At 44.3% G+C, this 56850-nt stretch carries 42 protein-coding genes and 2 tRNA genes (1 of these 44 cut by a window edge); 19 read left to right on the top strand and 25 right to left on the bottom strand.

Annotated features, from left to right (window positions below; translation table 11 throughout):
- Positions 1-168: 168 nt before the first annotated feature.
- Positions 169-3552, top strand: coding sequence for a TonB-dependent receptor (locus tag KO473_RS14300; protein WP_216035132.1), 3384 nt, complete (start codon positions 169-171; stop codon positions 3550-3552).
- An 18-nt stretch (positions 3553-3570) separates the two neighbouring features.
- Entirely contained in the window at positions 3571-5355 is a 1785-nt protein-coding gene (locus KO473_RS14295; protein WP_005818560.1) for a RagB/SusD family nutrient uptake outer membrane protein, read from the top strand.
- A gap of 83 nt (positions 5356-5438) precedes the next feature.
- On the opposite strand, the gene KO473_RS14290 is transcribed toward KO473_RS14295, so the two are convergent.
- The 5 genes from KO473_RS14290 to KO473_RS14270 all read right to left on the bottom strand — a co-directional run bounded on the left by KO473_RS14290 (position 5439) and on the right by KO473_RS14270 (position 8253).
- Positions 5439-6689: a Gfo/Idh/MocA family protein gene (locus KO473_RS14290; protein WP_005818561.1), complete on the bottom strand. Its 1251-nt coding sequence runs from the start codon at positions 6687-6689 to the stop codon at positions 5439-5441.
- A 64-nt stretch (positions 6690-6753) separates the two neighbouring features.
- A tRNA-Gly gene (locus KO473_RS14285) sits at positions 6754-6826 on the bottom strand.
- Between the two features lie 8 nt (positions 6827-6834).
- A tRNA-Tyr gene (locus KO473_RS14280) sits at positions 6835-6917 on the bottom strand.
- 72 nt (positions 6918-6989) lie between these two features.
- On the bottom strand, positions 6990-7484 hold the full coding sequence (gene ribH, locus KO473_RS14275; protein WP_005785230.1) for a 6,7-dimethyl-8-ribityllumazine synthase: 495 nt from the start codon (positions 7482-7484) through the stop codon (positions 6990-6992).
- A gap of 85 nt (positions 7485-7569) precedes the next feature.
- Entirely contained in the window at positions 7570-8253 is a 684-nt protein-coding gene (locus KO473_RS14270) for a tol-pal system YbgF family protein (RefSeq protein WP_005775687.1), read from the bottom strand.
- A gap of 160 nt (positions 8254-8413) precedes the next feature.
- Here KO473_RS14270 and KO473_RS14265 point away from each other — a divergent pair, with 160 nt between their 5' ends.
- Both KO473_RS14265 and KO473_RS14260 read left to right on the top strand, forming a co-directional pair.
- Entirely contained in the window at positions 8414-9526 is a 1113-nt protein-coding gene (locus tag KO473_RS14265) for a DNA replication/repair protein RecF (protein ID WP_005775688.1), read from the top strand.
- The gene (locus tag KO473_RS14260) at positions 9523-9813 is read left to right on the top strand and encodes a DciA family protein (protein WP_005775689.1); all 291 of its coding nucleotides are present in this window, start codon (positions 9523-9525) and stop codon (positions 9811-9813) included. The genes KO473_RS14265 and KO473_RS14260 overlap by 4 nt, the downstream gene beginning before the upstream one ends.
- A 71-nt stretch (positions 9814-9884) precedes the next feature.
- On the opposite strand, the gene KO473_RS14255 is transcribed toward KO473_RS14260, so the two are convergent.
- From KO473_RS14255 to gap, 7 genes are all read right to left on the bottom strand, one after another.
- Positions 9885-10673: a histidinol-phosphatase gene (locus KO473_RS14255; RefSeq protein ID WP_005818562.1), complete on the bottom strand. Its 789-nt coding sequence runs from the start codon at positions 10671-10673 to the stop codon at positions 9885-9887.
- Positions 10670-11200, bottom strand: a complete 531-nt coding sequence (locus tag KO473_RS14250) for a 5-formyltetrahydrofolate cyclo-ligase (RefSeq protein WP_032537335.1) — start codon at positions 11198-11200, stop codon at positions 10670-10672. Before KO473_RS14250 ends, KO473_RS14255 begins: the two co-directional genes overlap by 4 nt.
- On the bottom strand, positions 11130-12857 hold the full coding sequence (locus KO473_RS14245; protein WP_005818565.1) for a S41 family peptidase: 1728 nt from the start codon (positions 12855-12857) through the stop codon (positions 11130-11132). Before KO473_RS14245 ends, KO473_RS14250 begins: the two co-directional genes overlap by 71 nt.
- Positions 12858-12935: 78 nt before the next feature.
- Complete coding sequence (locus KO473_RS14240; protein WP_005785242.1) at positions 12936-13373, bottom strand: dCMP deaminase family protein; 438 nt, start codon at positions 13371-13373, stop codon at positions 12936-12938.
- Positions 13374-13384: 11 nt separating this feature from the next.
- Positions 13385-13894, bottom strand: coding sequence for a DUF4847 domain-containing protein (locus KO473_RS14235; RefSeq protein ID WP_005818567.1), 510 nt, complete (start codon positions 13892-13894; stop codon positions 13385-13387).
- Between the two features lie 6 nt (positions 13895-13900).
- Positions 13901-15958 (bottom strand): M3 family metallopeptidase, encoded by a 2058-nt coding sequence (locus KO473_RS14230; protein WP_122130490.1) that lies wholly within the window; start codon positions 15956-15958, stop codon positions 13901-13903.
- Positions 15959-16204: 246 nt separating this feature from the next.
- The gene (gap, locus tag KO473_RS14225; protein ID WP_005775699.1) at positions 16205-17206 is read right to left on the bottom strand and encodes a type I glyceraldehyde-3-phosphate dehydrogenase; all 1002 of its coding nucleotides are present in this window, start codon (positions 17204-17206) and stop codon (positions 16205-16207) included.
- A 139-nt stretch (positions 17207-17345) separates the two neighbouring features.
- Between gap and mscL the strand changes: the two genes are divergently transcribed.
- On the top strand, positions 17346-17786 hold the full coding sequence (gene mscL / locus KO473_RS14220; protein ID WP_005775701.1) for a large-conductance mechanosensitive channel protein MscL: 441 nt from the start codon (positions 17346-17348) through the stop codon (positions 17784-17786).
- 30 nt (positions 17787-17816) lie between these two features.
- Positions 17817-19340 carry a glutamine-hydrolyzing GMP synthase gene (gene guaA, locus KO473_RS14215; RefSeq protein ID WP_005775702.1) on the top strand — a complete coding sequence of 508 codons (1524 nt, stop codon included), beginning with the start codon at positions 17817-17819 and terminating at the stop codon, positions 19338-19340.
- 253 nt (positions 19341-19593) lie between these two features.
- On the opposite strand, the gene KO473_RS14210 is transcribed toward guaA, so the two are convergent.
- The 4 genes from KO473_RS14210 to KO473_RS14195 form a co-directional block, all read right to left on the bottom strand.
- Complete coding sequence (locus tag KO473_RS14210; protein ID WP_005818572.1) at positions 19594-21645, bottom strand: RagB/SusD family nutrient uptake outer membrane protein; 2052 nt, start codon at positions 21643-21645, stop codon at positions 19594-19596.
- Between the two features lie 15 nt (positions 21646-21660).
- Positions 21661-24927 carry a TonB-dependent receptor gene (locus KO473_RS14205; protein ID WP_032537336.1) on the bottom strand — a complete coding sequence of 1089 codons (3267 nt, stop codon included), beginning with the start codon at positions 24925-24927 and terminating at the stop codon, positions 21661-21663.
- A gap of 939 nt (positions 24928-25866) precedes the next feature.
- A complete protein-coding gene (locus KO473_RS14200) occupies positions 25867-27870 on the bottom strand; it encodes a RagB/SusD family nutrient uptake outer membrane protein (RefSeq protein ID WP_005818574.1) in 2004 nt (667 codons plus the stop codon).
- Between the two features lie 12 nt (positions 27871-27882).
- Positions 27883-31146, bottom strand: coding sequence for a TonB-dependent receptor (locus KO473_RS14195; RefSeq protein WP_032537337.1), 3264 nt, complete (start codon positions 31144-31146; stop codon positions 27883-27885).
- A gap of 933 nt (positions 31147-32079) precedes the next feature.
- Here KO473_RS14195 and KO473_RS14190 point away from each other — a divergent pair.
- Genes KO473_RS14190 through KO473_RS14180 form a run of 3 tightly spaced genes read left to right on the top strand, consistent with a single transcriptional unit; the run spans position 32080 to position 34687 of the window.
- Positions 32080-32937 carry an enoyl-ACP reductase gene (locus tag KO473_RS14190; RefSeq protein WP_005775707.1) on the top strand — a complete coding sequence of 286 codons (858 nt, stop codon included), beginning with the start codon at positions 32080-32082 and terminating at the stop codon, positions 32935-32937.
- A 4-nt stretch (positions 32938-32941) separates the two neighbouring features.
- Positions 32942-33955, top strand: a complete 1014-nt coding sequence (gldB, locus tag KO473_RS14185) for a gliding motility lipoprotein GldB (RefSeq protein WP_005810107.1) — start codon at positions 32942-32944, stop codon at positions 33953-33955.
- Positions 33956-33982: 27 nt separating this feature from the next.
- Positions 33983-34687, top strand: a complete 705-nt coding sequence (locus KO473_RS14180; RefSeq protein ID WP_216035131.1) for an SAM-dependent methyltransferase — start codon at positions 33983-33985, stop codon at positions 34685-34687.
- Here KO473_RS14180 and KO473_RS14175 read toward each other — a convergent pair.
- The 3 genes from KO473_RS14175 to KO473_RS14165 form a co-directional block, all read right to left on the bottom strand.
- Positions 34653-35771 carry a hypothetical protein gene (locus KO473_RS14175; protein ID WP_005775711.1) on the bottom strand — a complete coding sequence of 373 codons (1119 nt, stop codon included), beginning with the start codon at positions 35769-35771 and terminating at the stop codon, positions 34653-34655. The two genes, KO473_RS14180 and KO473_RS14175, sit on opposite strands and share 35 nt — an antisense overlap.
- 65 nt (positions 35772-35836) lie before the next feature.
- Positions 35837-36703 (bottom strand): lipoyl synthase, encoded by an 867-nt coding sequence (lipA, locus tag KO473_RS14170; protein ID WP_122130486.1) that lies wholly within the window; start codon positions 36701-36703, stop codon positions 35837-35839.
- Between the two features lie 171 nt (positions 36704-36874).
- On the bottom strand, positions 36875-39085 hold the full coding sequence (locus tag KO473_RS14165) for a S9 family peptidase (RefSeq protein ID WP_005810100.1): 2211 nt from the start codon (positions 39083-39085) through the stop codon (positions 36875-36877).
- A 527-nt stretch (positions 39086-39612) separates the two neighbouring features.
- Here KO473_RS14165 and KO473_RS14160 point away from each other — a divergent pair.
- From KO473_RS14160 to nagB, 5 genes are all read left to right on the top strand, one after another.
- Positions 39613-40341 (top strand): LiaI-LiaF-like domain-containing protein, encoded by a 729-nt coding sequence (locus KO473_RS14160; protein ID WP_005810098.1) that lies wholly within the window; start codon positions 39613-39615, stop codon positions 40339-40341.
- 9 nt (positions 40342-40350) lie between these two features.
- Positions 40351-41193, top strand: a complete 843-nt coding sequence (locus tag KO473_RS14155; RefSeq protein WP_122130485.1) for a LytTR family DNA-binding domain-containing protein — start codon at positions 40351-40353, stop codon at positions 41191-41193.
- A gap of 186 nt (positions 41194-41379) precedes the next feature.
- Positions 41380-42315 carry a TIGR01212 family radical SAM protein gene (locus KO473_RS14150; RefSeq protein ID WP_122130484.1) on the top strand — a complete coding sequence of 312 codons (936 nt, stop codon included), beginning with the start codon at positions 41380-41382 and terminating at the stop codon, positions 42313-42315.
- Between the two features lie 113 nt (positions 42316-42428).
- Positions 42429-43628 (top strand): FprA family A-type flavoprotein, encoded by a 1200-nt coding sequence (locus KO473_RS14145; protein WP_122130483.1) that lies wholly within the window; start codon positions 42429-42431, stop codon positions 43626-43628.
- Between the two features lie 39 nt (positions 43629-43667).
- Complete coding sequence (gene nagB, locus KO473_RS14140) at positions 43668-44480, top strand: glucosamine-6-phosphate deaminase (protein ID WP_005775719.1); 813 nt, start codon at positions 43668-43670, stop codon at positions 44478-44480.
- Positions 44481-44579: 99 nt separating this feature from the next.
- Here the strand turns inward: nagB and KO473_RS14135 are convergent, their stop codons facing one another.
- From KO473_RS14135 to KO473_RS14115, 5 genes are all read right to left on the bottom strand, one after another.
- On the bottom strand, positions 44580-45005 hold the full coding sequence (locus tag KO473_RS14135) for a DUF6565 domain-containing protein (RefSeq protein ID WP_005810092.1): 426 nt from the start codon (positions 45003-45005) through the stop codon (positions 44580-44582).
- Positions 45006-45069: 64 nt separating this feature from the next.
- Positions 45070-45684, bottom strand: a complete 615-nt coding sequence (locus KO473_RS14130) for an L-threonylcarbamoyladenylate synthase (RefSeq protein WP_122130482.1) — start codon at positions 45682-45684, stop codon at positions 45070-45072.
- Positions 45685-45693: 9 nt separating this feature from the next.
- Complete coding sequence (locus tag KO473_RS14125) at positions 45694-48207, bottom strand: AsmA-like C-terminal region-containing protein (protein WP_122130481.1); 2514 nt, start codon at positions 48205-48207, stop codon at positions 45694-45696.
- A 229-nt stretch (positions 48208-48436) separates the two neighbouring features.
- The gene (locus tag KO473_RS14120; protein ID WP_122130480.1) at positions 48437-50437 is read right to left on the bottom strand and encodes an AAA family ATPase; all 2001 of its coding nucleotides are present in this window, start codon (positions 50435-50437) and stop codon (positions 48437-48439) included.
- A gap of 1 nt (position 50438) precedes the next feature.
- Positions 50439-51224: a Cof-type HAD-IIB family hydrolase gene (locus tag KO473_RS14115; RefSeq protein WP_005775725.1), complete on the bottom strand. Its 786-nt coding sequence runs from the start codon at positions 51222-51224 to the stop codon at positions 50439-50441.
- Between the two features lie 170 nt (positions 51225-51394).
- Here KO473_RS14115 and KO473_RS14110 point away from each other — a divergent pair, with 170 nt between their 5' ends.
- The 5 genes from KO473_RS14110 (at position 51395) to KO473_RS14090 (ending at position 56308) form a co-directional block, all read left to right on the top strand.
- Positions 51395-52579, top strand: a complete 1185-nt coding sequence (locus KO473_RS14110) for a MalY/PatB family protein (protein WP_216035130.1) — start codon at positions 51395-51397, stop codon at positions 52577-52579.
- A 31-nt stretch (positions 52580-52610) separates the two neighbouring features.
- Entirely contained in the window at positions 52611-53846 is a 1236-nt protein-coding gene (locus KO473_RS14105; RefSeq protein WP_122130478.1) for a PLP-dependent transferase, read from the top strand.
- A gap of 25 nt (positions 53847-53871) precedes the next feature.
- Positions 53872-54456, top strand: a complete 585-nt coding sequence (locus KO473_RS14100; RefSeq protein WP_005810078.1) for an RNA polymerase sigma factor — start codon at positions 53872-53874, stop codon at positions 54454-54456.
- A 109-nt stretch (positions 54457-54565) separates the two neighbouring features.
- A complete protein-coding gene (locus tag KO473_RS14095; protein WP_005775729.1) occupies positions 54566-55672 on the top strand; it encodes a FecR family protein in 1107 nt (368 codons plus the stop codon).
- 192 nt (positions 55673-55864) lie between these two features.
- On the top strand, positions 55865-56308 hold the full coding sequence (locus tag KO473_RS14090) for an STN domain-containing protein (RefSeq protein ID WP_032542818.1): 444 nt from the start codon (positions 55865-55867) through the stop codon (positions 56306-56308).
- 22 nt (positions 56309-56330) lie between these two features.
- Here the strand turns inward: KO473_RS14090 and KO473_RS14085 are convergent, their stop codons facing one another.
- Positions 56331-56850, bottom strand: the 3' portion of a protein-coding gene (locus KO473_RS14085) for a Crp/Fnr family transcriptional regulator (RefSeq protein WP_122130477.1). The gene runs 224 nt beyond the window's last position; the window shows 520 of its 744 coding nt (coding positions 225-744); its start codon lies off the right edge, out of view; it ends in the stop codon at positions 56331-56333.

The following is a 56850-nucleotide window of genomic DNA, read 5'->3' as shown; positions in this document are numbered from 1 at the left end:
CCAAGTTCGTTTAGAACTTATACCAAACATCAAATTTTAAACCTAAATTAATAAAGAAAAGAATGAGAGAGAAACCGTAAATGACGTTAACCTGGTGCAGCGATGCTTTAGAAGTGTCCTGTGCTCACTTTATCAATCAAAATTACAATCTAATAATTAATCGTATTTATGAGAAAATGCAACATGCGGTGGTTTAGTCCGCAAAGAATGAAAAAGCATCTGGCTTTTGCTTTGGCAGTTAGCCTGATAGCTATGGTACCTGTGAGTGCCTTCGCTCAAGTACTAAAGATTTCAATGACGAAGACAAACGTATCCATCGAGAGTGTACTGCGTGAACTTGAAAAACAAAGCGAGTATACTTTCTTCTACAATGACAATCAGGTAAAGCTGAACAAGAAAGTATCCATCAATGTGTCGGATGCTCCGATCGAAACTGTACTGAACGAAGTATTCAAGAATTCGGGATACACTTATAAGATCGTGGATAATCAGATCGTAGTATCTACTGTGACTGCAGCTGCCAAGGATGTGCAGGCTGTTCAACAGCAGAAGCAGAGAAAAATTACCGGAGTCGTGAAAGACGCAATGGGTGAAGCCATCATCGGAGCATCTGTAGTAGAAAAAGGTACTATCTCTAATGGTACCATTACTAATATTGAAGGTGAATTTACCCTGAATACTGCCGGTAAGGAGCTTCAGATTACTTATATCGGTTACGTACCTCAGACCATCGTACTTAAGCCGGGAGTTAACAATTACAATGTCATAATGAAGGAAGATACAAAAACTTTGGATGAAGTTGTAGTTGTTGGTTATGGTACTCAGAAAAAGGTCAACCTGACAGGTGCAGTATCTTCTGTTGGAGCAGATGAATTGAAAGAACGTGTAAATACAGACGTATTGGCTTCTGTACAAGGACAGGTTCCGGGAGTAACCATCATATCTCGTCCGGGATCTACTCCATCAATCAATATGCGTGGTCGCGGTAACTTGGGAACTTCTTCTCCTTTGTTTGTTATTGACGGTGCAATTGCTGATGCTTCTTTCTTTTCAAGCCTTGATCCGAATTCGATAGAAAGTATTTCGTTTCTGAAAGATGCGGCATCTTCTGCAATTTACGGTTCTCGTGCAGCTTATGGCGTTGTATTGGTAAAAACAAAAGGTGGTAAAGAAGGTGATTTGAAGATCAGTTACGATGGTTCGGTTGCAGTGAAGATGGCAACTTATACACCCGATGTATTGAGTTCTGAATGGTACGCACGCTTGAGCAATGAAGCTGCTCTGAATGAAAACCCGAATACAAGCACGCTTCCTTATACTGATAAGGAGATACAAATGTTCCGTGATGGTTCTAATCCGGATATGTACCCGAATACGAATTGGTATGATTTAGTATTGAAGGATGAAGCTGTCATGACGAAACATTCTGTAAGCTTTAGTGGTGGTAATAAAGTGAAGTATTTCACTTCATTAGGATATATGTATGATGATAAATTTACTCCTGGTGCAAAAAGTGAACGTTATAACTTGACTACCAACATTTCTTCGGATATTAAGTCTTGGTTGACAATGCGTTCTAATATCAATTATATCCAAAGTACTTCTGATAACGACAAAGGAGGGGTTATTTATACACACTTGCTGACAATCCCGTCAACTTATGTTGCTCGCCATAGTAACGGTGAATGGGGTAGTTATGAAGGTGGAAAGCCTGCTGCAACAGTAAACATGGAACGTAACCCTTTACGCCGTTTGGAAGAAGGAGGATGGTCGAACAGCAAGACTGAAAATACTTTGATAAATCTGGCCTTAGATATTAAACCTGTAAAAGGATTGGTATTGACTGGTGAAATGATTTATAAAGCCTGGGATTATAAATCTAAGACTTATACTGCAAATAAGAATAAAATTAAGGATTTTCAGACCGGTACTGAACTGAATGGTACAGATGTAACCAACTCTAAGATGGAATACAGCTGGGAAGAAAACAGTCGCCTTACTTATAATGCATTGGCCAATTACGTTTGGAGTAACGAAAAACATAATGTGAATGTTTTGGCTGGTGTATCTTATGAACATTATAAATATCAGAAACAAAAATCATATCGTCTGAAATTCCCGACTAATGGTATGACAGACATGAATGGTGGTTCAAGCGCACCGGATGATACTTATGCTGAAGGTGGAAGTAACGAAGACAAGTTGATGTCTTACTTTGGTCGTGTAAATTATTCATTTATGGATCGTTATTTATTGGAGGCCAACATCCGTGCTGATGCTTCTTCTCGTTTCCATAAGGATAATCGTTGGGGCGTTTTCCCTTCATTCTCTGCAGGTTGGCGTATTAATCAGGAAGGATTCATGCAAGATATCAACTGGATCAATAACTTGAAGGTGCGTGCATCTTGGGGACAGTTGGGTAACATCAATAACGTAGGTCAATATGATTATTTCTCTTCTTATCAACAAGGGGGTAACTATAACTTTGAGGATGTCATTGTTTCGGGTATCGTAGAATCTAAACCAGCCAATCCGACTTTGGGATGGGAAACTGTTACTATCACTGATATCGGTGTGGATTTTGATATTTTCAATGGCCTGTTGAGCTTTACAGCTGATTATTATAACAAAAAGACAGATGATATCCTGTTGTCATATCCGAGTCCGAAAGAAATCGGTATCGGCTCTGATTTCAAGGTTTCACAAAATATTGGTACGGTAAGCAATAAAGGTCTGGAACTGAGCATTACACATAATAAAACTCTGGGTGACTTTGCGTATACAGTTGGTTTTAACATGAGTAAGAACTGGAATAAGGTTACCAACCTGGGAGCTAATGACCCGATTATTGAAAGTCCGTGGATTAAGAAGGTTGGTTATGCAATCGGTACCTTCTATGGATATCGTTCTGACGGTTTGTTGACTCAGGAGGATATTGATGCTGGTAATTACATCACTGATGGTTTGGTACCTCAGGCTGGTGATATTAAATATGTAGACTTGGACGGTGATGGTAAACTTACCGATAAGGATAGAACTTATATTGGTTGTGATGTACCTGATATTACTTATGGTGTGAATTTGAATCTCCGTTATAAAGGATTTGAATTAAGTATGTTCGGTCAGGGAGTTACCGGTACAAAAGTAAACTTCAGCATGGAAAATGCTTGGGCATTCTCGGATTATGCAAGCCCGCGTAAATATCATTTGAAGAGATGGACGGTAGATAATCCTAATCCGAATGCAGCTTATCCGCGCATTTATCCCCGTACAAGTAAACATTCAACTTATAACCAATATTTCTCTGACTACTGGTTGTTCGATGCCGATTATTTCCGCATCAAGAATATAACTTTCGGATATTCTTTCCAGAAGCCGGTATTGCAGAAGTTGAGCCTGGAGGCATTGAAGCTTTATGTTGCGGCCGAGAATCCGTTTACTATTCGTGCTGACCACCGTATGGAAGATTTCGACCCTGAAACAGCTTCAGGACGCGGCGTTAATACTCGTGGTACGTCTTCGATTGCTTTTGGTGTAAATCTAACATTCTAACATTATTGATTATAAAAGATGAAAACTATAAATAAATTATTCAAGGGTATATTCCTTTGCACTTTAGTTAGTGTAAGTGTTAGTAGTTGCGACTTGGAAGTGGAGCCGCCTGCTAATATTGCGGCCGAGACATATTGGACATCTGAAAAAGATGCTTGGTATAATCTGAACTCAATTTATTCTGCAGCAATTCCGGGTATCGGTATTTACGGAGATGCTTACTCGGATGATGTATATTGCCAATATGCACACGAGTCTAAGGCAAAGATATTCCAACAAGATGGTTTTAGTCCTCTATATGACGAAGGCTGGAACTTTGAGACAATCCGTAAGGAGAATTTATTTTTGCAGAAAGTCGGAAATTGTGAGATGGATGAATCTTTGAGAGAAAGATTCAAGGCAGAGGTGCGTGCAATGCGTGCATGGACTTATCTGGGCATGACTATGACATTCGGTAAAGTGCCTTTGATTACTGAGGTGTTGGATTATAACTCGCCTAATATTCCGCGTGACGAGGTAAGTGTGATTCGTGATTTTATTATGAAAGAACTTACTGAGGCTGCTGCAATATTGCCTGAGAAATATACCGGTGGTTATCCGAATGAAAAGGGACGTATCACAAAATATGCTTGTTTGTCATTGAAAGCAAGAGCGGCTCTGTATTTTGGAGACTACGCTTTAGCAGAAACTACAGCCAAGGAAGTGATGGATAAGGGAGGCTTCTCTTTGTTCAAGATTTCTTCTTTATCGGAAGCACAGAAGAAAGAGGCAGAAGAAATGAGTTTGTATATTGATTTTGAAGAAAAAGGAATCGATAAAGACGAATTCATTAAGGGTATGTTTAATTATGAAGCTTTGTGGCATACAGAAAATGCTAATCCGGATAATCCCGAATACATTATGACTCGTCAATATGCTGCTTCCAGTTGGGATTATCAAGATATGACTCGTTATACAAGTATGCGTCCGAATCAGTTGGGTGGTTGGTCTTCTGTAACTCCGACACAGAATCTGGTAGATGCTTATTGGGGAGTTGATGGCCACAGTGTACCGCAGTTGCCTACTCCGGAAGAACGTGCTAAAGCTTATAACCAGATTAAGGCAGACTTGGATGCTTATCAAAAACCCGAAGGAGAAGCTAAGTTTATCGCTTTCTGTCAGGAAAAGATAAAGAATGGAACATTGAAAGATTACAAATATATTCAGGAGTTCCGTAACCGTGATAGCCGTATGTATGTTTCTATCTTGATGCCATTCAAGAGTTGGTATGAATCTAATTATGGAGATAAGTTTGTGTATGAATGGATAAAGAATGGTAATAACGAATCAAAGACCGGATTTAACTTCCGCAAGATGCTTTCATTGGAAAATGATGCTAATGGCGACGGACAGGCAACCGGTGATTATCCTTGTATCCGTTATGCTGAAATTTTATTGATTTATGCTGAAGCGCATACACAGACTACTGGGTATGATGCTGCAACAGAAGCAGCTTTAAATCAGTTGCGTGACCGTTGTGGTATGCCGGATGTTCCTTCTGGTTTGAGCAAAGAAGAAGGTTTAAAACTGATTCAGAACGAACGTCGTATTGAATTGGCTGGTGAAGGCTTCCGCGGTGATGATATGACTCGTTATAGTGACGATTACTGGAAAGAGCACATGAACAATGTACCCATCATGACTCCTGACGGTGATACGGAACTTACAATGAAATGGAGTTCTCGTATGCGTCTGAAACCAATTCCGCAAACAGCCATTGACTTAAATCCGCTATTGGCTGGCGATCAAAACCCGGGATATTAATTTAACACAGATATCTCTTAATTAAAGGTTGAAAAAAAGGGATCGGTTTTAAAACCGGTCCCTTTTCTTGTTTTTATATAGTTTTAATTATTTTCCCATGCTCCTCTTGTAAAATCCGGTATTTCTACCGGAATACTACCGTTTAATACCGATTGCTCGCTTAGTTCTGTGATGCATGACCATTCGGCGGCATCGTATACATCCATATCCAATGGGAGTCCGTTGCGCAGGCAATGAATCAAACGGCAATCCATGACATAATTCATTTCATTGGGCAGATTTTTCCGATGGGCTTCTGCACCGTAAGTAGCTGTAAAAGGGTGTTTGTAGCGTTCCATAATATCTTCAAGCGCTTTTCCTTCGAGAGGAGCACTTGCATCGGGCTCAAGGGCGATACAGGGAACGGGATACTTCTGGGCAAAGCCTTCCGTACCACAGATTGTATGGAGGCGGCTGTACGGGCGTGGAGTGACGACATTATACTGAATCATGATACTCTTGCCTTTCATTGTGTGAATCAAGGTGGTGTTCATATCTCCCAACCGATACTTTTGACGGGCTTCGGGAGAATTTTCTCCGAATGTCTTACGGGCGTACGACGTCATGCCGGCTTGCAGACTTGATAATGAAACGAGATAATTCATGCGGTCGCCCCGGTGAATATTCAGTACCTGGCAAATGGGGCCTAAGCCGTGAGTAGGATAGGGGTTACCGGTATGCTCTATGCTATATTTCCTCCCCCAATGATTGTGAAATCCTCCTTTACTTTCGTCGGCGAAGTAGATAGAGCGCAGATCATGTATGTATGCTCCCTCTACGTGCGTTATCTCTCCGAATACACCCTGTTGTGCCATATTCAGTGTGGTCAGTGCAAATGGATCGTAGCAACAGTTTTCAAGCATCATACAGTGTTGCCTTGTCTTCTCGGCTGTATCTACCAGCTTCCAGCATTCTTCTACGGTCATGGCTGCCGGAACTTCGATAGCTACGTGTTTACCGTGTTCCATAGCATAAACTGCCATGGGAGTATGTGTCAGCCAATCGGTACAGATAAACACCAGGTCAATATCATTCCGTTCACACATTTGTTTCCATCCATCCGGTCCGGTATAACCATCCGGCTGGGGATAGCCTGCTTCCCGGAGAATTTTCTGCGCTTTAGTTAGGTTACCTTCCCTGATTTCGCAAAGTGCTTTAATTTCGATTCCTTCGATTTGCAGATAACGCTGTAAAGTCAATACACCTCTATTGCCAAGCCCAATGAAAGCAAGGCGCACAATGGGCATGGGAGGATGTGCCAGTCCGAGCACATGTGTTTGTGAAGGAGTTCTCATATGTGGTTAGGATGTTAGGGTTATATATAAAAAAAGAGAATCTAATTTCTCAGATTCTCTTTAGAGCGGAAGACGGGGCTCAAACCCGCGACCCTCAGCTTGGAAGGCTAATGCTCTATCAACTGAGCTACTTCCGCAATTTTTGTGGGCAAAGATGGATTCGAACCACCGAAGTCGAAAGACAGCAGATTTACAGTCTGCCCCATTTGGCCACTCTGGTATTTGCCCTTTTGTTTGCTTTTGAGTCCCTTTGCTTTCTCTTAAGTAGGTTTGTTTCTCAATTGCGATGCAAAGATACAACTATTTATTTAAACTCCAAACAAAATCGATCATTTTTATTGCAGTAATTGCACATTCGTCTCCTTTATTACCCAGTTTGCCACCGGCTCTGTCTTCTGCCTGCTCCATAGTGTTGGTGGTAATTAATCCGTAAATAACTGGTATATCGCCAGTTGCGTTCAGTTGCGCTACGCCTTGTGTCACTCCCATGCAAACATAGTCAAAATGTGGAGTATCTCCTTTAATTACGCAACCAATGATAATAATTGCATCTATATCGCTATTTTCCATCATCTGATTAGCACCGAAGGTAAGTTCGAAACTTCCGGGGACTGTCTTTACCAGGATATTTTCTTCTTTGGCTCCATGTTTCTTCAAAGTTTTCACTGCTCCGTCCAGCAGGGCACCGGTGATGTTAGCGTTCCATTCGGAAACAACGATACCGAATTTCATTTCTTCTGCATTCGGAACTGAATTAAAATCGTAATCAGATAAGTTATGATATGCTGTTGCCATAATATATATGTTTTTGGTTGGTTTAAAAAAAGCTACCCAGGTTCGTTTGGGTAGCTTTCTATATAATAAGGTATATACCCCGTTATTATTTTTTCAGCAGTTTGGCTTGCTCGATGTACTTATCGATGTCCATAGCCTGATAAGACTGGAAGTATTTGTCTTTGATCTTGGTGAAGGCTTTTACAGCATCATCGTTTTTGCCTTGCTTCATCAGGATTTCTCCGGCTTGCAGTAGGAAGATGGGGCTCAGAGTGCTGTTATCAGCATTGTCTGCTGCTTTCAGAAGGGTTGAAGCTGCTTTGTCGAGTTGGCCTAACTGAGCGTAGCAGTTGCCAATGGCACCCTGAATGGCAGGAGCCACCATCTGGTCGTCTCCGCTGAAGCCGTCGAGTGCTTTGATTGCTTCGTCATATTTACCTAAATTCTGGTAGCAGATGCCGGCGTAAGCTTTTGCCAGGTTGGCTGCTTTGGTTCCGCTGAATTGATCGGCTACTTTCAGGAAACCGATAGAACCGATACTATCACCGTTCAGTGCCTGCTCGTATGCGCTTTGTTCAAAGTACTGTTCGCTTTTGAAAAGAGCAGCCTGCGCTTTTTCTTCACGGGGTTCTGCATAGAAATTCTTGTAGAGGATCACGCCTGCTACGATTACGATTACGGCTACAACGGCGCCAATGATTGCTTTTTTGTTTTTAACAAGAAATGCTTCCGACTGTGTCAGTGCATCTTCCACATTCAGTTCGTTGTTGTGGTTCTTTTGTTCTGCCATTTTTATATGATTCTTTTTGTTATTTTTTCAACTGGATATTTTGGTCAGCAAAAGTAGTTTTTTTATATATATAAACGAAATTTAGAGGCATCTTTTTTTGTTTTACGGCCTAAAACCCCGAAAATCTTTCTACTTTTGTAACCAAACTCAATGTGCATACATGATACTGAAGCGTATATCTATACTGAATTATAAGAATCTGGAGCAGGTGGAACTGAATTTCTCGGCTAAGTTGAACTGCTTTTTCGGACAGAACGGGATGGGAAAAACCAACCTGCTCGATGCTGTCTACTTTCTGTCTTTTTGTAAAAGTGCCGGAAATCCGATTGATTCGCAGAATATTCGTCACGAACAGGACTTTTTTGTGATTCAGGGGTTCTACGAGGCGATGGACGGAACGCCTGAGGAGATTTATTGTGGAATGAAGCGCAGGTCGAAAAAACAATTCAAACGCAATAAGAAAGAATATTCCCGTTTGTCGGATCACATCGGATTTATTCCCTTGGTAATGGTTTCGCCGGCCGATTCGGAATTGATAGCCGGTGGTAGTGACGAGCGGCGCCGGTTTATGGATGTGGTTATTTCACAGTATGACAAAGAGTATCTGGATGCTTTGATTCGTTACAATAAAGCATTGGTGCAACGAAATACGCTGCTGAAGAGTGAACAGCCGGTGGAAGAAGAATTGTTTTTGGTTTGGGAGGAAATGATGGCACAGGCCGGTGAGGTGGTGTTCCGGAAGCGGGAGGCATTCATCAGTGAGTTTATCCCTATATTCCAGTCATTCTATTCGTATATCTCGCAGGATAAGGAGCAGGTAGGGCTGACTTACGAGTCACATGCAAGGGGGGCTTCTCTGCTTGAAGTCTTGAAGGAGAGTCGGGTACGGGATAAGATTATGGGATATTCACTCCGGGGGATACATAAGGACGAGTTGAATATGTTACTGGGTGACTTTCCCATTAAAAGGGAAGGTTCACAGGGGCAGAACAAGACTTATCTGGTAGCGTTGAAGCTTGCCCAGTTTGATTTTCTGAAACGTACGGGAAGCACGGTGCCTTTGTTGCTGTTGGATGATATTTTCGACAAGCTGGATGCTTCGCGCGTAGAACAAATCGTGAAGTTGGTAGCGGGTGACAATTTCGGGCAGATTTTTATAACGGATACAAATCGTGAGCATTTGGATCGTATATTATATAAGGTAGGCAGTGATTATAAAATGTTCCGTGTAGAAAACGGGGCAATTAATGAAATGGAGGAAAAAGACCAATGAAACGGAATGATGCGGAGCCTATTGGCAAACTGATTCAGAAATATCTACGTCAAGAGAGTCTGGAATCTCCACTGAACGAACAGCGTTTGCTGGATTCGTGGGAAACAGTGTTGGGACCTACTATAATGTCGTATACAAGAGATTTATATATTCGTAATCAAGTATTATATGTGCATTTGACTTCTGCTGCCCTTCGTCAGGAGTTGATGATGGGAAGGGAACTGCTGGTTCGTAATCTTAACCAGAAAGTCGGTGCTACGGTGATTACTAATATTATTTTTCGCTGACAACCGTTATCTCTACCAAGAACTTCTGTCCTGAGTGGATAAAGCCTCTGTTTCAGTGAAACGTTGTTTGCTTAATATTCCAGGAATGGAATCGTATCTATGACCGGCATTTTCAACTCTTTCAGCTCTTTGCAGGCTCGGTCGTAATAGACCGGATTTTCTAAATCGAGATTGTTGTGTGCATCCAGTCCGATGATGGCTGTACATCCTTCATTGGCCGCAATGTGCCAAAACTGTGGACAGGGATAGGTCATTATTCCCCGGGCTTCATTGGTGGCCATATAACCGACATTGTATTCCAACGGGATGTTTAGTCGTGCCGCAGCCCGGCAGATGTGGCGGCTAATGCTGGTACAATGTGTATCGAATTCCGGATAGGAGCGCATAAAGAGGTCGGGGTGGGCCAGATAGGCGAATAGTCCGCTCTCCATTCCTTCAATAGAGCTTTCCTCATAGAGGTCGAGCATGTCCCGGTTGGTAGTGTGGTGTCCGAAGTATGGAAACTTTTCGTCGGTGTGGTAATGATGGTTCCCAAAAAGGATGTAGTCCAACCGGTACTCTCTGATGATTTCTTTCAGCCAATGGGTGTATTCGGGAAAATATTCACATTCCAATCCGATTCTGATACTGATCCGGTTGCGGTATTTTTCTTTCAAGGCGCGGATACTTTCTACATATTCCGGTAATTCTTCCGGCAGCATACGTATATCCGATACAAAGTCCGTATGATACTTCCACGGACTATGGTCAGAGAAGCCCAGTTCTTGAAAACTACCTTTGATAGCGCTGCGCACATAGTCTTCGTCGTCTCCTACGGCATGCATACAGCGAGTGGTATGTGTATGATAATTCGTTTTCATTGCGCTATGACGGTATCCATGCGGAAGTCAAATTCTTCTGCAGGAACTTCTTCAATCAATTGAAACGGGAAACAAATTCCGGCTTTGGGTGCCGCAATCTGAGGGAGTAAACGGTCATAATAACCTTTGCCGCGCCCTAAACGATGTCCGTGCCGATCAAAAGCGACACCCGGAATGACTGCCAGATCGATCGCCCGGTAATCGGTGAACCGTGTTCCTGTCGGTTCGGCAATGCCATACGAATTTATGGCAAGATCCTGAGGGCCTGTGTAGACACGTAGTTCCAATTCGTCACCTATCACTACGGGAAGTATAATTTTCTTTGACCGGCTCCATTTCTCAATGAAGGCGTGAGTCTGTACTTCGTCCTTCATTGAGTGATAGAGCAGTATGGTATGCCCTTTTTGGAATTCAGGGTATGCTTCAAGGGTGGTTAGCACCTTCTCCGACAATGCCTTAAGCGTAGAGTCGGAGTATTTCTTCTTCTCCTGTGCTATCCACTTGCGCAGTTGTTTTTTTCTTTCCATCTTTCTTTTCCTCCTTTTGAGGTTCTACGCTGACGGGAGCCTTGGGGAATGCTTCTCCGCTCTCAAGCAGTTCGACAGCCTTTTTCACAGTCTGATCGCTTTGGTTGAGATATTGAATATAGGCTTCTTTTCCCAGCATATTGTAGATGATATTACCGTAAATGCTCTTTTCCAGCAATTTATATGATTTCTGAATCAGAATATTTCTCCGTTTGACTCCTTTGCTGTCAGCATAGCGTATGAACTGTTCGACCAGTCCCTGGCGGCGCAGGTAGTTCAACAATGATTCTTCATCTTCATATTTCTTCAGCTTATCGCGGTTGTTATCCGTATAGTGGAACGTGAACTGAATGGTAAGTCCCTTACTCAGTACCTCGGTCAGATATGAAGTAACTCCCGTTGTATCTTGTGGAACGAATACATCCGGCATGATACCGCCACCACCGTATACCGGACGTCCCAGAGCTGTAGAGTAGCGCAGATTTTCGTCGAGCTTGATACTGTCTTTCGAGAAGTATTCTCCATGTTCATAACGCGTCAGCCAATCCATTTCGTAGTTGCGGTCTTTGCCATTCTGGTAAGGGCGTTGGATACAGCGTCCGGATGGAGTATAATAGCGGGCAATGGTCAGGCGGATAGCTGAGCCGTCGCTGAAATCGATGGGTTGCTGTACCAGACCTTTGCCGAACGAACGGCGTCCTACAACCATACCGCGGTCGTTATCCTGGATAGCACCGGTAAAGATTTCACTGGCTGAAGCCGAACCTTCGTCGATCAGTACGATGATAGGCATCTTCTGGCAGCTGCCTGTTCCGTTGGCAAACTCGTCGGCACGAGGGTATTTGCGTCCTTCTGTGTATACGATCAGTTTACCTTCGGGCAAGAATTCGTTGACCATGCGCACTGCAGCTTCCATATATCCTCCTGTGTTGCCACGTAAGTCGATGATCAGTCCTTTGCAGTTCTTGTGATTTAGTAAGGCAATGGCATTCAGCAACTCAACATGTGTAGTACGTCCGAATTTACTAACTTGTATATAGCCGAAGTCATCTGTCAGCATGTATGCCGCATCGATGGTATTTTGCGGAATGTCACCACGTGTGATTGTGAAGTTCAAAAGCTCTTTTTCCGTAGCGCGCTTCACGCCCAGTTTCACTTGAGTACCCTTCGGCCCTTTCAGAGTGCGCATCGCACGTTCGTTGGTCACTTTTTTCCCTACAAACAAACTGTCGTCTACCATCACGATGCGGTCACCTGCCATCAGTCCTACTTTTTCCGAAGGACCTCCCTGAATAACGCTGTTCACGTGTATGGTGTCGTCCTGAATAGTGAACTGGATACCGATACCGCTGAAGCTGCCTTCCAGTTCCGATGTCACTTCTTCCAGGTTTTGTGCCGGAATGTAAGTAGAGTGGGGATCCAGCTCTGCCAGAATCTGTGGCATTGCCTTTTCCACAAGGTCGGCCATGTTGACGGTGTCCACATACTGGTCATCGACAATGCGCAGCAAAGCATTCAACTTGTTCGAAGAGCCGTTGATAATGCCGAGTCGGTTGCCGGCAAAGTGTTTGGCATAAAATGTACCTATCAGAATTCCGATTACCACACTGATAGCAATGATGACAGGGGTAAACCGTGAAGAGTTCTTTGTACTCATATCTTTTTTATGGTTATTGGCTACGGACGACAAACTACCGGGGAGCTGCGTTGTAGTCAGTTGTTTATGTATGTTGTTTCATTTTTCACTCGTATCGACGAAAACGACCTCGATACCTGCACGTTTCAGTAACTCTATTCCGTCTTCCAGGCGGTAGTGCTCAGAGTACACCACTCGTTTGATGCCTGCCTGTATGATCAGTTTGGCACATTCGATGCAAGGTGAAGCAGTGACATACATCGTAGCACCGTCACTACTGTTGTTGGAACGTGCTATCTTGGTGATGGCATTGGCTTCAGCATGCAGAACATAGGGCTTGGTGACGTTGTTATCATCTTCACAAACGTTCTCAAAGCCGGATGGTGTTCCGTTATATCCGTCTGAGATAATCATTTTGTCTTTGACAATCAGTGCTCCTACTTTACGGCGTTGGCAATAAGAGTTTTCCGACCAGATGGAAGCCATGCGGATATAACGCTTGTCCAAATCTGATTGTTTGCTGTTTGCTGTGTCCATTCGCTGCTATATTATTTATTCTTGTCCTTATCCACATGAAATACCAGGCATAACTCTCTTCCTCCTTCATCCTTATAATAGATAAAGAGGTTGTCATAATTCCCTTTGTACGAGGTAGCCCTGTTGAGGCCTTCGACAAATTTGTTGCTAAATCCCAACGGATCACTTTCAGACCCTTTCACGGAAGCTGAGAAAGCATTGCTTTCGCCATTGGCGCTCCAGGTTCCGGTGTAGGAATGTGACAAAAGCGTTCCGTTAAACTTTCCGCTGATGACATTGTCTGTGGTCTCCCCTTCGAATTTGATTGTGTATGCACCTTCTTTATTTATGTAATTCTTGATAGATTGTTCATACTTGTCTTTGTCACCCCAGAAATCATAAGGTTTATGTTCGTTCTTCTTGGTAATATACGTCAATTTCCATACTTTTCCGGTAAAGATACCATTCACATCGTCCGAATCGTTGCATCCACTTACAAAAGGGAGCATCAAAAGTAATAATAATAAGTATTTATATTTCATTTCTTTCTATTTTTTTATTCCGTTTCTGATTAGTAATGCGTCGATCGTAGGCTCTTGTCCCCGGAAACGTTTGTAAAGTATCATCGGGTGCTCCGTTCCGCCTTTCGACAAAATGTTACTTCGGAAGGAGTCAGCTACGTCTTTGTTAAAGATTCCTTTTTGCTTGAACAGAGAGAACGCATCCGCATCCAAAACCTCCGCCCATTTGTAGCTATAGTATCCGGCCGAATATCCTCCGGCAAATATGTGTGAGAACTGAGTGCTCATACAAGTTTCCGGTACCATAGGCAGTATCTGTGTTTTGGACCATGCCTGGCGTTCGTACTCTTTTACGTCTCCGTCGAATGGAGTGTTGCGGGTATACCATGCCATGTCCAGCAGACCGAAGCTGACTTGGCGGAGGCAGGCATACGCTACATTAAAGTTAGAGGCATCTACCAGTCTCTGGATTAATTCGTCGGGCAAAGGCTCTCCTGTCTGATAATGGCTGGCAAAGGTATGAAGAAATTCTTTCTCGATGCCGAAGTTCTCCATAATCTGTGAGGGGAGTTCTACGAAATCCCAATAGACATTCGTCCCGCTCAGGCTCTGGTAAGTTGAGTTGGCAAACATTCCATGCAAAGCGTGTCCGAACTCGTGGAGGAAAGTTTCTACTTCGTCATAAGTCAACAAAGCCGGTTTGCTTTCTGTCGGCTTGGTGAAGTTCATCACTACCGATACGTGCGGGCGACTGTTCTCGCCTGTGCTTTCTATCCATTGGCCTTTGAATTCTGTCATCCAGGCACCGGAGCGTTTACCTTCACGCGGGTGAAAATCCGTATAGAGCACAGCAAGGAAATTACCGTCTTTGTCCATTACTTCATAAGCATCCACATCCTTATGATATACCGGAATATCAGGGTTCTTGTGGAATGTGATTCCGTATAATCGAGTGGCTAATCCGAAGACTCCCGCTTTCACTTTGTTCAGTTCGAAGTAGGGACGAAGCATCTCTTCGTTGATGTTGAATTGCTGATCCTTCAGCTTGTTGGAGTAGTAGCTCCAATCCCAGGGCATTATCTCAAAATCGTCTCCCTGCTCTTTGCGGGCTAACTCCTGTACTGCTTCATATTCTTTGCGTGCTGTGGGAGTATAAGCATCCAGCAGTTGGTTGAGAAGGGTATATACAGCATCGCTGGTTTCGGCCATGCGTTTCTTCAGTGTATACTCTGCATAATTGTCATAACCCAGTAATTGTGCGATTTCCATGTGGATATTTACTATCCTTTTTACAATTTCCAGGTTGTTATATTCATTATTGTGCGTGCACTTCGTATTGTAGGCCATATAGAGTTCGCGGCGTAAATCGCGGTTGTCGGCATACGTCATGAAGGGAATGTAACTGGGGGCATGCAGTGTGAATACCCATCCATTCACTCCTTTTTCCCGTGCTGTTTCGGCTGCGGCTTCTATAGCACTTTCAGGCAGACCGTCCAGTTGGCTCTGGTCTGTCAGTGCCAGCTGATAGTTGTTGGTCTCTTTCAGGTTGTTTTCGCTGAAGTCCAACGTTAGTTTGCTCAGCTCTCTGGTTAATTCACGGTATTTTTCTTTAGCTTCGCCTTGTAGGTTGGCTCCGCGACGGATGAATCCGTCATAGGCATTTTCCAGAAGTTTCATTTGTTCCGGAGTCAGTCCTAAAGAATCTTTCTGCAGGTATACAGCTTTGATGCGGTTAAACAGTGCCTCGTTCAGGCTGATATTATTGCTGTGCTCACTTAGCAGCGGCATCATTTCCTGAGCAATCTGCTGCAAGTCATCATTAGTTTCGGCACTGCGCAAATTTCCGAATACGGTTGTTACCCGGTCGAGCAATTCTCCGGACTGTTCGTAGGCCAGAATGGTGTTAGCAAATGTGGGAGTTTCCGGATTGTTGACGATGGCATCTATTTCTGCTGCCTGGCGGCTGATACCTTCGCGAATGGCCGGTTCATAATGTTCTGTTTTTATTTTATCAAAAGGAACGGTCCCATGCGGAGTTGTATATTTCTCGAAGAATGGATTTTGTGCATTTGCTATATTTGTCATATCAGGTAATATCAATGTTACATTTACAAAATTACAAATTTCACCACAGAGTATCACAGACTTCCGTATAGTTTTCTTCTTATTTAACGTGTTTCACTGTAGTTTTTGCTATGGGAGACGGAGAGAAGCGCAGAACTGTAAAATATGCGTTCCGTGTCCTCGTACGTCTTTAAGGGTGAGCCGTAAAATAAAAAAAGCTGTTCCGGTTTCCCGAAACAGCTTTCTGTATATTGTATCTTAGCTTGATTATTTAGCAGCGATAACGCGAGCCATTTCACAAACTTTGTTTGAGTAGCCCCATTCGTTGTCATACCAAGAAACAACTTTAGCGAAGTTAGAATCCAAAGAGATACCTGCTTTAGAGTCGTAGATTGAAGTGTTAGCGCAACCACGGAAGTCAGTTGAAACAACTGCATCTTCAGTGTAGCCCAGGATACCCTTCAATTCGCCTTCAGAAGCTTCCTTCATAGCAGCGTTGATTTCTTCCATTGTAGCAGCTTTTTCCAAAACAACTGTCAGGTCAACTACAGAAACGTCAGAAGTCGGAACGCGGAATGCCATACCAGTCAGTTTACCGTTCAATACCGGCAATACTTTACCTACAGCTTTAGCGGCACCTGTAGAAGACGGGATGATGTTTTCCAGGATACCACGGCCACCTCTCCAGTCTTTCTTTGAAGGACCGTCTACTGTTTTCTGAGTAGCAGTAGCAGCGTGAACTGTAGTCATCAAACCTTTAACGATACCGAACTTGTCGTTCAATACTTTAGCGATAGGAGCCAAGCAGTTAGTAGTACAAGAAGCGTTAGAGATAATGTCCTGTCCAGCGTATGAAGTGTGGTTTACACCATATACGAACATAGGAGTAGAGTCTTTAGAAGGAGCAGACATGATAACTTTCTTAGCACCAGCCTGGATATGTTTGCGAGCTGTTTCGTCAGTCAGGAAGAAACCGGTTGATTCAACTACAACGTCAGCATCAACTTCGTTCCATTTCAAGTTAGCAGGATCCATCTCTGCAGTCAGACGGATTTTGTTTCCGTTTACAATCAGAGCACCGTCTTCTACAGCAACTTCGCCTTCAAAACGACCGTGTACTGAATCATATTTCAGCATGTATGCCAAGTATTCAGCATCCAACAAGTCGTTAATACCTACGATCTGAATGTCGTTACCAAAGTTCTTAACTGCTGCACGGAATACCATACGTCCGATACGGCCAAAACCGTTAATACCTACTTTAATCATTTTGTTTAAACTTTTAAGGGTTTTATAATATTTGTTCAAATACTTTTCTAAATTCGCATTTGTTTCATTAGAATGCGGTGCAAAAGTAAGAAAATGTTTTTATATTCGCATATTAAATTCATATTAAATATAAAAAAAGATGGGAAAAAGTACTTTTTTACAAGACTTTAAAGCTTTCGCCATGAAAGGGAATGTGGTGGATATGGCTGTCGGTGTGATTATTGGTGGTGCCTTTGGCAAAATCGTTTCGTCGGTTGTAGCCGATATCATTATGCCTCCCCTGGGGTTACTTATTGGGGGAGTGAACTTTACGGACTTGAAATGGGTAATGAAAGCTGCGCAGTACGGAGCTGATGGGAAAGAAACTGCGGCTGCTGTTACCTTGAATTATGGTAACTTTCTGCAAGCAACTTTCGATTTTCTTATTATCGCTTTTTCTATATTCTTATTTATTAAACTGATTACAAAGCTGACCCAGAAGAAAGCTGAGGCGCCTGCTGCTCCTGCTGCACCGCCCGCACCTACAAAAGAAGAGATATTGTTGACTGAAATACGTGATTTATTGAAAGAAAAGCAGTAATTTTGCGCCAAATTCATAACATATCTATATATGCAAGAGAAAATTATAATACTTGATTTCGGTTCACAGACCACGCAGCTTATCGGTCGCCGGGTGCGCGAGTTGGATACGTATTGCGAGATTGTCCCCTATAACAAGTTCCCCAAAGACGACGAAACTGTCAAGGGAGTGATTCTGTCGGGAAGTCCCTTCTCCGTGTATGACGAGAGTGCGTTCAAGGTTGATTTGAGCGAAATCAGAGGTAAATACCCCATTCTGGGCATCTGCTATGGTGCACAGTTTATGGCGTATACCAATGGTGGCAAAGTAGAACCGGCAGGTACCCGTGAGTATGGACGTGCTCACCTGACTTCTTTCTGCAAGGACAATGTGTTGTTCAAAGGTGTGAGAGAGGGTACGCAGGTATGGATGAGCCACGGTGATACCATTACTGCTGTTCCTGAGAATTTTAAAACGATTGCGTCTACAGACAAAGTGGCTATTGCCGCTTATCAGGTGGAAGGTGAACAAGTGTGGGGCGTACAGTTCCATCCGGAAGTTTTCCACAGTGAGGACGGTACACAGATGCTTCGTAATTTCGTTGTCGATGTATGTGGATGCAAGCAGGACTGGAGCCCGGCATCGTTCATCGAAAGTACTGTTGCCGAATTGAAGGCTCAGTTGGGCAATGACAAAGTAGTATTAGGCTTAAGCGGAGGAGTTGATTCTTCAGTAGCCGCTGTGCTGCTCAACAAGGCCATCGGTAAGAATCTGACTTGTATTTTCGTTGACCACGGTATGCTCCGCAAAGACGAATTCAAGAATGTAATGCATGATTACGAATGCCTCGGACTGAATGTGATCGGTGTAGATGCCAGCCGTAAGTTCTTCTCAGAACTGGAAGGTGTAACCGAGCCCGAACGCAAACGTAAAATTATAGGTAAAGGCTTTATCGATGTATTCGATGAAGAGGCACATAAACTGAAAGATGTGAAATGGTTGGCTCAGGGTACCATCTATCCGGATTGTATCGAGTCTCTTTCCATCACCGGTACTGTTATCAAGAGTCACCACAATGTGGGGGGACTTCCTGAAAAGATGAACCTGAAACTTTGTGAACCGCTTCGTTTGCTGTTCAAGGATGAAGTTCGTCGTGTAGGCCGTGAGTTAGGTATGCCCGAGCACTTGATTACCCGTCATCCTTTCCCGGGGCCGGGGCTTGCGGTTCGTATTTTAGGTGATATTACTCCCGAAAAGGTGCGTATCTTGCAGGATGCTGACGATATTTTCATTCAAGGTTTACGCGACTGGGGATTATACGATCAGGTATGGCAGGCAGGTGTTATCTTGCTTCCGGTTCAGTCTGTAGGAGTAATGGGAGACGAACGTACATACGAGCGTGCAGTAGCTTTGCGTGCTGTGACTTCAACAGATGCCATGACAGCCGACTGGGCGCATTTGCCTTATGAATTTCTCGGTAAAGTGTCAAATGATATTATAAATAAGGTAAAAGGTGTAAACCGTGTAACCTACGATATCAGTTCAAAACCACCTGCAACGATTGAATGGGAATAAGCCGTTTGAAGATGGTATATATAAAAGACAGCCGTTCGGAGAAATTCGGGCGGCTTTCCTTTTTTGATGTACGTACAATGCGATTATGATTTAACAGAAAAGGGACATCCTCACGGACCTCCCTTCCCTTTTTTCCTTTTTTAAACCTTATGTAGTTGCTATAAATCTCTTACCGCAACATTTTATTATTATACTAAAAATCAATACTTAGTAAAATTCTATATTATTATACTTCGTTCCTATTGGAAAACTTTTACTCCAGTGCTTTGCCGGCAGCCATCGGCCAATACGGGTTCTGATACATTACCGTAGTATTGATGTCTTCCGGATTGGTAGCTGTCAGTTGCATGTCTTGTAAACCGATCGGATCCAGATAGTATGCTTTGCGCCAAGTCAGACCGTCATACAACTGGTTGTTTGTTTTCGTTCTGCGAAGCGGGCGTAAATACTTGCTGTCTTCTTTCTGCGAGACATTAGCTTCTGTTGTACCATCGGCAACTACTGCCGAAACTTCTTTACCGTCTACTGTTTTTGTATAGTTCTTGTAAGCGGCATCCCAGAAGTTTACACCTTCAATGATGTAAGGCTTTGTAAGCAGCTGATCCCATGAACGCCATCTTTTCAAATCATCCCAACGCATACCTTCACCGATAAATTCACAACGGCGTTCGCGACGGATATTGTAGAGAGTGGCATCAATCATTTTGTCACCGGAGTAGACTGCCAGGTCGTTTTCCTGTGTCAGATCTGTAGCGGCGATTGTTTTGGTGTAATCTTCATCTACACCGGCACGGCGGCGAAGTGCTTTCCAGTATCCTTGGGCTTTGGCATCCAGCGAACCGGTCTTTTCGTAGCAGGCTTCCATGTAATTCAGGTTAGCTTCTGCCGTGCGGAAAATAATGCAAGCATTGCTTCCCAACAATTCGTCACTCTTACTCTGATCGTCATCGTATGTATAGGCTTTGCGTGGGCGATATCCTGTTACATCACGAGTCTGTTCCTGTTCCGAAATGATACCTGGTTTTTCGAAGTGGATCACTACACCCGTATCAGCCACTGCCGTATTCTTGGTATCAGTAAGTAACGCATCTTTTTCACCCCATACAAACAATTGCAGACGTTCGTCGCGGTCTTGTTTTTCTTCTGAGATGGTAACGTCTCCATGATAGCCTGAGCCGGAAGCATAGATAGGTAAACCGTTCTTCATTACGAAACTATTGATAAGTGCGCGAGTGAGTCCGGTGCGGTCACCGTTCTTCAAACGTGCCGGAACGCAATGGGAAACACTCAATGATTTGATATATTGTTTCCACAACAACACTTCGTTGTAACCGGAAGCATCGGGGGTACTGAACATTTCGAAATATGGATTCCAGTCATATATCTGTCCGTATTCAGGACCCATCACATGAGAATTTTCCGTCAGTGTGCCCCGATCGGCTACTGCTGCGGCAGCGTTCATGGCTTCGGTCAGGAAGAAGTCTATTTCACCTGCGATATTAAAGGTTTTACCACTGTTGTAACTCATCTTAGCACCCGGCCAATCCGTATCTCCCGGTACGCGTCCTGTCCCTTGGTGATATTTTTCAAAAGTGGCTTCAAACAGAGCGACTCTCGATTTAAATAACTGAGCCACCTGTTTGTTGATGCGTTGATTGTCTTTAAAACCCTGATCTTTCAAGCGGCTGATAGCAGTATCCAGATCTTTGAGAATAAAACGGGCCACCTCGTTACGGGGTGCACGTTTGCTGTTTTCAATCAATACTTCGTTTTGGTCCGGCAATACTTTTTCAATAATTGGATAATCTCCGAATTTCACTAAAGCATTGTAGTAGGCCAGTGCCCTGAAAAAATAAGCTTCGCCAATATAATGGCTCAACTCTTCGGCAGAGCCTTGGATGGTACCGGCTTCTTCTTTAGGTAACACTTGCTCAAGCAAATAGTTCCAGGTACGAATACGATTTAGCGGGGTTTGTATTGTTTTACCTTCACTTACTTGCCAGTTGCCTGCAAAGTAATTCAGGTTACTTTCATCAGCCAACAGGTTGTCCGTGTTGGCATCATTGCGTTGTACACCCGAGTTCCATGCTGTCTGATGATACATTTTGGTACCATTGGAGTTTTCAAGATAGTCATTATAGTAATTAATGATATAGCTTCCTACCTGGTCCACCGTAGTGAAGTAGGCTTCCGGAGTCACTTGGCTGAGTGGTGCCCGATCCAGGAAGTCTTCACACGAAGTCATTGCCAATCCGCCCATTCCTATTAATGAGCAGAAGTATATATGTTTTAATTTTAGTCCCATAGTTCGTTCGATGAATTAGAAGTTAACATTTAAACCGATTGAAATAGTTCTCTGCAACGGATACAGTTTTCCATCACCCCAGTCGCTACCCAGCAATTCCGGGTCGAATACACCACTGATATCAGATAACGTCAGCAGATTGTCTCCTGATACATAGATACGTACTGACTCCATAGCGGCTTTCTTGGTCCATGCTTTCGGCAAAGTATATCCGATTTGCATGTTCTTCAGACGGCAATAAGCAGCATTTTGCAGATAACCGCTTTGTGTGCGCTGGTTTTTGTCGGTGTTGAAGTAAGGTTTCGGATAGTAAGCTCCCGTGTTGGCTCCCAGAGGGTCACCTTCCGGGCGCCAGTAATCCATGTGCTCTGTGAAGGCGGCAGATTGCCATTGTCCGCCATTGGCTCCCCAGAAGTACGGGCCGTCCAGCCAGTAGTCTCTTTTCATTACCCCTTGCAGGAAGATAGAGAAGTCGAGGCCTTTCCAGGATCCGTCCAGTGTTAAACCAAAGTTGTAGCGCGGAGTATTATTGCCGATTACCTTCAGGTCACCGTGGTCGTTCAGTGTGTTTGAGCCGTTGTTAACACCATCTTTACCGTCGATATTGCCATACATGATGTCACCTGCACCCCAGGCTGTTCCCCAGTTCGGTGTACCGCCATTTGCCAAATGCTTATCCATTTCTTCCTGGCTCTGTGCGATTCCTACTGTTTCGTATCCCCAGATATCTCCAAGAATCTTACCGCCATAGTGTTTATCCAGAGACATTGTCGGATTCGGATACTTCAGGATTTTACGCATGTTGTCCGACAGTACAAAACGAACACCGTAGTTGAATTGTTGAACACGGTCTCTCCATGAGAGTTCGAGTTCCCATCCGTAAGACTTCATGTCACAGTTGTTGATGGCAGGAGCGCTGGCACCCAAAACAGAAGGTAGTGTAGGAGCCGGGCCGATCATGTCGTAAGTGTAACGGTTGTAGTAGTCAAACGAACCGGTCAAGCGGTTATTGAACAATCCCCAGTCGAGACCTACGTTCCATGATTCGATGGTTTCCCATGTCATCAAGCTGCTAACGATGCCCGGAAGACCTGCTGTGTTCTGTTTTTTACCGCCCAGCAACCATCCTGAAGAGGCTGTTCCGGTTGGCATATTCTGATAGAACGGATACCATGCGTCTGTATTGTCCGTATTATTGTTACCGAGCTGTCCCCAAGAACCTCTCAGTTTCAATGTGCCGACCACTTTGGTCAACGGTTCGAAAAATGTTTCGCGTGCAATGTTCCATCCGGCAGAGAATGAAGGGAAGAGTCCCCAGCGTTTGTCACCGATAAAGCGGGAAGAGCCGTCGTAACGTAAGTTAGCTTCCAGCATATAACGTTCTTTGTAGCTATAGTTGACACGTCCGAAGAAACCGGCGATAGCTCTTTCACGTTGCCATGCGCTGGCCTTTTTGTTGTCTTGAGTCAATCCCAGTGAGGGAACTTCCGGACTGATCAGATCTGTACCGAAACCGGTCAGGCCGCTTGGACGATAAAGTTCGGCATTGAAACCACCCATAACTTTAAAGTAATGATCGCCCAGTGTTTTGGTGAAGTCCGAATAGATGTTGGTAGAGAAGTAGTCTTCGTCTTCACGTGAATCCTGCACTTCCGAATAACCTGCGGCACCACCGTTCCAAGAAAGAAGATATGGTTCGTTGTTTACATCGTAAGCATAAATAGGCAATACAGCCCAATGTTGTTTGCGGATATATGTGCGCATACTTCCTTCTGCCACGATGCGCCAGTCTTTAACCGGTTCGAAAACAGCCTGTAACTGTTGCGTATACCAGTTCTTCTGGCTTGTCTGTTTACCTCCGTCTTCCAGCTGAACGATTTCCATGTCACGCTGGTAATGTCCATTCGGGTCAATTACCGGGCAAGTCGGCCAGCGGCGTGCAATATTGTGGAAGAATAAACCGGTCAGGTATGTCGGGCGGTGATAGTCCTCACGTGTCCATTTGCTGGTATAATTCAAAGTGACCCAGTCTGTCAGCTTTGCCGAGATTTTTGCATTCAGGGTGTAACGGTTGAATTTGTCTTCACCATGTTTCAGCAAGCCGGTCTGGTCAAGGAAACTTCCACTGATCATGTAAGTCAGTTTCTCAGTACCTCCACTGATGCTGAGGTTATGTTCTGTAGAAGGTACCCAGTCGCGGTAAAACTCGGAGAACCAGTCAGTGTTGGCAAAAGCACCGCCGTAATTTTGCCACTTCCCATCGGTTCCGGCTACGGTTCCGTAGTATTCGGGTTGTGTCGGGTCAGTGTATTTTCCATCGATGTAGTTTTTAATTCTGGTCATGGCATCGTCGTTAAACACCGGATTACCTCCACCATTTGTACTTGCTCTGTTAAAGTATTGTGCGAATGTATAAGAGTCTACCATTTCGGGTACTTGGATCGCGTCCGAGAAACGTACATTACCCGAGTAGTTGACTCTGGTTTTACCGGCTTTACCGCTTTTGGTTGTGATCATGATAACACCAAACGAAGCACGTGCACCATAAATAGAAGAGGAGGCAGCATCTTTCAATACCGAAATATTTTCAATATCATTTGGATTTACTGTGTTCATATCGCCTTCGATACCGTCAATCAGCACTAATGGACTGCCACTTGAACCTTCGCCTATGGTACCACCACCGCGAATATTGATATTCAGGCTACTGTCCAGAGTACCACCACTGCTTCCCACTGACATGTTTAATCCCGGGATTACACCTTGAAGTGCTTGAGATACGTTTTGTACTGGACGAGACTCAATCACTTTAGAGTCCACCATGCTGACAGAACCGGTCACATTGACCTTTTTCTGTGAGCCATAACCCACTACGACCACTTCATCCAACTGTTGTGAATCTTCTTTCATCGTAATGTTGATAGGAGAGCCGTCTACCTTCACTGTGACGGTTTTGTAACCGATAAATGAAATTTCAATTGTGCTTCCTTTAGGGGCGTCGATAGAGAATTTTCCATTCAGGTCCGTGATTGTACCTGTATTGTTTGCCAGGACTTTTACGGATACGCCGATCATGGGTTCTCCGGTTTCGTCCACTATTGTACCTTTTACTTTGGTGTTGGCTTGCTGTACAGTTTCAATTCCGTGTTCTTCGTAAGTATTGGCTGCTGCTTGCTGCGGTGTTGCGCACCATAGCATGATAGAAGCAGCGATTGCCATTTTCAGGCGATTTGTTTCTCGAAACCGGATTAGGCTCGGAAACAGGTTAGTTTTTTCTGTCATACACTAAATTGTTCGGTTAAACATAAATTTGAATAGTTTGTTTTTAGGTTTTCCGATGGAGCTTGGTCGCTTCGGAGTTTGAGTTTAAAGTTTCTTTCTGTTTTTTTATTTCATAAGCTTATCGAATTAGGGTTGTTGTATTTCTCCTGTATTTCCTTTCTCGTTTTTCTCCTCTCTGAACTGTGCTGATAATGCCAATCTCTTTCATTTTTTTATTAAGTACTCCAGGTACTTAATAGATCATGAAGCAATAAACTTGTTTATCGAAGTTCCAGACGCGACTAAAATCATAATTTATTTAATCCCTGAATTTTATTTTGTCTTCCCTGCTTTGGGATTTGCCTATTAGAAACCGAATTATGGGCTTTTAGCGATAACATTGTGTATTACTAATAGTCTACTTTGTTTTGTGAATAGTTGAGGCTTTTATAAAACCCGAGAACATATTTTATGATATAAATAAAAAAATGCTTCTCAATTTATCGTTTATTAAAAGTTCTTCTTATCTTTGCCTCGAAACAGAGTGACTTGTTATGAATACAATGTATTTGTTAACTTAATATTAGGTAAAGATATTCTGGGCCATTAATCATAAATAAGTACCTGGAGAACTTTGCTATTCTTTCCGTCTTTTTATTCCATCTTTTTTATTTCTCTTAGTGACTGAAGTTCTTTTCACTTCCCGATAATTCATATTGTTTGCTGTTTTGATTCTCTTCTGATTTCAAAGGAATTCAATAAGGATTTACTGTGAGTCTCTATACACGGTTGACGAGTGGCGGGGAGTGGCTTTCGTATTATCAGAGCGGAGATAGTGAACACAAAAAAGGGTATCCTCACGGACACCCTTTTCCAATTTTCCTTTTTTAAACCTTATGGTGTTGCTATAAATCTCTTACCGCACAACACCTTATTTATTATACTAAAAATCAATACTTTTTATTCTATTGCAACCCCATTGGATACTGTTGGCCAGTATGGGTTTTGATATAAAACAGATGTTTCTACTTTTTCATCAAGTGAAAGTAATTCCATTTCGCGAATTGGAACAGGACGTAGATAATTAGCTTTAGCCCATGTGAATCCATCGAATGCAGGATTGTTTTTTCTAACAATAGAGAAAGGACGCAGATATTTGCTAATAGTACGAGAAGAAATGTTAGCTTTTGCATTATCCGGATCATCTATTATTGAATTGTCTGTCCCCGGATCAAATGTTTTATAGGCTTCTTCCCAAAAGTTATATCCTTCGGGAATAAATTTATTTGTAATCATTTGATCCATTGCACGCCAACGTATCAAGTCATCCCAGCGCATACCTTCACCTATAAATTCACAACGACGTTCCCGGCGTATATTATATAAAGTAGCGTCTACCGTTTTATCCCCGGAATATTTTGCTAAGTCCGTTTCTTGAGTCAGGTCAGTAGCATCAATAGTAGCCTGATAGTTCGTATTTACTCCTGCACGTTGGCGGATTGCTTTCCAATAATCTGCGGCTTTTCCCGAAATGTTTCCGTTCTTCAGATAATAAGCTTCCAAATAGTTGAGATGGGCTTCTACACCACGGAATACGATACATCCTGTAGTAGCTTGACTTTGTCCCGAGTAAATCTGAGTATGATCATAAGTCAGGCATTTACGGATGCGATAACCTGTTTGATCACGTATCTGGGTTTCTGCCGGAATTAGGTTCGGTTGTTCAAATTCATGTAATAGTCCGTCACCATCATAATTTGAAGGTAACATATCGTTTTCGCCTAATAAGAATAACTGTAAACGTAAGTCGCGATTTGCTTTTACTTTCATAATTGTTACGTCTCCCTGATATGTATTGGTTGCATACCAAGGCAATCCATTTTCCATTAAGAAGCAGTCCACATAACTTTTCAGCATGCCATTGTTTCCTCCCGAATAGATGTAGGCCGGTGTCCCATGAGTAATGCTGATATCGGCAGAACGCAAATAATCTTTCCAGAACAGAACTTCAGAATATTTGCTCATATCTTCGGCTGCAAACATTTCAAAATAATCATTCCATCCATTGATAGCATCTGCGCTTTCCGGATTGATCAAGCCACTGTTGGAAGTTAGGGTTATAGCATCGGCTACTTGCTGTGCGGCATCCATAGCTTGATCCAAGAAGAAGTTTATTTCACTTGCCACATCAAGAGAGAAATTTGCATGTACTGATTTTCCTGGCCATGTATCGTCTCCCGGTACACGTCCTGTGCCTTTATGGTATTTTTCAAAGGTAGCTTCATATAGTGCTACACGTGATTTGATGAGCAATGCACATGCCTTGTTCAGGCGGTTGTTGTTATTAAAGCCTTGTTCGTGCATATATTCAGCAGCCTTATCCAGATCTTCAAGGATAAACCGTGCTACCATATTGCGTGGCTGGCGTACGGATTTCTCCATCAGAATCTCTTTCTGGTCGGGAAGCACCTCTGTGATAATAGGATAATCACCAAACATTTGTAACTTTTGGAAGTAAGTCCAGGCACGGATGAAGTACATTTCTCCAATGTAGTGCTTGATATCGGCTTCTGAGCCTGAAATGGAACCGGCTTCATATTTAGGAAGCACTTGTTCGAAGAAATAGTTACAATAACGGATTCTCGAGAAATTCCAGTTGTCTCCATCGTTGTTAGGTACTTTCCATTGTCCTTTTTCAAAATAAGAGGCACTATATCCTCCGGCTACCATATTATCAGTGTTCTTGTCGTTATTTAAGGTACCTGCACTGAATCCCCCGTGGGTTGAAAACAGTCCGTTGTACTGTGAAATGGTATAGGCTGCCAGATGGTCTACCGTTTGGAAATATTCTTTCGGGGTCACAGAAGCAAGGGGTTCCCTGTCAAGGAAATCATTACAGGAAGAAAGCATTATTGCGCCTCCTGCCATAAAGAATGTTTGAATAAAGATATTTTTTAGTTTCATATTTCCCATATTTTAGAAGTTAACATTCAAACCTACAGAGATAACACGCTGTAGTGGGTATAACTTGCCAGAGTTGGCATCATAAGTACTGCCTAATGCTTCCGGGTCGAAAATACCTGTAATATCAGAAATCGTCAACAGGTTGTCTCCTGAAACATAGATGCGTACCATTGACAGGCCAGCTTTATTGGTCCATGCTTTCGGAAGTGTATATCCAACCTGTAAGTTTTTCAGGCGGCAATAAGCGGCATTCTGCAGATAACGGGTTTGCGTTTTCATATTTCTACTGTCGTTTTTCAGGACACGTGGATAATAGGCATTGGTGTTTGCGCCCAATGGGTCACCTTCGGGACGCCAGAAGTCCCAATGTTCTTTATATCCGGCAGCATGCCATTCGCCTGTACCGCTCATACCCCAGAAGTAAGGACCTGTCAACCAATAGTCGCGTTTGGCTACACCTTGGAAGAAGGCACGGAAATCGATGCCCTTCCAAGAAGCATCCAGAGTAATACCGTAGTTAAAACGCGGAGTACTGTTACCAATAATTTTCATATCTCCCGAGTCTCCCAGTTTATTGCTGCCGTTATCAATTTTTCCATCTCCGTTCAGGTCCTTGTACATAATGTCACCGGCACCCCACTTACTTCCCATAGATGACTGATCAACTTTAGCCAAGTGTGCATCCATTTCTTCCTGACTTTGTGCGATTCCCTCGGTTACGTATCCCCAGATATCATTTAATTTTTTGCCTTTATAATAGGCAGATCCACTTAAACTTTTGGAATCATTCGGATAGCGGAGAAGTTCTTGTTGTGCATCCGATAATACAAATTTTACGCCATATGCAAAGTCTTTGATGCGGTCTCTCCAACCAACTTCTAATTCGAAACCATACGATTTCATATCCGAGTTATTTATTTTAGGAACTCCTGTCCCCAAAGAGTTTGAGAGTTCGGGAGCCGGACCAATCATGTCATAAGTGTAACGAACAAAGTAGTCAAACGATCCGGTAAAACGGTTATTGAATAATCCCCAATCCAAACCAACATCCCATGTTTCGATGGTTTCCCATGTTTTAAGTGAACTCACGATACCCGGGAGATTCGCATAATTGGGGCGTGTGCCATTCACCAGCCAACCGTAATTGCTGCCTACCGGCATTGTTTGATAGAATGGATACCATGCGTCTTTCGTATCTGTATTGCCTAATTGTCCCCATGAGCCTCTAAGTTTCAGTGTACCAATGTTACACTTCTGGGCTATTTGTTCAAAAAATGGTTCACGTGCTACATTCCATCCGGCAGAGAATGAAGGGAAAAATCCCCAGCGTTTGTCTCCGATAAAGCGTGAAGAGCCGTCATAACGTCCGTTTGCTTCAACCATGTAACGATCTTTGTAGTTGTAATTGATACGTCCAAAGAAACCGGCGACTGCATTTTCTGCGTAACCTCCCGATGCGTTCGGGCTTTCGGTAGCAGTATTGATTGTAGGTACGGTAGGAGTAATCAATGTGCTTTTTTCTCCTGATACATTTCTTGTTTTGTAGAGTTCGGAGTTGAAACCCAGCATTACCTTAAAATAATGTCCACTGTCGAATTGTTTAAAGTAGTCGCTATAGATGTTGGTGCTATAATAATTTTCTTTGTAGGCATATTCATTTACCTTGGACGAGCCTATAGGATAATCGCCCCATTGTACGCCATAGGGTTCACCATATTCATTATGTGCATAGATTGGCAATACATCCCAATGTTCATTGGTGTTGGTGGTACGTAAGCTACCTTCTACATTGATTTTCCAGTTTTTGATGGGTTCAAAAACAAATTGAATCTGTTGGGTATTCAGATCTTTTTGATTTTTTTGTTTACCACCATCTTCCAACTGGATAATTTCCATACCATCCAATGGGTAGCCATTGGGGTCGTAAGCCGGACAAGTTGGCCAGCGGCGTGCAATGTTGTGGAAGAATAAGCCTGTCAGGTAAGAAGGTCTTTCGAAGTCTTCCCGTGTCCATTTGGTAGAATAAGAGACTCTCAACCAATCAAAAACTTGAGTAGTGATACGTCCATTTACCGTATAACGCTGGAAGGTATCAGAACCGTGACGGAGTAATCCGTTTTGGTCAAGGAAGCTTCCGCTGATGCTATATTGTGTCTTTTCATTACCGCCACTGATACTCAGATTATGATCTTGTGAAGGTACCCAGTCATCATAAAATTCCTTGAACCAGTCTGTATTTGCGTTGGCACCACCATAAGCATTCCAGTGATGATTGTTGGGGTTTGCTGTGGTAGTTGTAGTGATTTTACCATCCATGTAATCTTTAATACGTTGCATAGACTCGGCACTGAAGATGGCACCTTCACCTACATTTTCGGAACCACGATTAAAGTACTGTGCAAAACGATAAGAGTCAAGCATCTCTGGTACACATAAGGCGTCTGAAAAACGTACATTTACCCCATAGGAAACAATCGGTTTACCGGCTTTTCCTTCTTTGGTCTTAACCAGAATTACGCCAAATGCGGCTCTGGCACCATAGATTGAAGCAGAAGCAGCATCTTTTAATACCGATACTGATTCTACATCATTGGGGTTCACTGAATTTAAGTTGCCTTCGATACCGTCTATCAATACAAGAGGAGAAGAACCGGATCCGTCGCCAATGGTACCGGCACCGCGGATGTTGATGTCCAGGCTACTGTCCAATGCTCCGCCGCTGTTTCCAACTGAGAAGTTCAAACCCGGTACCACACCTTGTAGGGCTTGTGATACATTTTGTACCGGACGGGCCTCAAGCACTTCGGAGTTGACCATACCTACGGCACCTGTCACATTGACTTTTTTCTGTGAACCATAACCTACAACGACCACTTCATCCAGTTGTTGCGAGTCCTCTTTCATGGTAACGTTAATAGGAGAGCCGGTTGCTTTTACTGTAACGGTTTTGTAGCCGATGAACGAGATTTCGATACTGCTTCCTTTGGGGGCATCGATAGAGAATTGCCCTTGCAGGTTGGTAATCGTACCTGTGTTATTTGCCAGGACTTTAACGGATACACCGATCATCGGTTCTCCGGTTTCGTCCACTACTGTACCTTTTACTTTGGTGTTGGCCTGCTGTACAGTTTCAATCCCGTGTTCTTCGTAAGTATTGGCTGCTGCTTGCTGCGGTGTTGCGCACCATAGCATGATAGAAGCAGCGATTGCCATTTTCAGGCGATTTGTTTCTCGAAGCCGGATTAGGCTCGGAAACAGGTTAGTTTTTTCTGTCATACACTAAATTGTTCGGTTAAACATCATTTTGAATAGTTTGTTTCTTAAATTTTCCGGGAAATCGGTTTCTTCGGAATCTGTGTTAAAGTCTTTTCTCTGTTTTATTTCATAAGCTTCTTTATTAGGGTTGTTGTATTAATTGTGATTTATGACTTATCTTTACAATTATTCCTAATCCCAAGTTTCTGTTAAGTTCTGATGGTACTTAATCGATTATGACAAACAGAAGTATTGTGAAAGGAGTACGGACAAGTGTTGAATACTAAAACTGCTATCTGTTGTATATTAGTTGGTTATAGTAAATATCGGTTGTCTATAACAGTACCTATAACTCTAATTTATTAAATTACCGAGAGTCTACCTTATTTTTTAAAGGAGTGAGTTATTATATCTTGCCCGAAATGTTTTTTATGATATAGCTGAAAAAACAGAAGCGCTGTTTGTGAATTATTAAAAGATATTATTATCTTTGTGCCGTTAATAGCTTTTTGTTACGAATAAAATGTGTTTATTAACTTAATATTAGAAAAACCATTGATGGCGAAAAGAAGTTATAGTAAAGTACCATCAGAACTTTGCTATTTTTTATTTTTCTTGAATTACTTCTCTTTTTTTATTTCCACGACCAATCTCTCTTATCTTCAATCCCAATAAACAATTGTGAATAATATATCTGCTCTTATGGACTACTGATATGGACAGGGCAGGAGACTCTGTAAATGCAACCGGCATTAACGACGAATGCTGCCGTCATTTAAGGTGACAGACGGTTGCTTTAATAATCTGGCCTTTGTGGCGACGGAAGTGGCTGTTATGTGTAATAAAGACCCTATTTCAGTGTATTTTTTGTGGTTTCGGTCTTTTCTTTGCACACTTTTCATGCTTTTATGCAGAAAATCTATATCTTTGCAACCTAATTTAACATTAAAAGGTATGAGTTACAATTTGTTGAAAGGAAAAAGAGGTATTATTTTCGGTGCATTAAACGAGCAGTCTATTGCCTGGAAAGTAGCCGAAAGAGCCGTTGAAGAAGGTGCTGTTATTACATTATCAAATACTCCTGTTGCTGTCCGCATGGGACAGGTTTCTGCTTTGTCTGAGAAGTTGAATTGCGAAGTGATTGCTGCAGATGCCACTAACGTAGAAGATTTGGAGAACGTATTTAAACGCTCGATGGAAGTTCTCGGTGGTCAGATTGATTTTGTATTGCACTCTATCGGTATGTCACCGAACGTTCGTAAGAAACGTACTTACGATGATCTCGACTATAATATGTTGAATACTACCCTGGATGTTTCAGCTGTTTCATTCCATAAAATGATCCAGGCTGCCAAGAAACAAAACGCAATTGCCGAATACGGTTCTATCGTGGCATTGAGTTATGTAGCTGCACAGCGTACTTTCTATGGATACAACGATATGGCTGACGCTAAGGCATTGCTTGAATCTATTGCCCGCAGCTTTGGTTACATTTATGGTCGTGAGCACAATGTACGTGTAAATACGATTTCTCAGTCGCCTACCTTTACCACAGCCGGTTCCGGTGTGAAGGGGATGGACAAACTGTACGATTTTGCCAACCGCATGTCTCCGTTGGGCAATGCTTCTGCCGACGAGTGTGCAGATTATTGCATCGTAATGTTCTCTGATCTTACCCGTAAGGTGACCATGCAGAACCTGTTCCACGATGGTGGTTTCTCGAGTGTTGGTATGAGTCTTCGGGCGATGGCTACTTACGAAAAGGGTCTGGACGAATATAAAGACGAAAACGGTAATATCATTTACGGTTAAGGCAATGAAAATACGGAAGAACTATATTCTCCTTGTTTTGCTAAGTCTGCTTTTCGCATCCTGCCGGGTGGGGAAGGCAGAGCCTGTCGCAGACCCAATGGAGGAAGAGGGGATTTCCGTAGTCAGATATGATAAGCTGTTGGACGAATACGTTCGTTTCAACAGCTTTTCTGCTTTACAAAAAATGAATCTGGAATATTCTCTGCCTACTAAACTGCTGATTGAAGATGTACTGGCCATCGGGCAGGTAAGTGACGATCATATATTCCAGCGACTGAAAACATTCTATTCGGACACCACTCTGATCCGTCTGATAGAGGATGTGGAAACCAGATATCCCGAATTGGGATCTGTCGAGAAAGAGTTGACCAAAGGCTTCGGGAAACTGCAAAAGGAAGTGCCGGATATCATGATCCCCATGATATACACACAAATTTCGGCATTCAATGAATCCATCGTTCTGTCCGACAGCGTACTGGGCATCAGCCTTGACAAGTATATGGGTGAAGATTATCCGCTTTACAAGCGTTTCTATTATGGCTATCAGCGACGCACCATGCGTCCCGACCGGATTGTACCCGATTGTCTGGTGTACTATCTGATGAGCCAGTATCCTTTCCCGATGGATTACTCCCGTACACTGCTCGATGTGATGATGCACTTCGGTAAAATTAATTATGTGGTGCAGCACCTGTTGGATTATTCCTCTTCGGAAGAAGCATTGGGCTATTCGGATGTAGAGAGAGAATGGTGCAAAGAGAACCAGCAGCAGATGTGGAGATATATTCTTGAAAAAGATCATCTGCATGCAACAGATCCGATGGTGGTACGCCAATATACCCGTCCGGCTCCTTTCACTAATACTCTGGGCGAGAATGCGCCTTCGATGGTGGGTACCTGGATTGGTACAAAAATCATCACTTCGTATATGAAACATCATAAAAAAACAACCTTACGGCAATTGCTCGAAATGAACGATTACGAACGTATGTTCACCGAATCTCGTTTTAATCCGTAAAATTCTTATTATAAAAATCCCTTGTTCATGGATACCGCTCTCTATCTTTTGCCCGTTACATTGGGCGACACTCCCATCGAGTCTGTATTACCACCCTACAATAAAGAAATTATTCTGGGAATCAAGCATTTTATTGTCGAAGATGTCCGTTCGGCCCGCCGTTTCCTGAAAAAGGTGGATCGTGAGATTGACATCGATTCGCTCACCTTTTATCCCTTAAACAAGCACACTTCTCCTGAAGATATTTCCGGTTACCTGAAACCGTTGATCGGTGGATTGTCTATGGGAGTGATTTCGGAAGCCGGTTGTCCGGCCCTTGCCGATCCGGGAGCCGATGTCGTGGCTATTGCGCAACGTAAGAACCTGAAGGTAGTGCCGTTGGTGGGCCCTTCGTCTATCATTCTTTCTGTGATGGGATCGGGATTTAACGGACAAAGCTTTGCCTTTCACGGATATCTGCCTATAGAGCCGACTGAGCGTGCCAAAAAGCTCAAAGCTCTTGAACAACGGGTATATGCCGAACATCAGACACAGCTGTTTATAGAAACGCCCTATCGGAATAATAAGATGGTGGAGGATATTTTGCATAACTGCCGTCCGCAAACACGTCTTTGCATTGCAGCTAATATCACCTGTGAGGGTGAGTACATCCGCACCAAGACCATCAAAGAGTGGCAGGGAAAAGTGCCCGACCTGACTAAGATACCTTGTATTTTTCTCTTATACCAATAACCTGTTTCAGGTGTTCATATTCCAACTCAAAGCATTCGCTGAAGAAGTGAGTGCCTAAGTTGTGTTCTATCTGTTGGAAAGTCCACAGTTTTCCTCCTTTGAACCGTGGATCGCAGAGGATAGAATCATCTTCCATTTCGACAATAAACAGATAAATCAGACGGTTGGTCTGTGCATTTTCGAAATGATAGGAGATGGTAAATGTAGGTTTCAGATCCGAAGCTTTTGGGAAAGCATTACTCAATAAGCGGTTGGCACCTTCGGCCAACGTCTCTCCGTACCGGAGGTAACATTCCATCGGTATATCCACTTTGAACTTGTCGAGAATACAGCTTTGCGGACGATTGCAAAGAAATAGCATGCCGTGGGTAGAAACGGCAATGCGTATTACCGGGTTGATATAAGCATTCTTGTAGTTGATGGCTTCTACGGCCAGGCTTTTTCCAATGACGTCGCCACGGGTGTTGACGATGGGTACATATTCTGTATGGGCCATTACATGATTAAAATAACGGATGCCTATCTGGTTGAACAGAATGCTGAGGATGAATATGGCAGGCGGCAATATGTGGTAAAGCACCAGCGTGGAAGTCGGAGTGAGAGGGTGTGCTATCAGGATAGTCAGACTGATAACGGCAAAGTGCAGAATACCCAGAATCAAAACAACCCGTGCCGATACGACAGCCGATTCCGCTCCCTGGGCAAACAGGCGGCGGTTGCACTGGGCACTCTGGCGCAGGTAGTGGTTAATGAACCTTCTCCTGTGTAAGAAAAGAATAACCATTGGAATCAGTATACTGACTTCAAGTGTCAGGGGCAAAGCTCCTACCGGGACAAAATCTCCGGGAATGAGACTTGCCAGAGTCAGTAGTGTCAAAATTCCCGTAGAGATATAAAGGATAAAATTGGGTATGCGCGCCCCTTTACGGGACAGGGACCTGTATGAAAAGATAAGTCCGATACCTGTACCGATATAGATTGATATGTCCTGTGTTATAAATTCGCATAAAAGGATGGAAACAATAACAGGGATAAAGCCCAATGACATATTAAATGCGGAAGAAAGTACTCCTTTGTTACCCATATGTTTTTTATTGTATTATTTTGCCGTTTACTTGTAAAACAAACAAGGAGCCTGTTATGTTCTTACTACTTCTTATTAAATCGGATATGTTTCTCCGCATGATATGATGAACGTACTAATGGTGCGCTTTCTACTTGTTCGAATCCCTTTTTGAGCCCTGTTTCTTTATAGATGGCGAATTGTTCCGGGGTAATGTATGCCACAACCGGATAGTGTTTATGGGTTGGTTGCAGGTATTGTCCGATGGTGAGGATTTTGCAACCGACGGCAATCAAGTTGTCCATTAACTCCTCCACTTCGGCAGGAGTTTCGCCCAAACCGACCATAATACCCGATTTGGCTGTTGTACCGCTCTCGGCTATCTGACGGATCACCTCCAGGCTGGTGTGATAATTGGCCGCACTACGCACTTGTGGGCTGATACGTTTTACGGTTTCCATATTGTGGGAAATGATTTCCGGACCGGCTTCTATCACTTGGGAAACCAGTTCCTTGCGCCCCTGGAAGTCGGGGATCAGTACTTCTGTGGTCGTTTCCGGATTCAGGCGTTTGATTTCACGAATTGTTTGCGCCCAATGGGCGGCGCCCAGGTCGGGTAAATCATCGCGGTCCACCGATGTGATGACTGCATGTGAGAGCTTCATCAAGGCAACCGATTCCGCAACGTGCAACGGTTCGTCAGGGTCCAGAGGCAAAGGACGCCCGGTCCGGGTATTACAGAATTTGCAACTGCGGGTACAGATGTCACCGGCAATCATGAACGTGGCCGTACCTTTTCCCCAGCACTCGCCCATGTTGGGGCAGCGCCCGCTGCTGCAAATGGTGTGCAGGCAGTGCGATTCGACAATACGTTTGGTTTCCGTATAGCGTTCATTGGCTCCGATACTGATCTTAAGCCATTCGGGTTTGCGTACCCGTTGATCGTTTCCCATATGATAGTACTGTTTTGTTTAATGATAGAGAGGCTGTCTCAAAAGTTATATTCACCACAGATTACACAGATTAACACAGAATTAGTTTTCAAGTCGTTGATTATCAACATGAATAATCTGTGTTAATCTGTGTAATCTGTGGTGAACTCTGACATCTCTTCGAACGGTTTCTTATAAATTGTTCAGGAAAAAGTTCGTTAACCTCGTATACAGATGGTTTCGGGTATTTCCGCCATAAATGCCGTGATTCCGGTTGGTATATACCTGCATGTCGAACTGTTTTCCAAGCTGCACCAGGTGTTCGGCATATTCGGTACAGTTCTGGAAGTGAACGTTGTCATCTGCCATACCGTGTACCAAAAGCAGGTTTCCATGCAAGTTGTCTGCACGGCTGAATGCTGAGGCAGCTTTGTAGCCTTCGGCATTTTCTTTCGGAGTACGCATGAAGCGTTCGGTATATACAGTATCGTAATATTTCCAGTCTGTAGGTGCGGCAACAGCGACTCCGGCTTTAAATACCGGTGTACCTTCGCTCATACTCATGATGGTCATGTATCCGCCGAAGCTCCATCCCCAGATGCCGATGCGTCCTTTGTCCACATAAGGCAGGCCACCCAGATATTTGGCAGCTTCCACTTGGTCTTTTGCCTCTTTTACGCCCAGGTTCAGATAGGTGCACTTCTGGAATTCGCTTCCACGACCTCCTGTGCCGCGACCGTCCACACAAGCCACTACGTAGCCAAGACTTGCCATGTATGTTTCCCAGCTGATTCCCCATTTGTCCAGAACCTGTTGCGAACCCGGACCGCTATACTGGAACATCAGTACCGGATAGCGTTTTGAGGGATCGAAGTTCACAGGTTTCATCATCCATCCGTTCAGGTCTACTCCCTCTGTGGTCTTGAAAGTGAAGAATTCCTTTTGCGGTATGGCATATCCGGCTAACTTTTCTTTCAGTTTATCATTGGTCACCAGAGTTTTCAATACTTTACCCGTATTGTCATTCAGTGTAATCAGCATCGGAGTATCAAGGCTGGTAAACTTGTTCATAAAATATTTCATCGAACTGCTGAAGATCGGGCTGTTGGTTCCTTGCTGATTGCTCAGTTTCACTTTCTTGCCTTTACGGTCTATCTTGTATACAGCCTGGCGCATCGGACTCTCTTCGTTGCTGGTGTAATAGAACTCGTTGGTATCCGGATTCCATCCGATGAAGCTTTTTACTTCATAATTGCCGCTGGTCACCTGCTTAATCAGGTTGCCGTTCATGCTATACCAGTACAGGTGCGGATATCCGCTCTTGTCGCTTACAAAACTGAAATTGTCCGGATAGAACCGGATGTTGTCGAATACGTTCTCGTTGATGTAATAAGGAGATTCATCACGTAAAGCCAGCTTGCATACTGTACTGCGGGGATCGGCAAAATACATGTCGAAGCGGTTTTGATGACGGTTCAGCGTCATAATGGCCAGTTTGTTCGGATCTTGTGTGAAACGGATGCGTGGGATATAACCATCGGCGTCTATCGGCAGTTTTACCTGACGGGTCACTTTTGATTTGATGTCGAACGTATGTACCGATACCTTAGAGTTGGGATAACCTGCCTTGGGATATTTGTACGTATACTCGCCTGGGTAGTCCTGCAACGCATTGTTGCGTGGAGCCTCGCCGGCAAACAGCGGGAAAGTGTATGATGGCACTTCCGACTCGTCGAAGCGGACATAAGCCAGCATGGTATTGTCGGCATTGAACTCCAGAGCACGGTTGAAACCGAACTCTTCTTCATATACCCAATCGGGAATACCGTTCAGCACGCTGTTCAGTTTGCCGTCTTCCGTCACCTGCGATTCGCTGTTGCCATACAGGAGCTTCACCAGGAAGATGTTATTGTCGCGGACAAATGCCACCAGATTGCCGTCCGGTGAGAATACCGGAGCTTGCTGCGGGCCGCCATCCGAGAGTTTTTCTACGATATTGTTGGTAGTAACCCCTTTGTCGTTCCGTTTCACCGGATACAGATAGTGGACTGCCGTATAAGAGTGACGGTAGATAGGGGTTGTTTCCGTTGCAATCAGAATTTTTGATCCGTCCGGTGAAAACTGATAGCTGTCGAATTTCTTGAAAGGACATTCGCGAGCTTTGGCCACATCGAATACCACTTCCACCGGTTCACCCGTGCGGAAGGAATATTTCACGATTTGTGTGCCTTCGGCATTTCTTTGTGTGTAGTGTTCGCCGTCCGGCATGGGAACCACACCATAGATGTTTTCGGGACTGAACTTGCCTGAGTTGATCTCTTTCAGGTCGAGCGCTTTGCCTCCTTGTGCGAAGCCGGCAAGGCAGCACAGACAGAAAAACAGAAAAATGAATTTTCTTTTCATTGGCTTTAGATGATTTTTAGGTTGTTTCTATAGTGCCGGCAAAGGTAAGGATAAACGGTGAGCCTTCAAAACGAGAGGGTTAAAATATCTGTGAAATAGCGTTCGGAAACGAAAAAAACAGAGCCTCTGTTGGCTCCGGGCAGAGGCTCTTCCGGGTACAGACAGAGCCTCCGGAGAGCAGAAACGGAGGCTTCGTCCCGGACGTTGGAGACACGGAAAGTGGACCAGCCTTCGAGCCACCTCTCAAACAGTGCTGTATCCCTTTATTCATGGGTGTTTGAGCGTGTTCGAAAAACTGACTGAAATCGATTGGTGGGCCATATAATAAATACTAACAAAAAAAGATATATGAATATATCAGTTCAGATCGTGCGCAATCGGTGAGAAATGATTCCGGATTTGTCGGGAGTTATCCCCCTTTCATCGGTTTTGCTACCGTTATTGACGAAAAAGCCTTTCCGGGTGGTGGCAAATGACCTATCTTTGTGGACGAAGATTAGATGAAATAATTAACAATGAAATGATATATGGAAAAGAAAGAGTTTTCATCTCCCGCTCGGAGATACGGTAAGTTTTTTATTGCCTTTATTTTTATAACGGCAGGAGTGCTTCTACTGGCCCGTAATCTGGGATGGATTACTTATGCCCTGTTTGACCTATTGGTGTCCTGGCAAATGCTTCTGATTCTCTTGGGAGTATACCTGATGTTGCGTCGTCAGATTCTGCGGGGATTGATTCTGGTTGGCATCGGGGCCTATTTAATAAGTCCGCATCTGGGATGGTTTCCGGCGGGAGTCCATATCACTCTTTTCCCGATTATATTGATTGTTATTGGACTCGCTTTTCTATTCAGGCCGAAACGTGCCCGGCACGAACGGATGCGGAGGGGAAACTTTGCCAGCAGCCAATATAACTCTACGGATGGAGTGCTTCACTCGGAGAATACCTTCAGCGGTATCAGGCAAGTGGTGCTCGATGAATTCTTTAAAGGCGGGACGATACAGAACTCGTTTGGCGGGACGATTATTGACCTGCGGCGTACGACCCTTCCCGAAGGTGAAACGTTTCTCGATATTGATTGTACATTTGGTGGAATAGAAATTTATGTGCCTTCCGATTGGAAAGTAGTGTTTCGGTGTAACACCTGCCTGGGCGGATGTCAAGACAAACGTTTTGGTGGAGGTGTGATCGACCAGAACCGGATATTGGTCATCCGGGGCGACTTGACATTCGGAGGTATTGAAATAAAAAGTTGAAAATAAAACATGGATATACATCCTATACAAGAATCTTCCCGACGGTGGATGACGGCATTGATATTGGCCGTTGCCGCAGCAGGGATACAAACAGCATTACTTTGGGGCTATGCCGGGGCCGACACGCTTCCGGCTGCAATAGACGGCTTTTTATCCGTCGGTTTGCTTTGCCTCCTGGCCTATCTGGCATGGTATGTCATCGGCCTCGTCTCCATATTGCAAACAGATCTGCTGATAGCCGCCCTGGCGCTGCTTTTTTGGCTGGCGGGAGGCTTTGCCGTGCAATATGTGATGGAACAGAACCTGGGACAAGTCTATGCGTCTTTCGGAGAGACGCTCCCTTTCCGCATACTGTTCGGAGCATTGGCTTGGGGAGTGATGATGTTGTGGTATCGTTTACAGTCGTTGAGCACTGTTCAGGAGGAGATATTAGAAGAGGCTGTTTCAAGAGAAGAAGCCCTTCGTGAAGAACTGAAGCAGACCGGATGCCGCGAAGAGAAAGCGTCGTCGGAAGAGGCGGAATGCATTGACCGCATCACGGTGAAAGACGGTACGCATATTCACCTGATCTGTACCGACGAATTGCTGTACATACAGGCATGTGGCGATTACGTCACATTAGTGACCCCTTCGGGACAATATGTCAAAGAGCAGACGATGAAGTACTTCGATGCCCATCTGCCGTCGGCCGGATTTGTGCGCGTACATCGCTCTACGATAGTAAACGTGACACAAATATCACGGGTGGAACTCTTCGGGAAAGAGAACTATCAACTCTTACTGAAAAATGGGGTCAAGCTGAAAGTGAGTAACTCCGGATATAAGCTGCTGAAAGAACGGCTGGAGCTATAATAACTCCTATCTGGGAATAAACGGAAGGGTGTAGCCATACGAAGCGGATGGCTACACCCTTTTGTGCCTGGGGCTACACCCTTTCCTCCGGATGGCTACACCCTTTCATAAAAATCTTATGGAGAAAGGACCGGTAGCCGGAATAGATTTATTATATTTGCACTAATTGCAAAAATATAATATTCTATGACTGAATCGGCTCCGATGCCTTTATACAACGAGTTTACTTGCTTTCTGAAAAAATATTTTCCTTACAAGGTGCAGAAGATATCTCTCAATGCGGGTTTTACATGTCCCAACCGGGACGGAACGAAGGGGCTGGGAGGCTGTACATATTGTAATAACCAGACATTCAATCCCGAATACTGCAAAACGGAGAAATCCGTCACCCGGCAACTTGAAGAGGGGAAGCAGTTCTTTGCCCATAAATATCCGGATATGAAATATCTGGCCTATTTTCAGGCTTATACCAATACTTATGCCGAACTTGAAGGACTGAAACGGAAATACGAAGAAGCTCTGAGCGTAGATGGTGTAGTGGGATTGGTCATCGGTACACGTCCCGATTGCATGCCGGATCCTCTGCTGCATTATCTGGAAGAGCTGAATAAACACTCTTTCCTTTTGGTGGAGTATGGCATTGAAACCACCCGGGATGCTATACTCAAACGCATTAACCGGGGGCATACCTATGCCGATACGGTAGAAGCTGTCCACCGGACCGCAGCGTGTGGTATTTTAACCGGGGGACACGTCATTCTCGGTTTTCCGGGAGAGAGCCGCGAAGAGATCATTGCCCAGGCGGCAGAGTTGTCACGTTTGCCCCTGACTACTCTCAAGATGCATCAGTTGCAGCTGATACGTGGCACGAAAATGGCACGTGAGTTTGAACTCCATCCCGAAGATTTTCATCTCTTTAGTGTCGACGAGTATATCGATCTGGTAATCGATTATGTGGAACATCTGCGTCCCGACTTGATACTCGAACGTTTTGTTTCACAATCACCTAAAGAACTCTTGATTGCACCCGACTGGGGATTGAAGAATTATGAATTTACAGCCCGCGTGCAAAAAAGAATGAAAGAAAGAGGTGCTTATCAGGGAAAGGCATACTGGGTTTAGAAAAAAAGAACTATTTTTGCGAAGCGAATGAGTTGCGAGTTACGAGTTGCAAGTTTAGAGTGCCGTTGGGTGTTGTTACTCGTGCCCCGTAATTAATTAAACTAAAATATAGAATGGAACAGAAAACAAGAATTAAAGGAAACGTTCATTATGTGGGAGTTAACGACCGTAACAAGCACCTCTTTGAGGGAATGTGGCCTTTGCCCTATGGAGTTTCGTATAACTCTTATCTGATTGATGATGAAATGGTGGCACTGATTGATACAGTGGATATTTGCTATTTCGAAGTATATCTTCGTAAAATCAGAAGTATCATAGGCGACCGTCCTATCAACTATTTGATTATAAATCACATGGAACCGGACCATTCAGGTTCTATCCGATTGATTAAACAGCACTATCCTGATATTGTAATCGTTGGCAATAAGCAGACTTTTGGAATGATCGAAGGTTTCTATGGTGTGACAGGCGAGCAATATCTGATAAAAGATGGTGATTTCCTTGCTCTCGGATGTCATAAACTGCGTTTTTACCTTACTCCGATGGTGCATTGGCCGGAAACGATGATGACATTCGACGAAACGGATGGTGTACTCTTCTCCGGTGATGGGTTCGGCTGTTTCGGTACGCTGGATGGCGGATTTGTGGATACACGCATGAATATCGATCACTATTGGGGCGAAATGGTACGTTATTACTCCAATATCGTCGGAAAATACGGTTCGCCCGTACAGAAAGCTTTGCAAAAACTGGGAGGACTTCCCATTTCGACCATTTGCTCTACACACGGTCCGGTATGGACCGAAAATATCACTAAGGTGGTAGGCATTTACGATAAACTGAGCCGCTACGATGCAGACGAAGGTGTGGTGATTGCTTACGGAAGCATGTATGGCAATACCGAACAGATGGCGGAGGCCATTGCTGCCGAACTGTCGGCCCAGGGAATTAAAAACATTGTGATGCACAACGTCAGCAAGAGCAATCCTTCTTATATCCTTGCCGATATCTTCCGTTACAAAGGGTTGATTGTCGGCAGCCCGACTTACAGTAACCAGATTTTTCCGGAAATAGAGTCACTTCTGTCCAAAATACTGGTACGTGAGTTGAAAGGACGTTATCTGGGCTATTTCGGTTCGTTCACATGGGCCGGTGCCGCTGTGAAACGCATGGCCGAGTTTGCCGAAAAAAGTAAATTCGAACTGGTCGGCGACCCTGTAGAGATGAAACAGGCCATGAATGATATCACCTATCAACAGTGTGAGAATCTGGCGCGTGCCATGGCCGACCGTTTAAAAAAAGACAGAGTATAAGTTACCCCTAATTTATTAACCTGATAAAAACAATCGAACATGAGACTAATCATTCAGCCGGACTATCAGTCCGTTTCTCAATGGGCAGCACATTATGTTGCTGCTAAGATCAAAGCTGCCAATCCTACTCCGGAAAAACCTTTCGTATTGGGTTGCCCCACCGGATCATCTCCTCTGGGTATGTATAAGGCACTGATCGACCTGAATAAAAAAGGAATCGTATCGTTCCAGAATGTTGTTACTTTCAACATGGACGAATATGTGGGACTGCCGAAGGAACATCCGGAAAGCTACTATTCTTTTATGTGGAACAACTTCTTCAGCCATATCGACATCAAACCGGAGAACACGAACATTCTGAATGGGAATGCTGCCGATCTGGATGCTGAATGTGCACGTTATGAAGAGAAGATCAAATCGTATGGTGGTATCGACCTGTTTATGGGAGGTATCGGTCCCGACGGTCATATCGCTTTCAACGAGCCGGGTTCTTCACTGAGTTCTCGCACTCGTCAGAAGACACTGACTACGGATACGATTATCGCTAACTCCCGCTTCTTCGATAATGATATCAACAAGGTTCCCAAAACTTCGTTGACAGTCGGAGTAGGTACTGTGCTTTCTGCCCGTGAGGTGATGATTATCGTAAACGGCCACAACAAAGCACGTGCATTGTATCATGCCGTAGAAGGTGCTATTACTCAGATGTGGACTATCAGTGCGTTACAGATGCACGAGAAGGGTATCATCGTTTGTGACGATGCTGCTACTGCCGAACTGAAAGTAGGTACTTACCGTTACTTCAAGGACATCGAAGCAGATCATCTCGATCCGCAATCGTTGCTGAAGTAATACATAAGCATAAAAATAAAGAAGAGGATAGGTCAATCGTTTTTTCGGCCTATCCTCTTCTTTTTATCGGTCTGATACATGAAGTCCGGTTGGGCGGGACTAATCTTTCAGACCGTCTTTGATCCCTTCCATTGCTTTCTCGCCTTTCTTCACAGCTTTTTGGGTACCTTCTTTCACATCTTTTGCTGCATCCTTCGCTGTGTCTTTGGCTTTCTCAAAAGCGTCTTTGGCACCCTCTTTCAAGTCATTGCCTATTTTCTTCAGCTTCAGGGCGGCATAAGTGGATTCCAGTTTTACTATCTCGTCCTTTTCGTTCGAGGTCATTTGCTCACTGAATTTGTTATAACTGTCTTTTAGCTTCGTAAATTGCTCGTCAGCTTTTTCCCAGTCGGCTTTTGTATAGTCCTGGGCGTTTTTTTGTACGTTTTCGACAAAAAGCTTGAAGCCGTCCAGATACGACTCCTTTGTTTGGCTGCATGCGGTGGCAATGGCCAGTACTAATGCAAGGAATAATACTTTCTTCATAATCAAATACTATTGTTTAGGTTTTATATATTAACACCGTGTATTTGAAAATTGTTTGCCCGGGTCAGGATTCTTCCAGTTCCCCTTTTCCTTGCCGGACGATGGTTACCTCTCCGTCAGTACAGTTTACGATGGTCGAAGGTTCGATTCCGCCGATTCCTCCGTCGATCACAAGATCTACCTGGTCACCGAACTTCTCGTCTATCAGCTCCGGGTCAGTGATATACTCTATGTCTTCGTGTTCGTCATGAGGCAGGGTAGTGGTCATGATCGGAGCATCCAGCAGACGCGCGATCTCCCGGATGATGTGGTTGTCCGGCATACGGATACCCACTTCCTTCCGGTTACGGAAGATTTTAGGCAACCGGTTCGTTCCGTTCAGAATAAAGGTGAAGGGACCGGGCAGGTTGCGTTTCATCAGTTTGAAGATGTTATTGTCTACCTTGGCATATTCGCTGATACTGCTCAGGTCGTAGCAGATGATAGAGAGATTGTTTTTCTTTGGGTCTATTTCCTTAATCCGGCAGATGCGCTCGATGGCACGTTCCTTCAGGCCGTGGCAACCGATGGCATACATGGTATCCGTGGGATAGATAATCAGTCCCCCGTCATTCAGCAGGTCTACAATCCGTTGCAGGTTCTGGGGATTATTGTTTTTCTCGTAAAGTTTGAGTATCATAATTGTTCGTTATTTAATCTTCTTTTTTAAGAAATCAAGTGCTTTTTCTACGGCTTTTTCCTTTACTTTTTCCTTCACGGAATCTTTATTGGCCGTAGTTGCCGAATCCAGTCCCAGTTTTTTCCCTATTTCGCTGATTGCCTTATCTGTGACTGCTTCCACTGCCTGGTTGGTCATGCTTTTCGTATCCAGTGAAACTTTGGGCGAAGAGAAAGTGCCCCCTATTTTCAGGTCGAGTGTAGTCAGTTTGGCAATATCACCCGCTGATGCCGGTAGCTTGATTTTTCCCGAGTAGTCGATGGTCTGGTCAAGTCCCGTACTTCCTGAAAGGTTCATCACATAGTCTCCTAACTTAATGTCGAACGGTTCGGTAGACACCCTTCCCTCCTTGATGGTGAAGTCCAGCGTCATGTCCTTCACTTTCATTTCTTTGAGTTCAGGCTTCTTTACGGCATCGGCTATCTGGTCGATGACCTTTACACCGCTGAGGCTAAGGTCTTTGGTCGAAAGGCTGCCATTGCCTTGCATCGTATCCATGACGGGCTCCATCCGGTTGTCGAGCAAAGTCTGCACATGCATGTTGCCGGAGAAGTTTCCTTTCAGATTCTCGAAAATAGGAGCCATTTGCTGTACCATATTCAATTCTTTGTAGGCTTGTGCAAAGCTGAGTCCCTCCAGGCGGAACCCCGCATTCATCTCCGGTTTTTTAAAGTCGGCGGTAGAATAATATCCGTTCATAATAGCCTTGCCTCCCATGGTGTTCATCGACAAGTTTTTCATATCCACTTTTCCGTCTTTTACAACCAGTTTTCCATTCATATTCGTAAAGGCCATCTTGTCGAACAATACCTCTTTCAGGTTGGCATCCATCTGGAAATCGATATTGCGTGGAACCTCTATCAGGCTGGCTGCTTCATCGGGCGAAGCTGCCTGTGCCGTTTGGGTGGTACTGTCGGTTGAGGCTGTCATAAAGTCGTTCAGATTGAGATGGTTCGACCGGACATTCAATGTACCTTTCAATGTAGTGCCTTTCAGAGCATAACCCATGTAATTTTCGAACCGGCTGTCGGCGGTAAGGTCGTTCTTGCCAATAACTACTGTGGTCTCGCTGAGTTGCAGATATTTCGGAGTGAAAGTGAACAGGGATTGTCTGATTTCTACATCAGGTATCTCTTTCATTTTTAGTTTCATGTCGCTAAGGGCGATGGTACCCGATGCGGAGAAACGGTCATATTGCTCTTTTTCGATGTACGAAAGGCGTCCGCCCATCTTCATATCCGCGCGAATGGTGCCATTCAGTTCCATGTCGTCCAACGGGTATACTTGCTTGATCATTCCTAAATTAAGCACTCCCTTTGCTTCGGCTGTAAAGTCCGGATCGCTGACCGGTGTCTTTATATCGGCAGTCAGGCTAAACGGGTTGTTTGCCAGACGGAAGCTGAAAGGACGAATGTTGATTTCTGTCAGGTCGATATTACCTCCCGGGTTACGTACTTGTGCGTCAATGTTGATCTGGTCGACTCCTGCCGGCAGGGACGGATAACGGAACATGGCATTCTTTACTGATAATTGCACATCGAACCGGGGGACGGTATCACCTTGCAATACTCCTTTTGCCGTGGCTTCGAGGGTAGCGGTTCCGTCTGTTTTCAGATTCTTGAATTCTTTGGAGTAGATGGCTGGTATCAGGGACAGAATTTCCTTAAAGCCCACTTCGCTGGTATTGAGCTTCAGGTCCATGTCGATGGCAGGATCTTTCAGTTCTACCCATCCGTCGATGCCTGCCTTAATGGCGTTGAGGCGAAATTCATTCTTTTTCAGTGTGAATTTGTGATGTACGAGGTCAGCGTCCACGTCCATTTTGGCATAGATGTTGGCTTGTGAGAGGAAGGGAATACCATTCATCTTATAAGTCAGGGCTTCGGTCTCTGCTTCTAAATTGAGCAAAGTCTGGTCGCTGCCCAAGTCGCCCGAGCAAAGCGCATTGAAATTGTGTATGTCGGCATACATGGCGGACTGCCGGTCGTCATACACCACATTCATGTTCTTGATAACAAAGCGCTGAAGTTTAACCCGGAAGGGAGAAGATTCGCTGCTCTCCGATGTCTCGCTGACGGTGGCTGAATCGGGTTTCATGATATCCCAGTTGGCTTTGCCGTCAGGAAGTACGATGGCATGTAGCCAGGTATCTGTGACAGATACTTTGGAAACATCGTATCCGCTGTCTCCGAAGAGCGAAAACAGGTTAATGGCGGCAGTAACTTCACCGGCTTTCACCAGCGTGTCGTTTTCAAACGCTCCTGTTCCTTTCAGCCAAAAATCGTTTAAGGTAACGGAAGCTTTCGGGAAATTACGGAACAGACTGATGTCGAGGCTGCTGAAATCGAACCGGGCGTTCAGCATTTTGTTTCCTTCGGCTTTTACGATACCTTCAATTTTGCCACGGAAGGCAAAAGGAAGGAGAAACATCAGTATCAGGATGACACCGATGACGATTGCTGTAATTTTGAGTCCTTTTTTCATAATTGCACTGGTTGTTAGGTTGATAGTGATAACAAAGTTAATAATAAAAGACGAGAAGTCCAAGGTGATGATGGATTATGTTTGGATAGGAGCAAGTTAAGCTCACCACAGAGTAACACGGAGTCTCACAGAAATTTTAAGTACCTATAATAAAAGATTAAAACTCTGTGAAGTTCCGTGTTACTCTGTGGTGAATCGACTTCAAGACCATTGAAGAAATGAACTTATCTTATTTCTTCTTTTTTCGTAATTCCTCTGCGATTCGCCATTGTATGGCCGCTTCTGTCTCTTTCCCCACCTTCAGCAGTGCATCTCCAAAAAGTTCGTGTGCACCTGGATGTTCCGGTTTCAAGGTGGTTGCTTTGTCGAGATCGGCCAAGGCGCCTTCCGTATTCTCTGTTTTCAGACGGAGTTTGCCCCGGTTGTAGAGTGCCTTGAAATCTGTCGGACGAAGACTGACTGCCCGGTTCAGGCAACTCTCGGCATCAAAGAACTCTTTCTCGTTGAAAAGTGTGATTCCTTTCCGTATCCATGCATCGGTGTATTCGGGATATAGTTCGATTGCTTTGTCGTAATTGGCCAGTGCAGCCCGGGTATCATGTGCCTGGGTGATGCATTCGTTGCCCATCAGCAGATATTCCCGCGCATACTTTTGCAGACTTTTTTGCTGTGCGGCCATTTGTTCCTGTAACTTCCTTTTCTGTTCACGCAACAGGTTGATGACACCCAGTTTCCGGCGGATCAGTCTCCGGGCGGTAGGCTTCTCTATGTCGTAACGGGAGTGGATGGCCAAGAAAAACTGTTCAAGACACGATTCGAAATCTCCTTTGTCGAAAGCATGGGCAGCTGCGGCATATTGCACATCAGCTTGTGCCTGTTTCAGAGCTTTGTCGATAGCTTGCCGGTTGTTGAATCTTCCGGAAAAACTTACGATTTCGGGACGGACAAAGATGTCGGCACGGCTGACAGGCTTTTTTAATTGAATGCCCTCGAGCGAGGTGCAACGGCTGAGAGCTACGTATGCTTGTCCTCCGGCGAACACTCCACCGGTGAAGTCGATAACTACGCGACTGAAGGTCAATCCCTGGCTTTTGTGTACGGTGATGGCCCATGCCAGCCGAATGGGATATTGAGTGAAGGTGCCTAATTCTTCTTCTTCGATCTCTTTTTTTTCTTCATTGTACTTATAGCGAATGTTTCGCCACGATTCACGGTGGACATCGCACTCTTTACCGTCATCGGTGATGACATAGATGATACCGTCGTTATCGATTCCGCTTACTACACCGATGGTCCCGTTCACCCAGCGGCGTTCAAAATCGTTCTTGATAAAGATGATTTGTGCTCCGGGTTTCAAAGTCAGGTCCTTGGATGTCGGCAGGCTGCTTTCGGGAAAATCTCCGTTGATTTCGCCTTCGAATACTACCGGATCTCCGGGGAGTTCGGCAAGTCGTCGGTCATTGATGGTTTCCACCGTATCGCGACGGGTGGCAAGGGTGATGTACATATCCTCTTCCGAGGCATCGATGGGAGCGCCATAGCGGGTATTGAGCAACTGAAGGTCTGCGGCTCCGGCAGCTCCGCTGCGAATGTGATCGAGTACGCTGACAAAAACCGCGTCCGACTGCCGGTATACCTTTTGCAATTCGATGGATACCAACTCTATTTCGTTGAAAACCCGTGCCGAAAAAAAGTAAGGAGTGGGATAGAAGCGGTTGATAATTTCTCGTTCGTCTCCTTTGATCACCGGTTCCAGCTGGAATACATCGCCCACCAGTAAAACCTGTTTCCCGCCGAATGGGTCACGCAGGTTGCGGCTGTATACTCGCAGGATGCGGTCTACGGCATCAATCATATCTGCCCGCACCATCGATATCTCGTCGATAATGACCAACTCTACCTGTTCCAACAGCTTCCGATGGGGCTTGGTATACTTGAAGAATTCGTGGATACGTCCCCGTTGCAGGCTTAGGTTGGGGTCGTCGGGCAGCAATGGATGGAAGGGGAGCTTGAAGAAACTGTGTAAAGTACTGCCACCGGCATTAATGGCGGCGATGCCGGTGGGGGCCAGTACGATATGCTTTTTCTTGGTGTTCTTGCAGATATACTTCAGGAAAGTCGATTTACCCGTCCCCGCTTTTCCGGTGAGGAAAACCGATTGCCGGGTGTACTGAATCAGGTTCAGTGCATCCTGAAATTCTTTATTGCCGGTGTCTATAGTAAATTCCACGTCAGATGATACCGAAATGTTTTAATGCTTTTTGTATGCCGTCTTCGTCCACCGATGCAGTCACATAATCGGCTGCCTCTTTGACTTCGTCGTTTGCATTGCCCATGGCCACTCCGATGGCTGCATGGCGCAGCATGCTGATGTCGTTGCCTCCGTCGCCGAATGCCATTGTCTCTTCCAGGCGAATGCCGAAATGGCGGATGATTTCGTCTATCCCTTTTTGCTTACGGATACCTTTTGCCACAACATCTGTGAATGCCGGAAACCAGCGTCCGGACTCACAGTGCGGGAGTAAAGGCAATATGTTTTTTTCGTCTTCGGTGGTGATGAACGGGGTCATCTGGAAGATCTCGGTTTGGGTAGCTTCGGCAGTAGTCTGAACGGGCAGGATGTCTACATGCAGGAACTCGTGGAAAATTTGGTTTACCAGTTCGTTGGGGTTGCAGACGGCTACGGTATGTTCGGCGACAAAGATGCAGGGAAAACCTTTCTCGTCCGAAAGGGCAGCAAGTGTCTTGACATCTTCTGCCGGGATGGAATGTTTGTAAATCACTTCATCTCCTACAAAGCAGTATCCTCCGTTCATGGTGATGTAACCGTCTATCAAACTTTGTTTCTGGAGGGCCGACAGGTTGTTAATAATCGCTTTCGGACGTCCGGTAGCAATGAAAATCTTAATTCCTTTAGCTTTGGCTTCGGTTATGGCCGAGAGGGCAGACGAAGGAATTTCGTGCGTGTTGAAACTAACCAACGTCCCGTCTATATCAAAAAACAGGGCTTTTATCATACGTCTTTTCTTTAATGGAGCACAAATGTACTGAAAAAGCCTGATATAGAGTAACTGAATACCACAATGATGGTAAATTTTAACTGCTGTCTGCTAAAATAGCTCATTTGGTTTCATTATGAAACAGATGAATTGTACATTTGCAGGCTGAACTTAAAAAGAGAACCCTTATGAAATATAACTTTGATGAAGTGATAGAACGCCGGAGGACAGACTCGGTGAAGTATGACGCAGTGCCGGAACGTTGGGGACGAAATGACTTGCTTCCGATGTGGGTGGCCGACATGGATTTCCGTACTCCACCTTTTGTGATAGAAGCCATCCGTCGCCGGTTGGATCATGAAGTGTTGGGATATACTTTTGCCTGCGAAGCCTGGTATACATCCATTATCAACTGGCAGAAAGAACGCCATGGGTGGAATATTACCCGGGAGATGCTGACATTTACTCCGGGAATTGTGCGTGGACTGGCTTTTGCTTTGCAATGTTTCACTGTTCCGGGCGATCGGGTGATGGTGATGCCTCCTGTCTACCATCCGTTTTTTCTGGTAACGGAACATAATCATCGGGAAGTGGTCTATAGTCCGTTGGTCTTGGAAGATGGACAGTATCAGATCGATTTCGAACGTTTCCGTACCGATGTGAAAGGATGCAAAATACTGATCCTTAGTAATCCGCATAATCCGGGAGGACGTGTATGGACCCGGGAAGAGTTGGCTGAGATTGCGGAAATCTGTTATGAGAATCAGGTTTTGGTCATTTCGGACGAAATCCATGCCGACCTGACATTGCCCGGATATACGCATCCCACTTTTGCGTTGGTATCGGAGAAAGCCCGTCGGAATTCACTCGTGTTTATGTCGCCCAGTAAAGCTTTCAACATGCCGGGACTTGCCAGTTCGTACTGTATTATAGAGGATGAAGACATTCGTCGTCGTTTCCAGGCGTATATGGAGGCCAGTGAGTTCAGTGAAGGACATTTGTTTGCTTATCTTGGAGTGGCCGCTGCTTATAGTAATGGAACGGAGTGGTTGGATCAGGTGTTGGAATACATTCAGGGAAATATTGATTTTACGGACGAATATCTGAAAGCGAATATCCCCGTAATACGGATGATTCGTCCCCAGGCTTCTTACTTGATTTTCCTGGACTGTCGCGAACTGGGACTGTCGCAGAAAGAATTAGTAAGTTTCTTTGTTGATGATGCACATCTGGCACTGAACGATGGTGCAATGTTTGGCAAAGAGGGAGAAGGATTTATGCGTCTTAACGTGGCTTGTCCGCGAAGTGTGCTGAAGCAGGCACTGGATCAGATAAAGCAGGCATACGGGAAGAAGCATGACACAATAGCATAATTTGTGGAATTTATATAAAAAGACTTTCAGGATGAAAAAAAATAGTTTCGAGACACAAATACTGCATACTCCTTTTGAGAAAGAGGATGCATATCATTCTCTTTCCATGCCGGTATATCATACTGCTGCTTATGAATTTGAAACTGCTGAAGAGATGGAAGCTGCTTTCTGTGGACGGACAGCCGGACATGCTTATTCACGAATTACAAACCCTACAGTGCAGTACTTCGAGCAACGCATACAGGCTGTGACTGGTGCGTTGAGCGTGACGGCATTGAATTCCGGAATGGCTGCCATCAGCAATGCTCTGATCACTTTGGCAAGTACAGGAGCTAATATCGTGACTTCGGCGCATTTATTCGGCAATACCTATTCATTCCTGAAAAGTACGTTAGGAGCTTTTGGGGTAGAAGTACGTTTCTGTGACCTGACATGTCTTGAAGAAGTGGAGAGGCAGATCGATGAAAATACTTGTGCGCTTTTTCTGGAGGTTATTACCAATCCGCAGCTGGAAGTGGTCGATTTGAAAGCCCTTGCCGGTATTGTCCATAGCGCCGGAGTACCATTGCTGGCAGATACAACGGCGGTTCCTTTCCATGTGTTTCGTGCCGCGGATTTCGGAGTCGATATTGAGATTGTGTCCAGTACGAAATATATTTCGGGAGGAGCTACCTGCATTGGAGGACTGATAATTGACTATGGCACCTTTGATTGGGGCCATTCCGGTAAGTTGGCAGCTTTGAGTACAGAGACTGGGAAGGAGGCTTTTACCGCCAAACTCCGTAGGGAGATTCATCGTAATCTCGGAGCATACATGACTCCCCAGGTAGCTTATATGCAGACACTCGGGCTTGAAACAATGGAAGTCCGGTTTGCCCGGCAGGCGGAAACATGTTTGAAACTGGCACGGTGTTTGCAAGAACTGCCGGAGGTTGAGTCGGTGAATTATACCGGCTTGGAGACCAATCCGTTTTATGAATTAAGTACCCGGCAGTTTGGTTCTCTTCCGGGCGCGATGTTGACGTTCGACCTTCCTTCGCGTGAAATATGTTTTCGTTTCATAAATCGGTTGAGAATCATACGTAGGGCCACGAACTTATTTGATAATAAAACGTTAGCTATCCATCCGGCAAGCACAATCTACGGTTCGTTTACCGAGAAGCAGCGCCGGGATATGGACATCAGTCAGAAAACCATTCGCCTTTCGGTAGGGCTGGAACGGACTGATGACCTGCTGGAAGATATCATACAGGCTCTGAAAAGCTAAATTTATCATTTACAAACTTTATACAATGCTGCCAAAAAAAGAAAACCTGGAAGAAAAAGAGAGAACGAAACATACGGTTGATAGTCTGTATAAAGACTATGTCGACGACTTGTTTTCGTATGCTTTAGGATTCGGGTTTGATAAACAGGCAGCGATGGATGCCATTCATGACGTGTTTTGCAGGGTATGTATTCGTGAGAAGGATGTTCAGGAGATACAGAATCCTAAATTTTACTTGTTGCGTGCCCTGCGAAACCAATTGATTGACACCTATAAACTTAAACGGAACTATTCGGAGGTTCTTACCGGTGAGATTACCGATGAACTTCCATACAGAATCAAAATCACCGTGGAGGATGAAATGATCGCGGCGGAAGAACAGGCGGAAGTGTCACAGAAAGTCGATGAAATTCTGAGTGTGCTGACCGAACGCCAACGCGAGATTATTTATTTACGCTACATGCAGGAATGTTCCTATGAGGAAATTGCGGAGATCATGCAAATCAGTGTTCCTGCTTGTCGTAAACTGCTCTATCGGACCTTACTTAAACTGAAGCACAATAATACGTTAGTGCTCTTCTATCTCTTGCTTTCTATTAATGTTGGTTAAATAAGGCACCAATTTAAATTTTATTCGGGAAAAGTGGGTATGAAACCTGTGCCCGTTCGTGTTCTATGCAGACAATAGTGTTATTAAACTCTTTAAGCACCTATTCTGAATGGAAAAAACGAAGCGGGATAGCAGACATATTGATCCTTTGAAAGATGAAGAGAAATTCTTCCAGTGGTTAAAATTCAAGAGCGTTCGGATGAACAGGGAGCGTCTCTCGAAAGATGATCATGAGCGTCTTCGTCAGCGGATCCATGCTTCTCTGCGCATGTTGCGACGGAAACGAACCATCAGGAGGGGCGCTTATTATGGTATATCCGTGTGCATCGTTATTGCATTAGGAATCATTTCTTATTTGAATCGTTATGAGAGAGTGGAACCGGTAACGCCTGTTACTGAACAAAAAGCGGAGATTGTCTGGCAACCTTTGAAATCAGAAGATATCCGTCTGGTAAGTGGCGACAGTATAACTTCGTTCCGGCAAAATGTACACCTGCTCTTAAGTAAGGATGGATCAGCCATGGTCTACCACCCCAACAGCGGGCAAGAAAAGATCAGGATGGAACAGAATGAGGTCAATAAGTTGGTGGTTCCTTACGGTAAACGGTCGAAGGTGAAGCTGGAGGACGGAACAGAAATCTGGTTGAATTCCGGTTCTGTTCTTAAGTTTCCTACCCATTTCTCGGGAGAGAAGAGGGAAGTGAGCCTGAAAGGCGAAATGTATGCCGAAGTAGCCGCAGATAGCAAAAAGCCTTTCATAGTGCATACGGCACATTTCGATGTGCAGGTATATGGTACCCGATTTAATGTATCGGCTTATGAAGACGAGGCGGTTCCTTCGTGTGTACTTGTGGACGGCATAGTCGGATTTCGGCCGGAGTCCGGTCCTGAGATACGCATGAAAGCAAATGAAAAAGTGCTCTACGATGGGAAGCAATGTGAAAAAAGAAAAGTTAGTGCCTCCAGATATACCTGTTGGAAGGAAGGTTATTTGGAATTGGATGATGCCAATATGGTGGATGTACTGAATCGGATAGGACGATATTATAATCTGTCGTTTAACTTCGGTGACAAGAAGCACCTGACCGGTAAGAGATGTTCGGGAAAGATCTATTTATCCGATAATATTGATAATGTATTGACGACTATATCATTGCTGTATTCTACTGATTACAGGAAAGAAGAGCGGACTATTTTTATATCTGAGAACCCATAAAATGGTAGAGCCTATGGAATGACACTGAACACTATGACACACGCACACACACAACCCCCACAAAAAGGATAGAGTGATATCCTTCCTCTAACTTACACACACGACTACATATCAGAGCCGGGAAGCATGGTTATGCCCTCCGGGAAGGGATGCAATGGCCTGAAATTAGTATTATAACAACTGGAACAAAGCATGAAAAGAGAACGTATAGTAAGAACTGAAAACATTGATAAACAGAGAATAAAATATAGAGTATTGTTTGGCTTTATTTTCATTATGTGCTGTAATGGGGCAGCTTTATCGTCAGAGGATGTTAAGATGCCGGACTGGAAATTTTCTTTTAATCTGAGACGTGTGCCGATCATCCGGGTTTTTGATGAAATCGAGCAAAAGAGTGATTTTGTCTTTGCGTGGGCTTGCGATATAGACACCGAGATTCATAAGGAAATAAGTATTTGTGTTTCGGAAGAACCTATCCAAAGAGTGATGGAGAAGGTTTTAGAAGGATCGGGACTCGTTTTTCAGAGACTCGACAGGCAAATCGTGGTTTATCGTTTGTCGGAGCACAATGCCTGTAGAGCAACTGTTCGCAAGGATAGTGTGAGGGTAATGACAAAGGTGGGACCAAACGACTGATAGAGGGATTGGCACCGACTCTTTATCGTTTTTCGTTCCACTCTGTCAGGAGTGCTAAGTCGGGTATGCGGATTTCTTTCCGGTGGAGTTCCAGCAGATTTAATTCCTGCAATCCGTTGAGGGCTTTTGATACGTTCAGGCGAGTATCATCCAGTATGCGTGCCAGATCATCCATTTTCACTTTAAACAGTTTTTCACCTGTCATTCTTTCGATATGGGCCAATATGAAACGTATTATTTTATCTTCAATGTCCTTGGGAGCTCTATCCCACAAACGAGTGTAAAGGTTCTGTGCACGATTGCTGACGATATTCATATAGTTGAGGCGGAAAATATCGTATTTGAACAGTTCACCCATAACGAATGATTTGCTGATGCTTACCATTTGTGCTTCTTCATTATGAGGAATGTAGGTAGATATATACCGGGTGTTCATTCCAAACATGGAGTAAGGTTCCAATACGGCAGGAACTTCGAAATACTCTATGACAGTCAATGTCTCGTCTTCCGATACGGTGACGGAAGAGAGCTTACCTTTTAGC

The organism is Bacteroides sp. HF-4919 (assembly GCF_018860125.1).
This window is presented reverse-complemented; position numbering and strand designations above follow the sequence as displayed.

Excerpts from the sequence above, each read along its gene's own strand:
- KO473_RS14300 (WP_216035132.1), top strand. The coding sequence starts at position 169 with ATGAGAAAATGCAACATGCGGTGGTTTAGTCCGCAAAGAATGAAAAAG.
- KO473_RS14295 (WP_005818560.1), top strand. The coding sequence starts at position 3,571 with ATGAAAACTATAAATAAATTATTCAAGGGTATATTCCTTTGCACTTTA.
- KO473_RS14290 (WP_005818561.1), bottom strand. The coding sequence starts at position 6,689 with ATGAGAACTCCTTCACAAACACATGTGCTCGGACTGGCACATCCTCCC.
- ribH (WP_005785230.1), bottom strand. The coding sequence starts at position 7,484 with ATGGCAACAGCATATCATAACTTATCTGATTACGATTTTAATTCAGTT.
- KO473_RS14270 (WP_005775687.1), bottom strand. The coding sequence starts at position 8,253 with ATGGCAGAACAAAAGAACCACAACAACGAACTGAATGTGGAAGATGCA.
- KO473_RS14265 (WP_005775688.1), top strand. The coding sequence starts at position 8,414 with ATGATACTGAAGCGTATATCTATACTGAATTATAAGAATCTGGAGCAG.
- KO473_RS14260 (WP_005775689.1), top strand. The coding sequence starts at position 9,523 with ATGAAACGGAATGATGCGGAGCCTATTGGCAAACTGATTCAGAAATAT.
- KO473_RS14255 (WP_005818562.1), bottom strand. The coding sequence starts at position 10,673 with ATGAAAACGAATTATCATACACATACCACTCGCTGTATGCATGCCGTA.
- KO473_RS14250 (WP_032537335.1), bottom strand. The coding sequence starts at position 11,200 with ATGGAAAGAAAAAAACAACTGCGCAAGTGGATAGCACAGGAGAAGAAG.
- KO473_RS14245 (WP_005818565.1), bottom strand. The coding sequence starts at position 12,857 with ATGAGTACAAAGAACTCTTCACGGTTTACCCCTGTCATCATTGCTATC.
- KO473_RS14240 (WP_005785242.1), bottom strand. The coding sequence starts at position 13,373 with ATGGACACAGCAAACAGCAAACAATCAGATTTGGACAAGCGTTATATC.
- KO473_RS14235 (WP_005818567.1), bottom strand. The coding sequence starts at position 13,894 with ATGAAATATAAATACTTATTATTATTACTTTTGATGCTCCCTTTTGTA.
- KO473_RS14230 (WP_122130490.1), bottom strand. The coding sequence starts at position 15,958 with ATGACAAATATAGCAAATGCACAAAATCCATTCTTCGAGAAATATACA.
- gap (WP_005775699.1), bottom strand. The coding sequence starts at position 17,206 with ATGATTAAAGTAGGTATTAACGGTTTTGGCCGTATCGGACGTATGGTA.
- mscL (WP_005775701.1), top strand. The coding sequence starts at position 17,346 with ATGGGAAAAAGTACTTTTTTACAAGACTTTAAAGCTTTCGCCATGAAA.
- guaA (WP_005775702.1), top strand. The coding sequence starts at position 17,817 with ATGCAAGAGAAAATTATAATACTTGATTTCGGTTCACAGACCACGCAG.
- KO473_RS14210 (WP_005818572.1), bottom strand. The coding sequence starts at position 21,645 with ATGGGACTAAAATTAAAACATATATACTTCTGCTCATTAATAGGAATG.
- KO473_RS14205 (WP_032537336.1), bottom strand. The coding sequence starts at position 24,927 with ATGACAGAAAAAACTAACCTGTTTCCGAGCCTAATCCGGTTTCGAGAA.
- KO473_RS14200 (WP_005818574.1), bottom strand. The coding sequence starts at position 27,870 with ATGAAACTAAAAAATATCTTTATTCAAACATTCTTTATGGCAGGAGGC.
- KO473_RS14195 (WP_032537337.1), bottom strand. The coding sequence starts at position 31,146 with ATGACAGAAAAAACTAACCTGTTTCCGAGCCTAATCCGGCTTCGAGAA.
- KO473_RS14190 (WP_005775707.1), top strand. The coding sequence starts at position 32,080 with ATGAGTTACAATTTGTTGAAAGGAAAAAGAGGTATTATTTTCGGTGCA.
- gldB (WP_005810107.1), top strand. The coding sequence starts at position 32,942 with ATGAAAATACGGAAGAACTATATTCTCCTTGTTTTGCTAAGTCTGCTT.
- KO473_RS14180 (WP_216035131.1), top strand. The coding sequence starts at position 33,983 with ATGGATACCGCTCTCTATCTTTTGCCCGTTACATTGGGCGACACTCCC.
- KO473_RS14175 (WP_005775711.1), bottom strand. The coding sequence starts at position 35,771 with ATGGGTAACAAAGGAGTACTTTCTTCCGCATTTAATATGTCATTGGGC.
- lipA (WP_122130486.1), bottom strand. The coding sequence starts at position 36,703 with ATGGGAAACGATCAACGGGTACGCAAACCCGAATGGCTTAAGATCAGT.
- KO473_RS14165 (WP_005810100.1), bottom strand. The coding sequence starts at position 39,085 with ATGAAAAGAAAATTCATTTTTCTGTTTTTCTGTCTGTGCTGCCTTGCC.
- KO473_RS14160 (WP_005810098.1), top strand. The coding sequence starts at position 39,613 with ATGGAAAAGAAAGAGTTTTCATCTCCCGCTCGGAGATACGGTAAGTTT.
- KO473_RS14155 (WP_122130485.1), top strand. The coding sequence starts at position 40,351 with ATGGATATACATCCTATACAAGAATCTTCCCGACGGTGGATGACGGCA.
- KO473_RS14150 (WP_122130484.1), top strand. The coding sequence starts at position 41,380 with ATGACTGAATCGGCTCCGATGCCTTTATACAACGAGTTTACTTGCTTT.
- KO473_RS14145 (WP_122130483.1), top strand. The coding sequence starts at position 42,429 with ATGGAACAGAAAACAAGAATTAAAGGAAACGTTCATTATGTGGGAGTT.
- nagB (WP_005775719.1), top strand. The coding sequence starts at position 43,668 with ATGAGACTAATCATTCAGCCGGACTATCAGTCCGTTTCTCAATGGGCA.
- KO473_RS14135 (WP_005810092.1), bottom strand. The coding sequence starts at position 45,005 with ATGAAGAAAGTATTATTCCTTGCATTAGTACTGGCCATTGCCACCGCA.
- KO473_RS14130 (WP_122130482.1), bottom strand. The coding sequence starts at position 45,684 with ATGATACTCAAACTTTACGAGAAAAACAATAATCCCCAGAACCTGCAA.
- KO473_RS14125 (WP_122130481.1), bottom strand. The coding sequence starts at position 48,207 with ATGAAAAAAGGACTCAAAATTACAGCAATCGTCATCGGTGTCATCCTG.
- KO473_RS14115 (WP_005775725.1), bottom strand. The coding sequence starts at position 51,224 with ATGATAAAAGCCCTGTTTTTTGATATAGACGGGACGTTGGTTAGTTTC.
- KO473_RS14110 (WP_216035130.1), top strand. The coding sequence starts at position 51,395 with ATGAAATATAACTTTGATGAAGTGATAGAACGCCGGAGGACAGACTCG.
- KO473_RS14105 (WP_122130478.1), top strand. The coding sequence starts at position 52,611 with ATGAAAAAAAATAGTTTCGAGACACAAATACTGCATACTCCTTTTGAG.
- KO473_RS14100 (WP_005810078.1), top strand. The coding sequence starts at position 53,872 with ATGCTGCCAAAAAAAGAAAACCTGGAAGAAAAAGAGAGAACGAAACAT.
- KO473_RS14095 (WP_005775729.1), top strand. The coding sequence starts at position 54,566 with ATGGAAAAAACGAAGCGGGATAGCAGACATATTGATCCTTTGAAAGAT.
- KO473_RS14090 (WP_032542818.1), top strand. The coding sequence starts at position 55,865 with ATGAAAAGAGAACGTATAGTAAGAACTGAAAACATTGATAAACAGAGA.